This is a genomic window from Fibrobacter sp. HC4 (assembly GCF_023373925.1).
Lineage (GTDB): Bacteria > Fibrobacterota > Fibrobacteria > Fibrobacterales > Fibrobacteraceae > Fibrobacter.
Genome location: NZ_JALCZV010000010.1, coordinates 57,672 through 114,802, shown reverse-complemented (window position 1 = coordinate 114,802; position 57,131 = coordinate 57,672). Strand labels below are relative to the sequence as shown.

Annotated in this window: 55 protein-coding genes and 2 tRNA genes (2 of these 57 cut by a window edge); 37 read left to right on the top strand and 20 right to left on the bottom strand. The window is 49.7% G+C overall.

The features are described 5' to 3' along the window. The 9 genes from MMG03_RS08350 to MMG03_RS08310 all read left to right on the top strand — a co-directional run. A protein-coding gene (locus MMG03_RS08350) for a TonB-dependent siderophore receptor (RefSeq protein ID WP_088658842.1) crosses the window boundary here: on the top strand, positions 1–923 show its 3' portion. It extends 1,558 nt beyond the left edge of the window; the window shows 923 of its 2,481 coding nt (coding positions 1,559–2,481); the start codon falls outside the window, past its left edge; the stop codon is at positions 921–923. Positions 924–1,056: 133 nt separating this feature from the next. Beyond that, the gene (locus MMG03_RS08345) at positions 1,057–2,553 is read left to right on the top strand and encodes a hypothetical protein (protein WP_249506083.1); all 1,497 of its coding nucleotides are present in this window, start codon (positions 1,057–1,059) and stop codon (positions 2,551–2,553) included. 36 nt (positions 2,554–2,589) lie between these two features. Then, positions 2,590–3,447, top strand: a complete 858-nt coding sequence (locus MMG03_RS08340; RefSeq protein ID WP_249506082.1) for a DUF3450 family protein — start codon at positions 2,590–2,592, stop codon at positions 3,445–3,447. Then, the gene (locus MMG03_RS08335; RefSeq protein WP_249506081.1) at positions 3,447–4,982 is read left to right on the top strand and encodes a MotA/TolQ/ExbB proton channel family protein; all 1,536 of its coding nucleotides are present in this window, start codon (positions 3,447–3,449) and stop codon (positions 4,980–4,982) included. Before MMG03_RS08340 ends, MMG03_RS08335 begins: the two co-directional genes overlap by 1 nt. A gap of 2 nt (positions 4,983–4,984) precedes the next feature. Then, positions 4,985–5,638: a MotA/TolQ/ExbB proton channel family protein gene (locus MMG03_RS08330; RefSeq protein ID WP_073286233.1), complete on the top strand. Its 654-nt coding sequence runs from the start codon at positions 4,985–4,987 to the stop codon at positions 5,636–5,638. A gap of 11 nt (positions 5,639–5,649) precedes the next feature. Beyond that, on the top strand, positions 5,650–6,288 hold the full coding sequence (locus tag MMG03_RS08325) for an FISUMP domain-containing protein (protein ID WP_175547664.1): 639 nt from the start codon (positions 5,650–5,652) through the stop codon (positions 6,286–6,288). 52 nt (positions 6,289–6,340) lie between these two features. Beyond that, a complete protein-coding gene (locus MMG03_RS08320) occupies positions 6,341–6,745 on the top strand; it encodes a biopolymer transporter ExbD (protein ID WP_073159736.1) in 405 nt (134 codons plus the stop codon). Between the two features lie 142 nt (positions 6,746–6,887). Further along, positions 6,888–7,535, top strand: a complete 648-nt coding sequence (locus tag MMG03_RS08315) for an energy transducer TonB (protein WP_249506080.1) — start codon at positions 6,888–6,890, stop codon at positions 7,533–7,535. Beyond that, positions 7,528–8,580, top strand: coding sequence for a tetratricopeptide repeat protein (locus MMG03_RS08310; protein WP_249506079.1), 1,053 nt, complete (start codon positions 7,528–7,530; stop codon positions 8,578–8,580). The genes MMG03_RS08315 and MMG03_RS08310 overlap by 8 nt, the downstream gene beginning before the upstream one ends. Before the next feature lie 26 nt (positions 8,581–8,606). Here the strand turns inward: MMG03_RS08310 and MMG03_RS08305 are convergent, their stop codons facing one another. Both MMG03_RS08305 and MMG03_RS08300 read right to left on the bottom strand, forming a co-directional pair. Further along, a complete protein-coding gene (locus tag MMG03_RS08305) occupies positions 8,607–9,665 on the bottom strand; it encodes a GGDEF domain-containing protein (RefSeq protein WP_249506078.1) in 1,059 nt (352 codons plus the stop codon). Between the two features lie 68 nt (positions 9,666–9,733). Next, positions 9,734–10,873 carry a diguanylate cyclase domain-containing protein gene (locus tag MMG03_RS08300; protein WP_249506077.1) on the bottom strand — a complete coding sequence of 380 codons (1,140 nt, stop codon included), beginning with the start codon at positions 10,871–10,873 and terminating at the stop codon, positions 9,734–9,736. Positions 10,874–11,077: 204 nt separating this feature from the next. Between MMG03_RS08300 and MMG03_RS08295 the strand changes: the two genes are divergently transcribed. Continuing rightward, positions 11,078–13,069 carry a carbohydrate-binding protein gene (locus tag MMG03_RS08295; RefSeq protein WP_249506076.1) on the top strand — a complete coding sequence of 664 codons (1,992 nt, stop codon included), beginning with the start codon at positions 11,078–11,080 and terminating at the stop codon, positions 13,067–13,069. Between the two features lie 54 nt (positions 13,070–13,123). Here MMG03_RS08295 and MMG03_RS08290 read toward each other — a convergent pair whose 3' ends face one another. Both MMG03_RS08290 and MMG03_RS08285 read right to left on the bottom strand, forming a co-directional pair. Continuing rightward, a complete protein-coding gene (locus tag MMG03_RS08290) occupies positions 13,124–14,068 on the bottom strand; it encodes a bifunctional oligoribonuclease/PAP phosphatase NrnA (RefSeq protein WP_073159740.1) in 945 nt (314 codons plus the stop codon). Continuing rightward, positions 14,065–15,186, bottom strand: a complete 1,122-nt coding sequence (locus MMG03_RS08285; protein WP_083542051.1) for a GGDEF domain-containing protein — start codon at positions 15,184–15,186, stop codon at positions 14,065–14,067. Before MMG03_RS08285 ends, MMG03_RS08290 begins: the two co-directional genes overlap by 4 nt. A 122-nt stretch (positions 15,187–15,308) precedes the next feature. Between MMG03_RS08285 and glmM the strand changes: the two genes are divergently transcribed. Both glmM and MMG03_RS08275 read left to right on the top strand, forming a co-directional pair. Further along, positions 15,309–16,649, top strand: coding sequence for a phosphoglucosamine mutase (gene glmM / locus MMG03_RS08280; protein ID WP_073159744.1), 1,341 nt, complete (start codon positions 15,309–15,311; stop codon positions 16,647–16,649). Positions 16,650–16,825: 176 nt separating this feature from the next. Then, positions 16,826–17,947: an MBL fold metallo-hydrolase gene (locus MMG03_RS08275; RefSeq protein WP_249269376.1), complete on the top strand. Its 1,122-nt coding sequence runs from the start codon at positions 16,826–16,828 to the stop codon at positions 17,945–17,947. Positions 17,948–18,028: 81 nt separating this feature from the next. Here the strand turns inward: MMG03_RS08275 and MMG03_RS08270 are convergent, their stop codons facing one another. The 3 genes from MMG03_RS08270 to MMG03_RS08260 all read right to left on the bottom strand — a co-directional run bounded on the left by MMG03_RS08270 (position 18,029) and on the right by MMG03_RS08260 (position 20,100). Then, positions 18,029–19,237: a PHB depolymerase family esterase gene (locus MMG03_RS08270; protein WP_249506075.1), complete on the bottom strand. Its 1,209-nt coding sequence runs from the start codon at positions 19,235–19,237 to the stop codon at positions 18,029–18,031. Beyond that, entirely contained in the window at positions 19,234–19,386 is a 153-nt protein-coding gene (locus MMG03_RS08265) for a hypothetical protein (RefSeq protein ID WP_249506074.1), read from the bottom strand. Before MMG03_RS08265 ends, MMG03_RS08270 begins: the two co-directional genes overlap by 4 nt. Before the next feature lie 336 nt (positions 19,387–19,722). After that, positions 19,723–20,100 (bottom strand): Hsp20/alpha crystallin family protein, encoded by a 378-nt coding sequence (locus tag MMG03_RS08260; protein ID WP_073159749.1) that lies wholly within the window; start codon positions 20,098–20,100, stop codon positions 19,723–19,725. A gap of 234 nt (positions 20,101–20,334) precedes the next feature. On the opposite strand from MMG03_RS08260, the gene MMG03_RS08255 reads away from it, so the two are divergent. Beyond that, positions 20,335–21,681, top strand: coding sequence for an MATE family efflux transporter (locus MMG03_RS08255; RefSeq protein ID WP_249506073.1), 1,347 nt, complete (start codon positions 20,335–20,337; stop codon positions 21,679–21,681). Between the two features lie 96 nt (positions 21,682–21,777). After that, entirely contained in the window at positions 21,778–24,762 is a 2,985-nt protein-coding gene (locus MMG03_RS08250) for a diguanylate cyclase domain-containing protein (RefSeq protein WP_073236019.1), read from the top strand. Here MMG03_RS08250 and MMG03_RS08245 read toward each other — a convergent pair whose 3' ends face one another. The 4 genes from MMG03_RS08245 to MMG03_RS08230 form a co-directional block, all read right to left on the bottom strand. Next, positions 24,763–26,064: a TolC family protein gene (locus MMG03_RS08245; RefSeq protein WP_073159755.1), complete on the bottom strand. Its 1,302-nt coding sequence runs from the start codon at positions 26,062–26,064 to the stop codon at positions 24,763–24,765. It abuts the gene before it with no gap. Positions 26,065–26,199: 135 nt separating this feature from the next. Then, positions 26,200–26,274: transfer RNA gene (locus MMG03_RS08240), tRNA-Val, on the bottom strand. 62 nt (positions 26,275–26,336) lie between these two features. Then, complete coding sequence (locus MMG03_RS08235) at positions 26,337–26,801, bottom strand: PTS sugar transporter subunit IIA (protein ID WP_073236013.1); 465 nt, start codon at positions 26,799–26,801, stop codon at positions 26,337–26,339. Positions 26,802–26,913: 112 nt separating this feature from the next. Continuing rightward, positions 26,914–27,669: a type I 3-dehydroquinate dehydratase gene (locus MMG03_RS08230; protein WP_073236010.1), complete on the bottom strand. Its 756-nt coding sequence runs from the start codon at positions 27,667–27,669 to the stop codon at positions 26,914–26,916. 415 nt (positions 27,670–28,084) lie between these two features. Here MMG03_RS08230 and MMG03_RS08225 point away from each other — a divergent pair, with 415 nt between their 5' ends. The 8 genes from MMG03_RS08225 (at position 28,085) to MMG03_RS08190 (ending at position 33,528) form a co-directional block, all read left to right on the top strand. Then, positions 28,085–28,666, top strand: a complete 582-nt coding sequence (locus MMG03_RS08225) for an ATP-dependent Clp protease proteolytic subunit (protein ID WP_073159761.1) — start codon at positions 28,085–28,087, stop codon at positions 28,664–28,666. Positions 28,667–28,687: 21 nt separating this feature from the next. Next, positions 28,688–29,614, top strand: coding sequence for a signal recognition particle-docking protein FtsY (gene ftsY / locus MMG03_RS08220; protein WP_249506072.1), 927 nt, complete (start codon positions 28,688–28,690; stop codon positions 29,612–29,614). Between the two features lie 155 nt (positions 29,615–29,769). Then, a complete protein-coding gene (locus MMG03_RS08215) occupies positions 29,770–30,087 on the top strand; it encodes a hypothetical protein (RefSeq protein ID WP_073236004.1) in 318 nt (105 codons plus the stop codon). Further along, positions 30,087–30,551 (top strand): DUF255 domain-containing protein, encoded by a 465-nt coding sequence (locus MMG03_RS08210; RefSeq protein ID WP_249506071.1) that lies wholly within the window; start codon positions 30,087–30,089, stop codon positions 30,549–30,551. The genes MMG03_RS08215 and MMG03_RS08210 overlap by 1 nt, the downstream gene beginning before the upstream one ends. After that, positions 30,548–31,717 carry a glycosyltransferase family 2 protein gene (locus MMG03_RS08205; protein ID WP_249506070.1) on the top strand — a complete coding sequence of 390 codons (1,170 nt, stop codon included), beginning with the start codon at positions 30,548–30,550 and terminating at the stop codon, positions 31,715–31,717. Before MMG03_RS08210 ends, MMG03_RS08205 begins: the two co-directional genes overlap by 4 nt. Before the next feature lie 56 nt (positions 31,718–31,773). After that, entirely contained in the window at positions 31,774–32,244 is a 471-nt protein-coding gene (locus MMG03_RS08200) for a hypothetical protein (RefSeq protein WP_088658848.1), read from the top strand. Between the two features lie 76 nt (positions 32,245–32,320). Next, on the top strand, positions 32,321–32,644 hold the full coding sequence (locus tag MMG03_RS08195) for a hypothetical protein (RefSeq protein ID WP_249506069.1): 324 nt from the start codon (positions 32,321–32,323) through the stop codon (positions 32,642–32,644). Positions 32,645–33,006: 362 nt separating this feature from the next. Beyond that, a complete protein-coding gene (locus tag MMG03_RS08190) occupies positions 33,007–33,528 on the top strand; it encodes a hypothetical protein (RefSeq protein ID WP_073235998.1) in 522 nt (173 codons plus the stop codon). A gap of 82 nt (positions 33,529–33,610) precedes the next feature. Here MMG03_RS08190 and MMG03_RS08185 read toward each other — a convergent pair whose 3' ends face one another. Both MMG03_RS08185 and MMG03_RS08180 read right to left on the bottom strand, forming a co-directional pair. Then, a complete protein-coding gene (locus MMG03_RS08185) occupies positions 33,611–34,684 on the bottom strand; it encodes a glycoside hydrolase family 5 protein (RefSeq protein WP_249506068.1) in 1,074 nt (357 codons plus the stop codon). A gap of 54 nt (positions 34,685–34,738) precedes the next feature. Continuing rightward, positions 34,739–35,029, bottom strand: a complete 291-nt coding sequence (locus MMG03_RS08180) for a hypothetical protein (protein ID WP_073159777.1) — start codon at positions 35,027–35,029, stop codon at positions 34,739–34,741. A 90-nt stretch (positions 35,030–35,119) separates the two neighbouring features. On the opposite strand from MMG03_RS08180, the gene MMG03_RS08175 reads away from it, so the two are divergent. Both MMG03_RS08175 and MMG03_RS08170 read left to right on the top strand, forming a co-directional pair. Then, on the top strand, positions 35,120–35,944 hold the full coding sequence (locus MMG03_RS08175; RefSeq protein ID WP_073159779.1) for a menaquinone biosynthetic enzyme MqnA/MqnD family protein: 825 nt from the start codon (positions 35,120–35,122) through the stop codon (positions 35,942–35,944). An 84-nt stretch (positions 35,945–36,028) separates the two neighbouring features. Beyond that, on the top strand, positions 36,029–36,895 hold the full coding sequence (locus MMG03_RS08170; RefSeq protein WP_249506066.1) for a diguanylate cyclase: 867 nt from the start codon (positions 36,029–36,031) through the stop codon (positions 36,893–36,895). A gap of 207 nt (positions 36,896–37,102) precedes the next feature. Here the strand turns inward: MMG03_RS08170 and MMG03_RS08165 are convergent, their stop codons facing one another. The 4 genes from MMG03_RS08165 to MMG03_RS08150 form a co-directional block, all read right to left on the bottom strand. Beyond that, positions 37,103–37,744 (bottom strand): bifunctional 4-hydroxy-2-oxoglutarate aldolase/2-dehydro-3-deoxy-phosphogluconate aldolase, encoded by a 642-nt coding sequence (locus tag MMG03_RS08165; protein WP_073159875.1) that lies wholly within the window; start codon positions 37,742–37,744, stop codon positions 37,103–37,105. Positions 37,745–37,908: 164 nt separating this feature from the next. Then, positions 37,909–41,115, bottom strand: coding sequence for a glycoside hydrolase family 9 protein (locus MMG03_RS08160; RefSeq protein ID WP_249506065.1), 3,207 nt, complete (start codon positions 41,113–41,115; stop codon positions 37,909–37,911). Positions 41,116–41,181: 66 nt separating this feature from the next. Beyond that, a complete protein-coding gene (locus MMG03_RS08155) occupies positions 41,182–42,387 on the bottom strand; it encodes an ABC transporter permease (protein ID WP_073159785.1) in 1,206 nt (401 codons plus the stop codon). Further along, positions 42,387–43,172, bottom strand: coding sequence for an ABC transporter ATP-binding protein (locus MMG03_RS08150; protein ID WP_249506064.1), 786 nt, complete (start codon positions 43,170–43,172; stop codon positions 42,387–42,389). Before MMG03_RS08150 ends, MMG03_RS08155 begins: the two co-directional genes overlap by 1 nt. A gap of 151 nt (positions 43,173–43,323) precedes the next feature. Here MMG03_RS08150 and MMG03_RS08145 point away from each other — a divergent pair, with 151 nt between their 5' ends. Next, positions 43,324–44,055, top strand: a complete 732-nt coding sequence (locus tag MMG03_RS08145) for an OmpA family protein (protein WP_073159788.1) — start codon at positions 43,324–43,326, stop codon at positions 44,053–44,055. Here MMG03_RS08145 and MMG03_RS08140 read toward each other — a convergent pair. Beyond that, positions 44,042–44,461 (bottom strand): GtrA family protein, encoded by a 420-nt coding sequence (locus tag MMG03_RS08140; protein WP_073159790.1) that lies wholly within the window; start codon positions 44,459–44,461, stop codon positions 44,042–44,044. The two genes, MMG03_RS08145 and MMG03_RS08140, sit on opposite strands and share 14 nt — an antisense overlap. A 31-nt stretch (positions 44,462–44,492) precedes the next feature. Between MMG03_RS08140 and MMG03_RS08135 the strand changes: the two genes are divergently transcribed. The 12 genes from MMG03_RS08135 to MMG03_RS08080 all read left to right on the top strand — a co-directional run bounded on the left by MMG03_RS08135 (position 44,493) and on the right by MMG03_RS08080 (position 56,600). Continuing rightward, positions 44,493–45,980: an acetyl-CoA hydrolase/transferase C-terminal domain-containing protein gene (locus MMG03_RS08135; protein ID WP_249506063.1), complete on the top strand. Its 1,488-nt coding sequence runs from the start codon at positions 44,493–44,495 to the stop codon at positions 45,978–45,980. 106 nt (positions 45,981–46,086) lie between these two features. Further along, complete coding sequence (locus MMG03_RS08130) at positions 46,087–48,300, top strand: histidine phosphatase family protein (protein WP_249506062.1); 2,214 nt, start codon at positions 46,087–46,089, stop codon at positions 48,298–48,300. A 210-nt stretch (positions 48,301–48,510) separates the two neighbouring features. After that, positions 48,511–49,350 (top strand): hypothetical protein, encoded by an 840-nt coding sequence (locus MMG03_RS08125; protein ID WP_249506061.1) that lies wholly within the window; start codon positions 48,511–48,513, stop codon positions 49,348–49,350. Between the two features lie 55 nt (positions 49,351–49,405). Beyond that, a complete protein-coding gene (locus MMG03_RS08120) occupies positions 49,406–49,777 on the top strand; it encodes an acetyl-CoA carboxylase biotin carboxyl carrier protein subunit (RefSeq protein WP_073159797.1) in 372 nt (123 codons plus the stop codon). Between the two features lie 24 nt (positions 49,778–49,801). Next, the gene (locus tag MMG03_RS08115) at positions 49,802–50,962 is read left to right on the top strand and encodes a sodium ion-translocating decarboxylase subunit beta (protein WP_249506060.1); all 1,161 of its coding nucleotides are present in this window, start codon (positions 49,802–49,804) and stop codon (positions 50,960–50,962) included. Positions 50,963–51,130: 168 nt separating this feature from the next. Beyond that, the gene (locus tag MMG03_RS08110; RefSeq protein ID WP_073235981.1) at positions 51,131–51,409 is read left to right on the top strand and encodes a hypothetical protein; all 279 of its coding nucleotides are present in this window, start codon (positions 51,131–51,133) and stop codon (positions 51,407–51,409) included. Then, complete coding sequence (locus tag MMG03_RS08105; RefSeq protein ID WP_073159803.1) at positions 51,409–51,678, top strand: hypothetical protein; 270 nt, start codon at positions 51,409–51,411, stop codon at positions 51,676–51,678. The genes MMG03_RS08110 and MMG03_RS08105 overlap by 1 nt, the downstream gene beginning before the upstream one ends. Positions 51,679–51,849: 171 nt before the next feature. After that, on the top strand, positions 51,850–52,164 hold the full coding sequence (locus tag MMG03_RS08100; RefSeq protein ID WP_073159805.1) for a hypothetical protein: 315 nt from the start codon (positions 51,850–51,852) through the stop codon (positions 52,162–52,164). 38 nt (positions 52,165–52,202) lie between these two features. After that, positions 52,203–52,436: a hypothetical protein gene (locus tag MMG03_RS08095; protein ID WP_249506059.1), complete on the top strand. Its 234-nt coding sequence runs from the start codon at positions 52,203–52,205 to the stop codon at positions 52,434–52,436. Further along, positions 52,433–53,731, top strand: a complete 1,299-nt coding sequence (locus MMG03_RS08090) for a hypothetical protein (RefSeq protein WP_073159809.1) — start codon at positions 52,433–52,435, stop codon at positions 53,729–53,731. The genes MMG03_RS08095 and MMG03_RS08090 overlap by 4 nt, the downstream gene beginning before the upstream one ends. Positions 53,732–53,951: 220 nt before the next feature. After that, positions 53,952–54,827: a TIGR02147 family protein gene (locus tag MMG03_RS08085; RefSeq protein ID WP_249506058.1), complete on the top strand. Its 876-nt coding sequence runs from the start codon at positions 53,952–53,954 to the stop codon at positions 54,825–54,827. A 9-nt stretch (positions 54,828–54,836) separates the two neighbouring features. Then, entirely contained in the window at positions 54,837–56,600 is a 1,764-nt protein-coding gene (locus MMG03_RS08080; RefSeq protein ID WP_112132144.1) for an FISUMP domain-containing protein, read from the top strand. Positions 56,601–56,836: 236 nt separating this feature from the next. Here the strand turns inward: MMG03_RS08080 and MMG03_RS08075 are convergent. Then, positions 56,837–56,910, bottom strand: a tRNA-His gene (locus MMG03_RS08075). Positions 56,911–57,012: 102 nt separating this feature from the next. Next, positions 57,013–57,131 carry the end of a hypothetical protein gene (locus tag MMG03_RS08070; protein WP_073159815.1) on the bottom strand. 247 nt of this gene lie beyond the right edge of the window, so the window shows 119 of its 366 coding nt (coding positions 248–366); its start codon lies beyond the right edge, outside the window — the gene reads right to left on this strand; it ends in the stop codon at positions 57,013–57,015.

Here is a 57,131-nt window from a genome sequence, read left to right as displayed (position 1 = left end):
TTGGAATTGAACCTCGCCTGTCTCTGGTGTGGAACATCGATGATCGGAAGACTTTGGAATTTTATGCTGGACACTACCTGCAGTATATGAACTCCATTATGTTCGGTGACGGCGAAGCTCTTAACGAATTCTACTATCCGTCGGTAACTACCAGCAAGGGTAAGCACTTGAAGCCCGCTCGATCCAACCTCTTTGCGGTGGAATACAAACAGGCCCAGATTGCAGATGAACTTGATTTTATTGCAGGCGCCTATTTCAAGACGCAGAACAACTTGAACACCTTCATGATGGTTCAGGATTCAACAGATGAAACCGCTTCTGCGGACTTTTTGATGGCGGATAATTTCGGAACGGCCGAAGGTTATTCCATGGGCTACGAACTTTCACTCCGTCGTGAAAAGGGTGCAATCTTCGGTGGCATTAACTGGAGCCAGAGTCTCAGCGTTCTTAAAAGCAATGACGGTACTAAACCCTATTTCCCCAGTTGGCACCAGCCCTATGCCTTAAAGCTGGATGCGGGTATTAACTGGAGGGGTGAAGATGGATTAAAGCCTCACAAGGTTAAGGGACGTTACTTTAGGTCTTCTGTGGTCATGAAGTATTCTGCAGGCATGCCTATCAGTGAATATCTAGGCTATTTCTACCAGCAGAAAATGGAAGATCAGAAGTATACCGATAATATCCAGGTTATCCCTGGTTCCCGCAATGCAGGCCGCCAGACGCCCTACTTCCGTATTGACGTAAAGGCCATCGATATTGGACGTGAAAACAAGTGGAACTTCAGCTGGACCATTATCAATCTGACGGACCACGAAAACATGTTCTATTCCTACTACGATACCGACAAGAACCCGCCGGAGTATAGCTCGATTTCTCAGTTCCCCTTTTTGCCGATCATGATCAATTATGAGTATTACTTCTAATAGGTGTGAGGCTTCTCGGACAAGAAAAGCCTTAACTCGTGTTTTGCTTTCTACTGTTTACTTCCTACTATCTACTATTCTCGCGGCCTGTGATTTTCAGGGGCCTTGGACTTACTATCCGGAAGAGACGGAAGTGTACCGCGGTATCTATACTTTCGGCTATATCGTAGCCGATGAATCGCCCTATGTCTGCTTTTCCAAGGTGTATGAATTGGACGAAACCTCTGCGGAAAATTTCGCTTTCTATGATAGTGCCAGTGTGACGGTGTCAGGAAATTTTGGCCGTGCAGAAGGGGATTCTGTAGCCCAGTTGCAATCTCTGGAATCCAAAGGAAAGCCTAATTGCTTTGGTATGGATGAAGTGGGTTATGCAGGTATTCCTGGCAAATCCTACACTATGAATGCAACCTTCAAGTGGGATAGCGCAGGCCACAAGGTGACTTCCAAGATGAAGGCTGAAACGAATATTCCTACCAAGATTCATGCTAAGGGCGTCATTCCGCCTAGTGTCAAGGATGATGCCGCCTTTGTCAAAAATGATTACAGCTACTTGCCTTTTGAATTCCTGGGATTTCCTAATGATGTGAAGACCTATAAAATTCCCATGGAGTATGACGAAAGTGTCCGTGGTGTTCTTATGACCATGTCCTACGATAAGATGGAAGGTGGAGAGTCCATGAATACCACCATAAACAATATGCTGGGTTCGTTCTTGGATCCCGACTCCACTGGTTATGGCGGCGTTTCAACAAAGAAGCCTGAAGAAAGTACGGCTAGCATGGGCTTTATGACCCGTATGATGGTGGCCGGACGAAATTCGTTGGACACAATGGAGTATCCCGGAATGACTGTTCCTGTCGGCAAGTCTACCATTTATTTCTATGCTACCGATCAGGCTTATTCGGATTATGAGAATACGGTTCTTGATGCTATCAGTGACCCTCGTGTTGTTCCCAAGAGCAATGTGGAAAACGGTATGGGTGTGTTCAGTGGCATGCTGAAGGATTCCCTGCTGTTGGAAGTTACGACGGACAAGTATGTAACCTTTGAATACATGGGTGAAGAAAATTGTTTCCGTAGTGGAGGAATGAGTGACCACAAACCATTCGAAACAAAATGGTGCCGCTTGAATCGAAGAAAGCTTTGCGTGTTTGAGGATTATGGCTGGTCCAATTTGAGAATGGCCCGTGATAACTTCGATTGCATCTCAATGTTTGAACGGGTCCTGATTGAGTATGAACCTGAAGTGGAAAAATGGGAAGATTATCCTAATCGCTATGCTAGAACTTTGGATGATGAAAACGAGAAAAACAAAGTGCTTGCAAACAGAGATGCCTATAATGCTGAAGCCCTTTTGTTCTATTGCATGGACAGTAATTTCGTGAGCAATAGCGTGGCAAGCTGCGATAGCCTTCGCAAGGAATGCCAGGAGTCCTTGGAAAAGACGGATTGCAAGGAATCCCTTTGGGAATGGTGTTCTGACCGTGACTGGAATATTTCTGAATATCCTCAGTGCGGGACCGCCTTGGTTAGCCGTTATTATCTTGAAGAAATCCAGTCTCCGATTTTGAAAAGGGTGGTGGACAATTGGTGCAAGGAACACCCCAAGGATGCACAGTGCAAGCGGTGACAGAATTTGTAATTTGAAGTGTTTAAGAGAACGAGTATGAATATGAAAATAAAAACACTGGCTTTTTTAATGTTCGTTGCGGTGTTTGCCGTTAACGTCTTCGCCGACGTGGATTCCGACATTCGGGATCTGCAACTGCAGAAGGAAACCCTTAACAGCGAAATCGCAAAATTGAATTCGCAGATTTCCGCTACGGATTCCATGCTGAAGGCAGACGAAAAACGCTATAAGACTTTGCAGGATCGCTATAGGTCGGACTCGGAACGTCGTAAGGCTGAAATCGATTCCTTGAATACCAAGATCAAGGCTGTTGCCGCTCAGCTGAATGATGAACGCAACAAGCAGGCTCGTGCCAAGAACCGTAGCGACAATGTGGCCGCCAAGCGCAAGGCGCTCATGACCACGTTGGCTTCCCTCAGCAAGCAGCTGGAATTTCAGGTGGGGCAGACTTTGCCTTGGAATCGTGACGTTCGCCTGGACCGTGTAAAGTCCCTGACCCGCGATATAGAAAGTGGAAACGCTTCTGCCGAAGAATCTTTCTCCCGCCTCAAGGCGCTCATTGCCGAAGAGACCAAGTTTGGTGATGAAGTGGCCATCATCAATTCTCCGCTGACCCGTAAAAATGGTGAACTGATCAACGCACAGATTTTGCGTATCGGAAATCAGTGGATGGTCTACGCCGATGAAAATGCAACGGTTTTCGGTTCCCTGGTTCGCAAGTGTGCCGGCGATGCGGGCAAGGGCTGTGCTTCTGTAGAATACGAATGGAATGAAGACCTGAATTTGGAAGAACGTGCCGCAGTAAAGTTTGCCATCGATGTGAAACAGGCCAAGAAGCCGCCTCAGATGGTAACGCTGCCCGTAAGCCTCTCTATTGTGAAGGAGGGCAAGTAATGAAGAACTTGATTCTGATTGCCTTGTTGTGCGTTTCCTCTGCTTTTGCCTGGCCTTGGTCCAGCGACAAGAAGTCTGCCGCCGTCGATAGCGCCTTGATTTTGGATTCCCTGAAACGTGAGGAATTCAAGAACTTGCAGCGTGAAGTGGATGCCCTTACCCGCATTCGTTTGCAGAAGGCCGATTCCCTTGAAAAACTGGAAGCTGAACATTGGCGTAAGCGATATAATGAAACTCAGCTGACAGAAGAACATCAAACTGAAACCCGAGAATTGGATGGCCGCTATTCCAAGCTTTCTACGGATTTAGGCCGCGTCAACGAAGAAGTTCAGGCCAGCAAGGATCTGACTACGGATGCGGAAGAAAAGGCAAAGTCCGATGAAGGGGCTTACGATAATTTCAATACCCAGGTGAAACTGGCCGTTGAAAAATCCCTGGGCGAAGTGACGGGTGATTATCCGGTGGGAATGAACGATCGTCTGTTGCGCCTGAAGAAAGCCCAGAATGATGCGGATGCCAAGAATCCCAATACGCTTGCCGCCATGCGTGCCTACCTGGAAGATGTTCTGGGTCGACATGAACTGACCTACACTCAGTCTTACGGTAACGAAAAATCCCAGGTGGGAAGCCGCCCCGATGTTAACGTGAACCGCCTGCGTCTGGGTACGGTGTTTCTGGGCGAAGTGGCTACAGACGGATCTGCCGATGGTCTTGGCGAAGTTCAGGCCCTGCTCCGTTCCGGTGCTCTGCAGGGTAAGATTTTCGAATGGAATTCAACCTTGCCCATGGAACTTTCTGCAGGTATTCGTGGTGCTGTAAACGAAGCCGGTTCCGCTCCGGCCGTGGTCAGCGTCCCGCTGGATGTTCTCCAGAATAAGGCTGTAAAGAATTCCATTACCGATACCAATGAATTGACCTGGAAAGAGGAACTGCAGGCTTTCTTCAAGAAGGGTGGCATTGTGATGTACCCCTTGATGCTGGTGGCCGCTTTCGCCTTGCTCCTGTGCCTGGAACGTTTTATCATGCTCACAGTCCGTGGTCGCGTCGGTCGCCGTTTTGTGAAGAAGGTGCATTCCCTGGTTGATGAAAAGCGTTATGATGATGCCGCCAATTATTGCCTGAAGCATATGAATAGCCTTTCCATGGTTATGTTTGCGGTGGTGAATCGCGCCAGGGATTCCCGCGAAACGGCGGAGCGTGCCTTGCAGGAAGCCTTGCTTCGTGAACAGCCGAAACTGGAACGCAGAATGGGATTGCTTGCCGCCATGGGTTCCATCGCCCCGCTGTTGGGCTTGCTGGGTACTGTGACCGGTATTATCACCTTGTTCAACGTGATTACGGAAGTGGGAACTAATGATGCCCGCGTTTTGGCTGGAGGTATTTCTGAAGCCCTTGTTACGACAGAAACCGGTTTGATTATTGCCATTCCCGTGATGATTCTGCATGGCCTTCTCAGTGAAAAAATCGAGAAGGTGACCAGCGAACTTTATGTGCAGAGTACGACCTTGTTGAATAAGATTTTCCCCAAGGCATAGAATTGAATAACAGTTGGTACATATTCATAGAAGCTTTGCAGAGCACTTATGGCGCCGGCGGCGTCGTGATGCTCCCTATTCTGCTGTGCGGTGCCATCGGATTCTATTTTCTGTATTCTACCTGGATTCGCATTGGCCGAGATATCTTCCGTAAGGATGTCCACAAGGTTGTGGATCGCCTTCGCAAGGACTTGCATGAAAGTGTAAGCGGCCGCGGTTTAACCGCCCGTAGGCATTTGAAGAAACGTGGCGGAATTGTGGCCCGTGAACTTCATTTGGCCTTGAAGGTGGCTATCGATACTCCGGCAGATTATCAGGACTACATGCAAGTGCGCATGATCAAGACCGTGCGCTATATGCAGCAGGGAACTCACATTGTTTCGGTGATGGCGGCTGCGGCTCCGTTGTTGGGTTTGCTTGGAACCGTTACCGGCATGGTGTCTACCTTTGAAGTTATTACCCTTTACGGAAACCAGAATCCGGTCCTTATGGCAGACGGTATTTCTGAAGCTCTAATTTCTACACAGAGCGGTTTGCTCATTGCGTTTCCGCTGACCTTGTTAAAACAGCGCCTGGACGAACGTATTGAATACCTGACTCAACAGTTAGAACTTGGCGCTACGATTATTGAAAACTGGACCTCTGGTCGGGAATAATGAGGCTGATTATGAAATTCAAATTTTTTGTTTTGCTCGCCCTGGGCCTTGTTTCAATGAGCTGCTCTTCTAAGGAATCCGCTGAAGAATATAAGGCGGGAAAAAACGAAGTGACGGCTGAACCCGCGGTTGAAATTTCCATGGAAATCGTAAATGGGGAATCCTTCGTAGATGCCCGCGATAACCAGGTGTACCGCTATGTGAAAATTGACGACGCTGTCTGGATGAAGGATAATCTGAGGTTCGCTTCCGAAAAAAGTTTCTGCAATCAGGAATATGGCGGCTGCGACAAGGTGGGCCGTTATTACACCATCGAGGAATTGTCGACCTTGTGCCCTGAAGGCTGGAGGATACCCAAGGCTAAGGATTTTGCGGCCATGCAGAAGGCCTGCAAGAAAAATCCGGGATTCTGTCTATGGCACGAATTTGAAAAGCAGGGCTCTGACGAAATTGGGTTCTCTGCCTTGGCGCTGGGACGTTACGACTTGCACGTCTCCAAATTTTCTGAGGTTGGAACGCGGGCTTATTTCTGGAGCGAAACTAACGGAAAGGCGAAAGATGTATTTACCCTTAAAAAAGGGGAGTATGCCAGCAGCATCAACCGTGCCGAAAAATCAGATGCCTTTGCGGTTCGCTGTGTGAAGATGTAGGATTTTGGGTTCGCAAAAAAACAAAGCATACCTTTAGAGTAAGAGTTAAAAAATGGATTTTAATTTACCTCGCCGAAAGCAAAAGGATATGGGCATCGATATGGGCCCTTTGATGGACATTGTGTTCATCTTGCTGATTTTCTTTGTGGTGACTTCTAGCTTTACTCGCGAAACTGGCGTGGATGTGACAAAGCCCGAAGCCCAGAGTGCCTCGCAGCTGGAAAAGGAAAACATCCTGGTGGCCATTACCCGCGAAGGTACAATCCACATTAACGAACGTCAGGTGGATTTGGCCAGCCTGCAGGATATTCTAAAGCAGACTCTTGCAAAGACGCCTGATCGTGAAGCCGTGATTATTGCGGATAAAGGTGCGGAAACTGGGGTGCTGGTTCAAGTAATCGACGCCTGTAATTTAAGTGGAGTAAAAAAAGTGTCAATCGCTGCACAAGCGGACTAAACAATGAATTATGAGATATGAATTACGAGATACGAAAGAAGTGAGCTGTGTGGACTGTCATTCTGAACTTGTTTCAGAATCCCATGAATGCACGAGACCCTAAATATCTCATATCTCGTAACTCATATTTGCCTTTCGCCTTATGATGAAGTTTGTTCTAAAACTGGTTAAACGTTTTTCTGTGCTGATTGTTGCGGTACTCAGCAGCCTTCTGCTGGTGTTTTCGGTGACGGTCGCAAACTTGTTCATTTCTGGAAAGATGAATGCCCAGAAGAAATTCGTAAAAACAGAAGTTGCCGTAAAGAAACCCGAAGAAGTCCAGAAGAAACAGGAACAGAAAAAGCCTGCCCGCAAACCTAACCGTCAGAAGTCCAATTCCCGTTCCCCCAAGGCGGGCCCTCGCATGGCCATGAATCTTGGGGTTGCTGGAGGCGGTGGCGGTGCGGCCATTAGCGAGGAACTGGTCTCTGATTTTCGCGGTGGCGCCATGGCCAATCAGTCTGGCGATGTCGACAAGAAACCTAATAGCAGATCTATGCCCCAGTTTGAAGTCCCCGCCCAGATTCGTGATCGCGAAATTGACGCCAGCCTGCGTTTGACTTTCTGCGTCGATGCCAGCGGGCGTGCCTATGATATCCGCATTGTGGAGGAATCTCCGGCGGGATCTGGCCTTGGCCAGGCTGGTAAGGATGCCTTGAGCCGTATGACTTTTGAACCTGCAGAAAAAGATGGTAAGGCGGTGCCTTTCTGCGGAATGGAACAACCGTTCGAGGTGAAGTTCCATGATTAGGACTAAACGAGCCTTGAAGGGCCTGATTATTCTTTTCGCATTTGTTCTAGCGATTCCTGCATTTGCGGCACAGTCTGCATCGGATGTTATGGATCGCGCCAATGCTCTTTATCGTGAAGGCCGTTTTAAGCAGGCCATCACATTGTATCGCAAGGCGGCTGACCGCGGGGCTGATCCCGTTGCGGTAAGTTTCAATATTGCCAATTCCTATTATCAGTCCGAAAAGTATCCCGAGGCTGCAGCAAGCTACCGTAAGGCGGTAGACTATTCCAATGGAACTTTCGCTCCGGCACTGTTTAATATGGCCAGCGTTTACTTTAGATTGAAGCAGTTCCCAGAATGCGTGGCCGCTTATCATCGTGCGTTAAAGCTGGAACCTAATAACATTAGCGGCTGGCTTTATCTTGGCGAAGCCTACAGCAAGACGGGCGATAAGATTGGCGCCTTGAAGGCAGTAGAAAAAGCCTATGCCTTGGACAAGTCCGACATTAGCATTGTGTACCAGCTATCAGAAGCGAACATTGCTGTAGACGATTTTGATCGCGCTGTTGCCGTGATTCGCGAAGGCTATACTTCCCACCCGGAAGAAATTGACTTCCTGGTTTACCTGGGTGATGTTTTCCGCCTGCAGAAAAATTATGAGCAGAGCGCAGGCGCTTACCGCGAAGCCCTTTCCATTCGTCCCGACGATGTGAATACCATGTATAAGCTTGCCGACGTCCTTGTTGAAGACAACAAGCAGTTTGTGGCCATGGATATTCTGAATAATGTCTTGCAGATCAAGCCGGATTTTGTGGATGCGGCCATCTTCCTCGGGAACCTGGCTTATGACGCCAAGTTCCTGGAACGTGCAGAATCTGCTTATGAGATTGCAGCGAAACATGGCAACGCCGAAGCGGTTTATGGTTTCAAGAATCTGGCTTATGACGCCCACGCCCAGAAACGGGATGACGAAGCCCTTCGAATTCTGAATCTCGCTCTTAAGTATTATCCTGACGATGCCACAATTCAGGTTGACATTCTGGATCTGACGTCCAGCCAATAAATCAACCAAAAATTCAACCAATAATTCTATTCTTCGAATAGAACCACGTTGTTCCTGCCGGCGGCCTTAGCTTTATAAAGGGCTTGGTCCGCCTGGTCAATGGCTTTCTTGTAATCCATTCCGTCGTATCGGGAAACCCCTGCCGAAATGGTGATGGGGCAAACCTTGCTTTTAGCCTGGGATACTTTTTTGCGAATTCCCTCGACGAGACTCATGGCGTGTTTAATGGAGGTGTTGGGCATCAGCAGCACAAATTCTTCGCCACCCCATCGGATGAAATAATCGCCCTGTCTCATGTTCTTCTTTACGATCGCGGTAAAATCCTTTAGGACGATGTCGCCCTTGGCGTGACCGTAGTTATCATTGACGGCCTTGAAAAAATCGATGTCGAACATGGCGACGCATAGGGGTCTTGTCAAGTCATCGATGAACTGGTTGTTTTCTACCTTGATCAGATTCTGGATGGCATTTCGGCTGTTGGCTCCGGTAAGCTGGTCGTACATAGAAATGTACTCGAGCATCTTCTGAGCCCTGAAATGCTTGATGTAGAGTTTCTGCATAAAGAAGTGGGCTACCGTCGTTCCTATAAGGCAGGGGAGATTCAGGGAAATAAGGATGTCAAAATTGGGGTAGTAGATAATGCAGTCTGTGCCCAGAATAGAAACGAGTACAATCCCGCTGACGGCGACTACATAGTGCCAGGGGGCCGCAAATCCAACTGCAAAAAACAGGAACTGGTTGATGACGGAACCTTCACCAAAATGAGTCTTGTCGGGAAGGTAATAGACAACCCAGATTGTACACCACAACACCGAAAGGACCGTCAGGTAGGTGGCGACGGTCATAATCTTGTAGTTGGTGGTCTTTCGGCTAAGGATGGCGAGTCCCGCTGCTATGACCAGAGGGAACAAACGCATGGGCAGAACTTCCCAGGCTGTGTATCCGAAAATCTGACAGTCCGAAACGAAGTAGGTTACCATGCAGAAGGATGCGATGATTGCAACCCAAAAAGTGAACCTGTGGTAGAACAGGTACTTGGACTTATAAAATTCCTGGGGGTCGATATCTATTGGCAGTAAACGCATCTAGGAAAAACTAAATAACCAAACTTTTTTTTTGATGGTTTGCAGAAATAAATAAGTTCCAAGTTGGACTATGCTCGCCGGCGATTATTTTCACCTTGACTGTAGAAGTCAGCCTTTTCTTCTAGCATACGTTTGCTGATTTCATCAAGGAATGCGGAAATGTCGTTTTCCGGGTTGATGTTGCAGCTGCTGAAACAGGCGGACATTTTATAGGAGTTTCTGGGATCCCTGTTAAATTCGCTGAAAGCGGACTTGATGCTGGCAATACACATGTTGATGGCCATTTCGTCTTGCGTGTTCACGATGGCGATGAATTCATCGCTGGCATATCTGACCACTGTTCCTAATTCACCGATGGAATGGGCTATAATCTTGGCTGCGTCCTTGAGGGCATTGTTTGCGGTCGATCGTCCCAGTTCCTTGTTCATTTTCTTGAACCCGTTCAGGTTGATCATGATTCCCGATACGTTATGGCGGGTGTTGCCTATATATTGCCCTTCGAGTACGTCTAGGTAGGCAAAGTTATAGATGCCGGTCAATTTATCCCTGTAAATGCGTTCGCGCTGGAGGCTGGCCATGAGGCCTGCAATAGAAATGGTAAAACAGGAAGAGATGGTTGAAATGCCGTAAATCAGGGACTGAGCCACATTACCTGCCAGGAGGGGGAGTAGGTAGACTATGATGGGGAAGTTTTTCATGTAACCGCCGCGATGCCTGCAGATCAGGTAAAGGACGATGCTGTCAATCATGAATCCATAGTCAATGACACAGAAGAACCAGTAACCTGCCCGACGGATATAGGTGTTGGAATCCGATATTTCGAAAATAATCGGGAGGAAAAAGTTAACCAGGATAATGGCTATACCCAGCATCAGGGCGCAATTGAGAATGTACTTGTGGGTCAGGGAGAGCTTGATTTTGAGATGGCTTTTCAGGAATATTAACCAGAAGAAGGAGCCGAACATGTCGGCTGCGTAAAGCAGGGAATTGCCCGCCTGTACGACAAAACGGTTTAATGTTCCAGGCTGGCCATCGCATGCGAAAACGAAGGGGTCGATGACGCAACCCATGAATGCCGAAATCATCATTAGGAGCAGACAACTGCTTTCTATGTTTTTTTCGCGCAGACGGCTCCAATTGCTTATAAGCAGAATGCCGATAAGCATGATGCCGAAGCTATTGGCGACATAGATTGCTGTAAGATTCAAACCTTTTTCCGTAAAAAACCGTCCTGTTGTAAGAAAAATATAATATCAAATTGTTCAAATGTTGCACTTTTGCAAAAAAATGTAAAGATGGATGTGAGGTTTGGTTTTTGCAAAAACTGCAAAAGTGTTTTTGGAGAGGTAATGGTTATAGGGGGGCTTGAAATTTATGTTTAGACTATAACGAAACGTAAAAAAAGAGGATGTATGGGATTGCGTTTTTCTGTAAAGGGTGCGTTGGCGGTTGTGGCTTTCGCCGGCATGGGGGTGGCAAGTGCGGCTACTTCTCTTTCTGTGAATTTGGGGGATAGCATAAGACCCGTGACCCATGTGGCCACGGGCTCCCTTTACGGTCTAACTGAAACATATCCGCTGGATATCGACAAGGATGTGGCTCCCCTGAAGCCCAACGTCTTCCTGGCTCCTGCCCGCAGCGGACAGGGACGTCAGCAGCCCATTGGAGGCGCGTTCCTGGTGTCTCCCCGTATTAAGAACACCACGGGAAAGGTGCAGATCCGCCTGGCGGACATTTTGCCTGGTTGGCCCTATCGGTTCAAGGATATGAATTCCTGGAAGCAGGAAGTGACCGCCGTGGTGAACGACAAGAAGGCCTCTGAAGTTCAGAATTTTGACGGTTACGAAATCTGGAACGAACCTAACGATACCTGGAAATCCACTACCATTGACTTTAATTCGGGTTTGTGGAAGCAGACTTATGATTTGCTCCGTCAGCTGGATCCCAAAGAAAGGATTGTGGGACCTTCTTACTCTTGGTATAACGCTTCCAAGATGGAAGAATTCGTGAAGTACTGTTCCGCCAACAACTGTATGCCCGATGTGATTAGCTGGCATCAGTGGGGTTCTGAAGGCTTGGCTGGAGCGATCGAGAATTACCGCAATCTGGAAAAAAAGTATAACGTTACTCCTCGTGCAATCAGTATCAATGAATACTCTTCCAATGAACATCTGGAAGAAGGATGCCCGGGTGTTTCTGTTCCCTTCATCGCGAAGTTTGAACGCCATGGTGTAGAAAGTGCCATGATTTCCTGGTGGTTCACCAACTTGCCGGGTCGTCTGGGAAGCTTGCTTACCGCTAAGAACGAACGCGGTGGTGGCTGGCATCTGTACAAGTGGTATGGCGACATGAGTGGCTATATGGCCAAGGTGACTCCTCCTAACGACAAGAGCGATGGCGTGGATGGATTTGCCGCTGTCGACGTGAAGAAAAATTTTGCCAGCATCGTTGTAGGTGGAAATACCCTCGGCGATGTAACCGTGGATATTGCCGGTGTCCCTGCCGCTTTCGGAAGCAAGGTGAATGTGGCTGTGGAATATGTGACCTGGAAAGATAAGGATACCGCCGTTCCCTCGACGACTCCGGAATCCAGCAAGGAATATACCGTAAGCAACGGAAAGATTACGGTTCCCATCAAGATTACCAATGTCTATAACGCCTACCGTATTTACGTGACACCCATTATTCCCCAGAAGCCTTTTGGCTCCGAGGCTATCAAGCTCCCCGGAAAGATCCAGGCTGAAAACTACGATGTGAACGGCTCTGGCGAAAACAATACTTCCTATTATGATGCCGATGACGAGAACAAGGGCAACGTCTATCGCGAAGACGGTGTAGACCTGGAAGAAATTGAAGAAGGTAATTATGTTGTCGGTTATACCATTGCCGGTGAATGGCTGGAATATACGGTGGATGTGGATGCCGATGGCGAATACCCGCTAACGATCCGTGCCGCTGCCGGCGGCACCAGCGGAAGTGTGCAGCTCTTTGTCGATGGCAAGGCTGTGACTGATACCGTCGCCATTCCCCAAACTGCAGACAACAAGTGGGATGTCTATGAAAATGTGGACGCCGGAAAGGTTACGCTAACTGTCGGGGAACATATAATCAAGTTGGCCATTACCGGAAGCTACGCCAATATTGACTGGTTTATGCTGGGCGAAATTCCCCAGGAAATTGTGGAACAAGATTCCATCGAAAGCCTGAAGGAAATGAACCTGCGTCTGGATAATGGTAGAGAGGCTTACACCCTGTTCGATATGCAGGGCAACCGAGTTGGACAATTCATGGCTGCAAATCTGGGCGAGACTTACGCTACTGCCAGTCTGCAGGCTCGTAAGTCCGGAGTCTATATTATGAAATCCGCTAGAGGCAAGGCTCTGCGGATATCAGTAAAGAAGTAAGAAGTTTCACTCCTACAACCCACCGGCCCCGCAGTAATGCGGGGCCATTTTGGCTTAAAGCTGTTCCTTGATCAGGTCGATGATTTGGTTGATTGCTTCTTCGGGAGGCAATTCTGTGTCGCCACCTGCAGCGCGGACATGGCCGCCACCGCCAAAGGTGCTGACGACCTTGTTGACATCGACATAGTAATTGGAACGAAGACTGATCTTGTATTTGCCGTTGACGGGGTAGAGGAAGACGGTGACTTCGGTTCCACTGACTTCGCGGAGGGTGTCTACTACGGTTCCCATTTCAAAGGGCTTCACATCGTAGCGTTCCATGTCGGCGGGAGTGACGTAAGAGTAAACGACTTTACCGTCCAAGGCCAGTTTGGATTTTTCTAGGGCGAAACCTGTAATCAGGGTTTGCTTGTAGCTACGGGTATAATAAGTCTCGTTGACAATCTTTGCAAAGTCGCAACCCTTGTCGATGAAGTCTCCAACGGCGTTCATGGTGCGCTTGCTGGTGCAGCTGAATTTGAAGGCTCCGGTATCGTGGACGACACCGAGGTACATGCAGTTGGCGGCGTTCTTGCTGATCTTATTCTTGTCTAGCTGATAGAACAGAACCTCGCTGGCGGAACTGGCTTCGGGTTCCACGATGTTCACGTTGCAGAGGTTTAGCGGGTTACTAATGTGGTGGTCAATGTTGCAGGTAAACTTGGCCTTGGCTAGGCACTCTGCGCCCTTGGCTCCACAACGTTCAAAACTGGGGGTGTCCAGCAGGAATGCCAAATCCACGTCACGGCCGTCGTATTCTGGCAGCGTCTGGTCGGACCCGCTTAAAAGGCGATAGCTTTCCGGAAAACCTTCGACAAAAACCGTGGCGCTGATTTGCGGATAGTTGTCCTTGATGTAATTGAAGAGGCCGAGGGTTGAGCCAATGCAGTCTCCGTCTGGGCGAACATGTCCAAAAATGGCTACGGTATTCGCCTGGGAAAGCATTTCGTCGATGGTCATGTCAGTTCCTTTTTTGCTGCCTTTACAGAAATCTTCAGACCGTCCAGGAAGTCGTCTACGGTTTCCTTGCTGGCTTCGTGTTTCTTAAAGCCGATGGCGGCCTTGATCTTGTAGGGCGTCGTGTTTTCTCGGTTGAACTTGTCGAAGTTCATCTTGAGTTTTTCAATGCAGTTTGAAATATGCATTTCTTCCTGAGAATCCACCATGATAATGAATTCGTCGCCGGCATAACGTAGGATAGATCCCCACTGTCCGACAGAGTCATGGATGATTTCTGCAGTTTTGCATAAGACTTCATCTCCGCCCTTGTGCCCCAATCTGTCGTTGATCTCTTCAAATTCGCAGAGGCTGATCATAATGCCTGTCGCCTTGCGTCCCTTCTGGGAATACAGATTTAGTACGTAATCTAGGAACGGACGGTTGAAGAGACCGGTCAGGTGATCGCGGAAGACTCGTTCATTCTGCAGGCTTGTAAAGGCGCCTGCGATAGCGACTGCGAAACTGGGCGCCATGATAGATACGCCGTAGAAAAGGGACTGGATTACGGTTGCCACAAAGATGGGAATTGCATAAAGCCAAATGGGGAAGAAGCGGATGGTGCCATCTTGCCTATAATTGAGGTAGTAGATGGACAGGGAATTTAGAATGATACTGTAGTTGACGCAGATATAGATCCAGTAGCCGAATTTGCGGATATAGACTCCCTGGGCATCAACATCATAGATAAAAGGATGGATCGTATTGACCACCAGCATGGCGGGAAGAGTGATGATGGTAATCAGCATGCTCTTGCGTTGCAGGCTACCCAGTTCCACCTTGAAGTGTTCCTGGAGGAAGACAAACCAGCTGAGGGCGCAAAGGAAGTTGGAGGCGTAAAGCCAACTATTCATGTGGAAGACGATTGATCTGGCGTGGGGGCCTCCCATGCCGTCTGTTGCAAAGGAGAGCAGGTCTGCAAGACAGCACGAAAAACAGGTAGCAAGCATGGCAATCAGCAGCTTACTTTCCTTGCTTTTCAAACGGAGACGCCAAATGTTGCCGATGATCATGATAATCACCAGAACCATACCGATAATATCGGTTCCTAGCGCCATTCGGATGTCAATAGGTGATTCCATTAAGTACCCTTTTTTCCCAACCCTTTCTAAAATTATAATAATATCTAATCTGTTGTTTACTTGATGGACTGATTTTTGTATGAAAAATTTATATTTTCTGCAGTTCCAAATTGGAGTTTAATATGTCTAAGTTGATGCGTTCTATTTCGGGTATTCGCGGTATTGTGGGCGATACCCTTACCCCCCAGGTTTTGCAGAGCCATGTTCGTGCTTTTTTGGAAATTACCCAGGCCAAGCGTATTGTCATCGGTCGCGATAGCCGTCCCACTGGCGATGCCATTGTGCAGTATGTGGCTGGAATTTGCCGTCTTTCCGGTGTAGACGTGGTCGATGTTGGCCTTTCTACGACTCCTTCCGTGGAAATTTTGACTACCCATTTTAAGGCCGATGCAGGTATCATCATTACCGCTAGCCACAATCCCCTGGAATGGAACGCCCTGAAGTTCCTGAACAACAAGGGCCTCTTCCTGGGTCCCGATGATGTGAAGAAACTGTTTGAATTGGCCGACGCCAATCAGTTCAGCTACCCTGACTACCGCACCATGGGCAAGTACGAAGTGGCTCCCGATGCAGACGGTATCCACATCGATGGTACCCTGGGCATCCCCTTTGTGGACGTTGAAGCCATCAAGGCCAAGAAGTTCAAGGTGGCCGTTGATGCCGTGAACGGTGCCGGTTCCTACATCGTGCCCCGCTTGCTGGAACAGTTGGGCTGCGAAGTGGTTCGCGTACACTGCGAACCTGACGGAACTTTCCCCCGCGGTGCAGAACCTCTGCCCGAAAATCTGGGCGACCTTCGTGAAGCTGTAAAGGCAAACGGATGTGCTGTTGGCTTTGCCGTAGACCCGGATGCAGACCGCTGCGCCCTGGTGGATGGCCTTGGCCGCAGCATCGGTGAAGAATACACTCTCGCCATTGCTACCGAAGAAGTCCTTTCCCAGAAGAAGGGCTCCGTCTGCGTGAACCTCTCTACCAGCCGCATGAACGAAGATGTGGCTACCAAGTACGGTTGTGAATTCAGCCGTGCCAAGGTGGGTGAAATCAATGTTAGCCTGCAGATGATCGAAAACGGTTGCGTTATCGGTGGTGAAGGTAACGGCGGCGTGATTCTGCCGGCCCTCCATTATGGTCGCGATTCCCTGGTGGCTGCAGCCCTGGTCTTGAGCTGGATGGCTCACCACGATGGCGGTCCCGAAAAGTTCGTTGCAGAAAATCCGGCTTACTCCATGCCCAAGAAAAAGTTTGAACTGGGCAACAAGAGCGTTGCTGAAATCCTGCCCAAGGTGAAGGCTGAATTCGCCGGCTGGACCATGGATGAACGCGACGGTCTCTGGCTGGGTTCTGAAAAGTCCTGGGTTCATGTTCGCGCAAGCAACACTGAACCTGTGATCCGCGTGATTGCCGAAGCCCCCACGGCGGAAGAGGCTGAAGCCCTCTGCAGTAAAGTTGAAAAACTCATCTAAGCTGCGTTATACGTCGTTGCTCACCCTTTCTCGCCGTAGGAAACTACGGCTTCGGGGTTCGCGCCTAGTCTAACTTGCTTATCTGAGTTTTTCGAAAAACTCATTAAATTTTTTTTCAAAATTAAAGAATTATATATTGACCTAGAGCTTGCTCTAGGTCTTATATTTTATACTTAATGAAGATTTTCAAGAAAAAGAAATATATGGTTACTGCGATTATCCTTTCAATCCTATTCTTGCTGGGGGATGCCGGTGTGTTGTTCTTAAGTCAGAAAAGTTTTGGCCGCCTGCCTCAGGGGGAACGCCTTGCCCGTATCAAACAGTCGCCGAATTACAACGGCGAACAGTTTGTGAATCTTGATACCACCGTCAACTTGATTTACAAGAAAAGCAAACTGCAGGTATGGAAGGAATTCCTCTTTGACAATTCCGGCGTGCAGATCGCCCCTGCCAAGGGTGATTCGTTGACCGTTATCCGCACGGACTTGAAAGCGCTCCCTGCCGACAAGGATTGGTTGGTATGGTTCGGGCATTCCAGTTACCTGATGAACCTTTCTGGCAAGAAAGTCCTGGTAGACCCTGTTCTGTATGCGGGCTCCCCGGTTAGCTTTGTCAATAAGATGTTCAAGGGTACCGATGTGTATAAACCCAAGGATTTCCCCTTCATCGATTATCTGGTCATTAGCCATGATCACTGGGATCACCTGGATTACGAGGCCGTTGTCGAGTTGGAACCTAAAGTAGGCAAGGTCATTACTGGCCTTGGGGTGGGTGAACATTTTGAATATTGGGGTTATCCAAAGGAAAAGCTGATTGAACTAGACTGGTGGGAAGATTCCGTCTTGCATCAGGAAAAGGACGTCTCTGGTAATGACCGCATTTTTAAGGTCGTCTCTACGCCGGCCCGACATTTCTCCGGTCGCGAACTCCATCAGAATAGAACCCTCTGGTCTTCTTTCTATTTCAAGACGCCTAAACGTAACGTATGGATCAGCGGTGACTCCGGTTACGGTTCCCATTTCAAGACCATAGGCGAAAAGTTCAAGGATATCGACTTGGCTGTTCTTGAAAACGGTCAGTACAATCCTGACTGGGCCTTCATACATACCATGCCTAAATATCTAGGTCAGGAAATGAAGGAACTGAACGCCAACCGCTATCTGACCGTTCATCATTCCCGATTCGCCCTGTCGAAACACGATTACCGGGAACCTCTGGAAAACGCGAAGCAGGCTGCCAGCGAATCCGGCAAACCTGTTCTGATGCCCCAGATGGGCGAAGTCCTCTATCTTGAATAATCGAAAGGATTGAATAAAAAAAATGATTCCCTGCAACAAACAGGGAATCATTTTTTTAAATGAGAGAGGATTTAAGATTCTTTAGAACTGTTCAAAGAACTTGTGGACTTCTTCAGGTACCCAGGTGTTCTGCCAGCTGCCATTGTCGAAAGCAGTCCACTGATGGGAACCGTTCCAGCTGCACCACTTCACGGGGAAACGTTCGTCAACGTTCTTGAAGTCGTAGCAGAGATGGCCGGAACCGCCCACTTCCTGGGGTTTTTCGGAACTGGCGTCAGTGAATTTGCTATCACCGTCAGATGCCTTGCCGTTCTTCTTGAGAACGCGGGGCAGTGCGCTTGTGAGGGCGGTGTTGTAGGGGCAGGTGCCGTCGTTCTTGCCGTGAACATTCATCCAGGCGATGGGCAGCTGCTTTTCAGTTCCGCTATTGTGGGGTTCGTAAATGTTGTAGTCTGCCACAGCGTAGGTAACCACAGCACGGACTCTTTCCTGGAATTCTTCTGCCAGGGAGTAGCTGTACATGGAACCGAAGCTAAAGCCGGTGACAAACACGCGGGTGGTATCGATACAGTAGTTGTCTTCCATGGTGGTGAGGAGCTTGTCGAAGAACTTGTGGTCCTTGTCGCTGTACATGCTCCAGGGCATGCCATCGGTGTCACCGCGGGGAGCTACGAAGATGTAGTTGCCTTCGGTGTCCAACTTCTGCTGACCGTAGTAGGGAGACGGATGGTCCTGATCTGCGAAGTGATGAACGAAATCTTCTGCATTGGAGCCCATGCAATGCATTGCGAAGAGCAACTTGTATGGCTTTTTGTTGTCGTAGTTAGACGGCAGGGTAATGAAATATTCGCGGTTTTCGCCGTTGATGTTCATTTCGAAACGGTCGCCGTTTTCAACGCTCTTGGTCTTCACCAAGGTAGAATTCTTGCCGCAGCCTTTGGAGGGGCGCGGAGCGTTCTTTAGGGCATAGCCAAATGCATAGGACTTTTCGGTGGGGCCCAGGGCGACTTCGCTGGAACTTTCGATTACAGGTTCGCTATCGGAGCTGGCGGGAGTGGGATCGCTATTGGAGCTTGTCGGGTTGGGTTCCTCGCCAGGGATGCCGGGGTTCACTTCTTCGCCGGGCTCGCCAGGAACAACTTCTCCACCGGGCACAACTTCTTCGCCGGGAACGCCAGGATTGACATTTTCACCGGGATTAACTTCTTCACCGGGGGTGCCGGGATCGACATTTCCGTTGCCGGAGCCAACTTCTTCGCCGGGGACGTCCGGGTTGACATCGGGGTTCAAGGCCGGATCGCCACCCAGTTCTTCACCGACGGAGGCGCTGGAGGCCAGCAGACTTTCGGTGTTTGGATGGTGTTGGTAGAGTCTTCGCTGCAGGCCATTAGGGACATGGCGACCAATGTTGCGCAGGCCAGACCGAACTTCTTTTTCATAACTACTCCTTTATAAATCGTACAACGAACTCAATGCCCGTAATACGCTCTATTTATATCTATTCAAAAAGGTGGATTATTCCTATAAGGAACACTTCCTTTTTATGGACAATATGTCCAAGCGCAAAGCGCCCCAAACCAACTTAAATCTATGCCCAAAACTTCGCAAATGTTCCAATTCGGAATAAATGGTGTTGTTAAATGTTGTAAAGGGCGAAATATCGCGAAAAAAAAACGCAAAAAGGCCAATTTAACGCATAAAGAGGTTCCTCTGGGGAGGAACCTCTTGGTGGATTGGAGGAGTACGAATGAAGATAAAGAGCTGTTTTTTATGGCCTAGGCCACGGTGAGCTTGCGGGCGGCGGCCTGCTGCTTTTTCACCAGGGAGAATGCCAGGATGCCGTTTTCCAGGGCGACCTTGATGTTTTCGCAGTCGATATCGTCGGCCAGGCGGAAGCTACGTTCGTAGGTGGTCTTGGTTTCCTTGCGGGTGCGGGAAGCCTTGACGGTGATGATGTTCTTTTCTACCTGGATGTCGATGTCTTCCTTCTTGACGCCCGGCAGTTCCACTTCCAGCATGAAACCATTCTCGACTTCGTAGTAGTCTGCCTTGGGAGAGTAATTGCATTCGCCCTGGGCGTTGGCGGCGTTCAAGCTGTCCAGGAAGTTCTGGATGCCATAGAAAGCGGTGGGGATAACGTTTGCATTGATCATGATTTTACCTCTTTTTTAATTTTTTTGCCCTTCGGCACTCGCCGTGGGTTTCTTTTTGTTTTTACACCCTGCCTATTGCAAAGGCCGTGCCAACTTTTTAAAAAGCGGTTCTTTTGGGCGAATTTTTTATAGTATGCGTTTTTTGTCTGCGTTCCCCATAAAACTCATTTCATCCCGAAACGTATGGTGTTTCAACCCTGCAACATCGGTCGTTTAATTTCTAAATTACCCCCTATGCCGCGCAATCTATACGAAGGAAATATCCTAAAGAACATCGGACTTTTCTCGGTCCCGTTCTTGATTGCGAACTTTTTGCAGACCCTTTACGGCATGGCGGACCTGTTCATTATCGGTCAGTTTACCGATGCGGCGGGGATTACGGCTGTGGCTGTTGGCAGTCAGGTCATGCATTTCGTGACGGTAATTCTTATTGGGCTTACCATGGGGGCGACGGTCCTTATGGGGCAAGCCGTGGGGGCGAAGCGTCATAGGAGCCTTAGCCGGATTCTCGGAAATACGGTGGTGATCTTTGCTGTGGTGGCCATCCTGTTTACGGCGGTGCTCCTGGCGACGGCTCCCCAGATTGTCTCGTTGCTTTCGACGCCTGCAGAGGCTGTGTCCGGAACAGTCCGTTACCTGGTTATATGTTTTCTGGGCGTTCCCTTTATTACGGCCTATAATGTCATTGCCGCCGCTTTCCGCGGTCTAGGCGATACCAAGAGCCCCATGTATTTTGTGACGGCTTCCTGCGTGGTGAATATTGCGCTGGATTACCTTTTTGTCGGGCCTCTGGGAATGGGGCCGACTGGGGCTGCGCTTGCCACGGTGCTTTCCCAGCTGTTCTGTGTGGTCGTTACCCTTGCGGCTATCCGGCTTGAACGGGTACGTTTTGGGGTGGGGCTGTGCCGACGGGATTTCCGCCTGAACAAGGCGCTTATGTGGTCCTTGCTGAAAATCGGGTTCCCCGTGGCCTGCCAGGAAGGCTTTATCCAGATTTCGTTCCTGTTTATTACGCTGATTGCCAACTCCCGCGGCCTTGAAATTGCCGCGGCGGTGGGGGTCGTCGAAAAGATAATCTGCTTCCTGTTTTTGGTGCCGTCGGCCATGCTCTCTACGGTTTCTGCCATTAGCGCCCAGTGCATCGGTGCCGACCGTTATGATCGTGCCCGACAGACGTTGTATTGCGGCATCGGTATCGCTGCCGGTTTTGGCCTGGTCTGCGGAATCCTCTTCCAGTTCGTTTCGGAACCGGTCCTTGCCCTATTTACCGATGACCTCCAGGTTGTAAAGTTTGGGGCCCAGTATCTGCACGCTTACGTTTTTGACTGCATGGTGGCGGGAATTCATTTCTGCTTCAGCGGATACTTCTGTGCCTGCGGGCTTTCGCTTGTTTCGTTTATTCACAATGCCGTGTCCATTGTGACTCTCAGGGTGCCCGGAGCCTACCTCGCTTCGGTCTGGTATCCGGATACCCTGTTCCCTATGGGAATCGCCACTTTGTCGGGGTCCTTCCTATCGGTTGTGATTTGTGTCACAGTCTACGCTTGGTTAGAACGTCGCCGCCGCCAGAAACAGAATTAAAACACAAAAATTTCCCATTGTGGTAAACGCATTTTTTGCCACGAGATTTTATTTTTATACTTATAAATTGGGTGATTTTTGTTTTGCGGAGTTTTTTTGTCTAATTTCCTGATTGGATATATTGTTGCCTCGCTGTTTATTGCGGTGTTGGATTCTCTCCTGGCCATTGTCTCTTTTAGAAAGGGTGGCGTTCAGGGGAAGGCCTTGGGTGCGACCTGTGTTGGCTGCGCCTTTGTGGACTTGAGCTATCTGGTTAGCGTTCTTGTTGACGATTACTTCGTATATTCCTGCCTGTCCAGCGTCTATTTCGTGTGTATCGACATCATGCTGCTCTGCCTCGTGATGTTCATTCGTGATTTTTGCAAGTTTAGGAACTCGGCTGTTGGTAGGGGGCATTTCATGGCCGCCCATTTCATTATTCTTGTCGATATCATTGTCTTTGCCATTAATCCCTTCTGTGAAATCGCCATAAGCTATGTTCCCCGTGCAACGGAATTCGCCAAGTACAGCTATAACATGCATGGCCTTTTCTACGTGCATCTGTTTTTCTGCTACGCCATGGTGGCGACTTGCGTTTACTTCTTGCTTTATAAGTTGGTCAGTGTTCCCCTGGAATATAAGAGGCAGTTCCTTTATGCCGTCGCAGGTGTAGTTTCCATTGTGGCGATCAATGCCGTATTCCTGTTCCTGCCGGGTCTTTCCAAGTACAACTTCCTTGATTATTCCATTCTTGGCTATAGCATTGGCGCCTATGCGTTCTATTGGGCCTGCTTCCAGTATTCTATCAAGGGCATGACAAATCTGTTCAAGATGAGTGTCTTCGAGAATATCGACCAGGGACTCATGCTGTTTGATTACGAAAACCGTCTGATTCTCTACAACGATATGGTGTATAAGCAGTTCCCTAGGCTTAAATTTAGGGATATGCTGCCGCTGCGTGAATTCACCGATATGTGCGGCGTGAACATCAAGGACAATTACGAGAATTACGTGGTGCAGTGCTATGCCGAAACAGATGCCGGCAAGAAGCCTCTGCGTTGCGACTTTAGAACGTTGCGTAATAAGCGTGGCCGCATCATTGGCCGACTGTTCATGTTCTCCAATGCGGTTCTCGCGACGGATCCTCTGACCGGTTTCCATAACTGGGATGATTTCGTTTTCTATTCCGAAGAAAACAAGGACGTTGCTCGCGGAGACCTGGTTGTTCTTGCCTGCGACATTATGGGCTTGTCGTTTATTAACGGCTCTAAGGGCCGGCATGCCGGTGACCGTTGCATTAAGGAACTGGCAGACTTGATGCGTAACTATTTCCCGGATGATGCCTATTTTGTTCGCGGTCAAGATGCTATTCTCATTGCATTCTGCGCCGGTGGGTCCGAAGAAATTGTTGTTGACTCCTTGAAGGCGCTGGAAGAAAAGTTTGAACCTAAAATCCAGTATGGTGTCAGCGTATGTAGAAGTTCCGACAATATGCTGGAAGGCATAGGTCTTGCCATAAAGGGACTTAAGCAGAAAAAACTGCTGTGTAAGGAATCCAACCATTCCGTAATCCTGAATTCCCTGGTGCAGGCCCTGCAGGAAAGTGACAACGATACCGAGGAACATGTCCGCAGAACTCAGCTGATGGGCGCGGAACTTGGCCGCCGTATCGGCCTGAACGACGTGCAGTTGAGCGACCTTTCCCTGCTGTGCCTCCTGCATGATATTGGCAAGATCGGTGTTCCCCTTGAAATTTTGAACAAGCCCGGCAAGCTGACTGCCGAAGAATGGGATACTCTGCGAACTCATCCGGTGAAGGGTTATCAGATTGCCCAGAGTTCTCCGGAACTTTGCGGTATCGCCGATATGATTTTGCACCATCATGAACGTTGGGATGGTGCCGGTTACCCGGATGGTCTGGCCCGCGAATCGATCCCCCTGCTTTCTAGAATTATTGCGGTGGTGGATGCCTTTGATGCCATGGTGAATACCCGTGCCTATCGTAAGGCCCTGCCTCAGGATGTGGCTATCGAGGAACTGAAGCGCTGCGCCGGTACTCAGTTCGACCCCAACATTGTTTCTGAATTCATCCAGATGATCGAGGCGCTGCCTTCCAAGGCTTCGGAAGTGGCCGAGGCGGTTTCCGAAGAAGTCCGTGAAGTGGTCAGGGATGAATTGACTCAAGGTGCAAGTTCTGCCAATTCCTTCCATAGTGTGCATAACCTGCGCTATGTCCGCTATACCCTGGACGAGCAGAATAACATTATTGATTTTGACAAGGACTTTGAACGTCTAACTGGATTTAGTGCGTTGGATATTCAAAAGAATCGCATGAACCAGACGGACTTGCTGCCGCCTGAAGACCGTACCGAATATGTCTGCCAGATTACAGAAGCGCTTGGCAAGAATCCCAGTGCGTTCTTTGAACATCGTATCATGCGTAAGGACGGTTCTGTTATTTACGTGCTGTGCTACGGTCGTCGTTATTTTGATTCTGCCACCAGGTCCGGTCGTGCCGAGGTCATTGTGGCCGATGTGGCGGACACCTATACTTTGCGTATCATGGCTGACATGGAACGTAACAAGGTTCGCCGTCAGCAGGCTCAGTGGGAAAATGCTTACCGCAGGGATTCCCTGACCGGCCTGTTGACCCGAAACGCCTTCAAGAGTGATACGGAATTCAAGTTGCTGGAAGGCAAGTGCAAGGTGATGCTGTTGATGCTGGATGTAGACAAATTCAAGGAATACAACGACACCTATGGCCATGTCGCCGGTGACGAGTTCCTGAATCTTATCGGTCAGACCTTGCTTTCTTCCTTGCGTCGAGATGACATTGCCGGACGTATGGGCGGCGATGAATTTGCGGCAGCCCTGTTCTTTAAGAAAGAAAGCTCCGATGAATTTATGTATGAACGCGCCCAGCAGATTTTCGATAAGATCAACATGACCTTGAAGATGGCTGCAAAGGGAACCAGCCTTTCTATGGGTGCCATTATCTCTAACGAAGAGATGAACACCTTCAATGAACTGTATCAGTCTGCTGATAAGCTTCTGTACAAGTCTAAGGAAAACGGTCGTTCCAGACTTTCTGTTCGCCAGTAATTAGTCCAGCTTGCCCTGGTAAAGTTCCAGGAGCTTGCGGGCCAGAAGGCTTGTGTACTTGGCGTTGGTCAAGGTGACCTTGGCTTTTTCCAAGTTGTTTTTCTGGGAAAGATAATCGGTATAAGTGAGGGCGCCTGCGTTGCGCTGCTCTTCGGCGACGGCCAGGGCTTCTGTTTCGGCATCGACCTGGAGGCTGGCGGCCTTCCACTGCATATCGGCACTCATGGCGTTGATGTACAGCTTCTCGATGTTGTTCTCCAGATTTTTTGCGGATTCCTGGAGGGCTACCTGGGAAGAGGCTTCGTTCACCTGGGCCTGCAGCACCTTGTTTTCGGTGGAGCCGTTATCGATGATGGGAATATTGATGTTCAGGGAAAGCGTGTTTGTCCAGCCTTCCTTCATCTGTTTGCCGTACTGGTCTGACTCAAAACCTGTAAATCCTGTTGTGGAGCTTGCGCCCAGAGTGACGGTAATGGAGCTATTCTTGCCGGCCACTTCGGTGTTCTTCTTGGCGGCCTTCACGGAAATACTGTCTGATTTTAGACCCGGGTTCGCAATACGTGCGTCTGCCTGTAATTGTTCGTAGGGCGGAAGAGCCTCTAGGGAGTCGGGGGTAGAAACGTTAGCCTCTAGGGCCACCACGTTCATGCTGTCGCTGGCGTCCACTTCCATAAGCTGGCGCAGGGTGGTCTTGGCGGTGCTGACATTCAGCTGGGCGGTCAGCTGGGAAACTTGTTTCTGCAAAACGCTGGACTGGGACTGGGTCAAATCCTTCTTGGTGACGGAGCCCGCTTCGTACAGCTTACCGTAATTTTCAAATTCGGCTTGGGCCAGTTCGACGGAGGCGTCGGCGGTGCGCAGGTTTTCCTGGGCGGCCAGCAGGCTCATGTAGGCGTTCAGCACACTTTCTTGAATGGAACGCTCGGTCTGCTTGGTGGCGAGGACTGTGGCTTCCTTGGACAGCTGAGACGCTTCGGTATTCAGCTTGGAGGATCCGCCATCCCAGAGGGTATAGGAGCCGGAAACGCCTACAGAAAAACGGTAGTGGTCCTGGGGGTGGGCGGCCAGGGGGCGGTCGTAAATGGAGTTGCCGATGCTTGCGCTGACAGTGGGGCCGCCGCTAGCCTGGGCCTGCCTTACAGAAATGTCGGCGGACTGTTCCCTGAGCTTGGCTGCTTCCAGGGAGAGGCTTGCCTTTTTGGCCTGATCAAGGCATTCTTCGAGGGTCCATGTGCCGTTTGCTGCCCAGAGCGCGGTTGCACTGGCGATAAATCCGTAGAAAAATGCTTTCGAGTTGATCATGACCTTTGGATGCCTGAGGTGGCGGTTTCGTTGCCTCGGGCAATCGTGGCGAACGGCGAATACAAAATAGAAAAAGTGGTGTGGCTATGGTGGCAATAAGAAAAAGACCCGGCGTATTGCCAGGTCTTTTTTCAGTGGACGGTATTGGATTTGAACCAATGACCTCTGCCGTGTGAAAGCAGCGCTCTAAACCAACTGAGCTAACCGTCCGAAGTGTGAGCCAAATATATAAACAACTTTTGGGGTTGTCAAGGGGCAAGAAGAGTTTTGCCTTACAGGTACTTATCTTCGGCGGCCTTGAGGATGGTCAGGAATTCAGCCGGGGTCTTGGAGGCAATCAAATCCTTACGGACACCGCCATCGGCTAGCAGACGGCTGACGGAGGACAGGGCCTTCAGGTGGGGGCCAACGGTGTTGCCCGGGCTGACAATGAGGATGATCAGGTAGACCGGTTCGCCATCGAAAGAAGCGAAGTCCAGACCGTTTTCGATGGTGGCTGCCACCATGCACATGCGGTCCACGTAGTCAATCTTGGCGTGGGGTACGGCCAGTCCGCAACCGATACCGGTAGAACGGCTCTGTTCGCGGTTCCATACTGCATCGAAAATTTCGTCGCGGTGATCCAGTTTGTAGGCACTGCAGAGCGTGTCCACCAGCTCGTTCAGGATAGCTTCCTTGGTGGTGCTGGCGGAATTGATCAAGATGCAATTGTCAACAAATCTTTCGGAAAGACGCATATTGTCCTTAGTCCTTTTGTAAATGTCTATAAATAGATATTTTAGAAAAAAAATCGCATTTGGGGAGTCCCCAAATGCAGATGTAGTCAGAAAATATTAAAAATTGCCGTTTTTAACGTAAAAAAGCCAATAATTCTGTCTGCGAGTTGAGTGCAGTTTCGCTTTCCAGGGCGTTTTTCATGGTCAAGACATCAATTTGGCCGGGTGCTTCGGCCTTTCCGATGGCGCCGTAGGTCAGATTTGCGCCCTCTTTTAGGCTCCAGAGGCGGCTGACCTTGCCGGTTTCGCCCATGCCGAAGGCGGCGAAAAGTTCGAATTTCTTGAAATTCTTCTTGATGAACTTGTAGAGGCGGTCGCAGTCGTTTTCGGAATTGCTCATGGCGGCGATCTTCAGACCGGGTGCCTTGAACTGCAACAGTTCCTTGGCGTATTCTTCCAGTTCGGCGTCGCTAGGAACCCTTTCGAAGTTGTGTTCCGAAATGAGCAGCTTGACCCTGCGGAGGGCGGCCATGTCGTGCAGCTTGCTGTAGTTGGCCAGGTAGTCTCGTTCCAGGTCCAGCCATTCGGGGACTTCGGCGGCATCCAGAATCTTGCTCCACAGTTCCATGCGGTCTACCACGCGGGCATCGGGGAAGGTGCCGCCGTCGTGCTTGAGACGGATGGTGCCGATCTGCAGCTTGCCGGGAGCTACCTTGCGGACGCGGGCGGAGAGGCCTGGCCACTGGCTTTCTTCAAAGAAATCGTAACGGATTTCTACGGCGGTGCAGCGGTCAAAATCCTTGCGAACCGGATGGTTGGCGTCTTTTTCTGCGGCTTCTAGGGCGGCGGGGCCAATGAGGCCGACAAGATACTTGGTTGAACTGGTCATGGGCGTAAATATAGCAAAGGAGCGGGGGGAGGGGGCGCCTTTAGTGATGAGCGATGAGTTGTGAGCGGTGAGCTAGATAATCGCGCCGGAGGCGCCGGAATTAGGTGTCAGGTATGAGGCAACAGGCTACAGGCGCTTGGCTGTCATCCTGAGCGAAGCGAAGGATCTAGATATCAGATACCAGATATGAGATACGAGATATGAGTTTTTATAATCGCGCCGGAGGCGCCTAACTTTATAATTTGCAATTCATATCTCGTAATTCATAATTAAAAACAGTGGGATCCTGAAACGAGTTCAGAATGACACCCTCCCTTCACTATTCACTCCTTTTTGACAGTTCTTAAAAATCTGACGATATATAAATTGCTAATATTAACTTTGAACAAAAAGATTGCATTAAAGGATGCTATTTATGGCAGATTGTAACGAAAAGAAAGAAGCCCAGACTCCGGACATGATGAAGAAGGCCGAAGAATACTTGGCCAACAACCGTCGCATTTTCCTTTGGGGCGGCGTGGATGATGAAAGTGCCGAACGTATCGTGAAGCAGCTTCTTTACCTGGATTCCCTGAATCACGACGATATTACTCTTTATATCAACAGCCCCGGTGGCGTTATTTCTAGTGGTCTCGCTATTTATGACTGCATGAACGCCATCCAGAGCGATGTGGTTACCGTTTGCTGTGGCCAGGCTGCCTCTATGGGTGCCGTGTTGCTGACTTCCGGTGCCAAGGGCAAGCGCTATGCATGGCCCAATGCCCGCATCATGATTCACCAGCCCCTGATCCACGGCGAAATCGTTGCCCCCGCAAGCGATATCCAGATTCAGGCCGAAGAAATGCTGCGCATCCGTAACATCACCGGCAAGATTCTTGCAGAAACTTCTGGCCACACCATCGAAGAAATCGACCGCGATACAGAACGCGACAACTTCATGAGTGCCGAAGAGGCCAAGAAGTACGGCCTGGTTGATATCGTCGAAAGCAAGCTTTAATTTATTGCCCGCGAGAAAACTATGGGATTTTTTTCAGCCATTAAGAATGGTCTTGCCAAGACCCGCGACGCCCTGATCGGGGAGTTGAAGGGTATTGTTGGCGCCGGTAAGATTACCGACGACACCCTGGAAGATCTTGAAGAACATCTGATCAAGGCCGACGTTGGCGTGGAGGCGGCATTCCTCCTGACCGACGCCCTCCGCGAAAACGCCCTGGGCAAGTCCCTGACTACGGAGCAGGTCCTTGATATTATGCGTAACGAGGCGGAACGCCTTCTGAAGGATCCTCCCAAGTTCGAACTGAAGGGTAAGCCCCATGTGGTTCTGGTGATTGGCGTGAACGGCGCCGGAAAGACCACGACCATCGGCAAGCTTGCGGCTCGTCTTATTGGCGAAGGCAAGAAGGTGATGATCGCTGCCTGCGATACCTTCCGTGCTGCTGCTATCGACCAGCTGGAAACCTGGGCCGAACGTTCCGGTGCGGAATTCGTGAAGCATCAGGAAGGCTCTGACCCGGCTGCGGTCGCCTTCGATGCATGCCAGGCTGCAACAGCCCGCGGCTGCGACGTGGTGCTGATCGATACAGCCGGTCGTCTGCACAATAAAGACTACCTGATGGAAGAGCTGAAGAAGATTGTCCGCGTCATCAAGAAGGTGAATCCGGACATGCCTCACGACATGTGGCTGGTCATCGACGGCAATACCGGACAGAATACCATCAACCAGACCAAGATCTTCAACCAGAGCTTCCCGCTTACAGGTCTCGTGGTGACCAAGCTGGATGGTACCGCCCGCGGTGGCGCCGTGCTTTCTATCGCCAGCTCCCTGCAGATTCCTATCCGCTGGATTGGCATGGGCGAACGCATCGACCAGCTGGTGGAGTTCAACAAGCGTGAATACGTAGACGGACTCTTCGAAAACGCACTGGACAAAAAGAGCGAAGGCTAATGTTTTTGTCTTGCAAAAAAGCATGTTTTGAGGAGGGGCGTCTTGCCGCCCCTTCTTTTGCGTTTTTTGCTAGGCGCCTTGGCGCCGTTGTTTTATTGTTTGCGTTACCCTTTCTGACGTCATGCCAAAAAGAAGAATCGTATAATTCGAATTTTGTGGACGCCTTTGTGGAAATGCGCGTGGTGGAAATGACGTTTGGGGCAGATTCTCCGTCGGCCCGTATTCTGCGTCAGGAAATCATCAAGAAGCATGGCTATACCCGCGAACAGTTCCTGGCCGAGACCGAAAAACTGCTGGACGATGAAAAGCAGTGGGTCGTATTCCAGAAGGCCGTGGTGGCTCAGTTAGACACTTTGTTGGCGGACCGCAAGGAAGATAATGTCAGGGCTTCCAAATCGGTTCCCCATTCTCCTCCGGTTAAGCCCGCGAATCCTATGCTTCAGCAAAGGAAGCCTAAGGGAGGTGATGACTGATGCGACTCCTGTTCTTGATCTTGTTTGCCGCGGTCTGCGCCTTTGCCGACCCGCAGGAACCTAAGAGCCTGGTCCATTGGATGGGGTACAGCGAGGCCTTCGCGCTGGCTAAGTCCAAACCCAAGCTGGTGTTCGTGGACTTATATGCGGACTGGTGCGTTCCCTGTCGTGTCATGGACAAGAACGTGTATATGAATCCTATGGTGGCTGATGCGCTGAACCGGTACTTCTACCCGGTGAAGCTTGATGCGGATTCCCAGGATTCCATTATGTGCGACGGTCAGAAGAATACCGTGCAACGTTGTTATTTTGATGTGTGGGAGCTGAACGCATTGCCCGCCTTTGTGTTGGTGGCTCCGAAAGGCATGAGCATTCTGACGGTGACGGATTCCATGTCGCCCCAGGAGATGCTTGAATTGCTTCTCAAGTTTCTAGAAAAAGAAAAGGAATGGATGTCCCGATGAGCGAATTGATGGGTGAAGATTTCCTCTTTGGTGTTCAGATTGTCTTTTGGACGATGCTGGTGCTGTTGATCCACTGCTATCTGCTGTTCCCTGTAACGCTTCCTTTTGTCAGCGAGCTTTTCAAGCGCAAGAAGTCCTGCGATGCCTCTGACGGTGAGCTGCCTACGGTGTCTATCCTGATTTCTGCCTACAACGAAGAGGCTGTTATCGAACGCAAGATCCAGAACATTCTTGAGATTGATTACCCCAAGGAAAAGCTGGAAGTTCTGATCGGCGATGACGGTTCTGCGGACCGCACTGCAGAAATTGTCGCCCGCTATGCCGACCAGGGAATCACTTTGGTGAAGGCTCCCAAGAATGCAGGCAAGGCCGCCATGCTGAACCGTCTTAACGGAATCGCCAAGAATGACATCCTCTTGCTTTGCGATGCCAACACCATGTTTTTCCCTAACGTAGTCCGTAAACTTGTCCGCGCCTTCCAGGATGAAAAGATCGGCTGCGCCTGCGGTCACCTGATTCTTTCTGACAAGAGCGGAAGCGTTCTTGGCCGCGGCGAAAGCTCCTACTGGGATCTGGAATCTGAAATCAAGAAGTTCGAAGGTGTGCTGGACCGTCTGATTGGCGGCAACGGCGCTCTCTATGCCATCCGCCGTAAACTTTATACGGAACTGCCGGTGAAGAAGAGCGTCATGGATGACTTCTTTATTGCCACCAAGGTCTTGCAGAAGGGTTACTATTGCACCTTCGTTTCTAGTGCTATCGGCACGGAACAGACCTCCAAGGAATCTACAGGTGAATACCGCCGCAAGGTCCGTATCGGCCGCGCCAATTTCAACTTCCTGTTCTCCTACTTGCCTTTGCTGAACCCGTTCCGACCCCTGACCGCCTACCTCTTCTTTTCTCATAAAATTCTGCGTTGGTTCTCTGCGCACATCTTTATCTTGCTGTTTATCTCCAACGTTCTTCTGCTGACCAGCGGCCTGGTGTACCAGATTTTCTTTGGTGCCTTTGTCCTTGGACTTCTTGTGGCGATCTTCAAGATTGTTCCTAGCGGATACTATTTCCTCTTGATGAACTTCGCCATGCTTAAGGGATTCTTTATGGCCTTTGGTCGCGAGAAAAGTGGCGGCTGGGCACGCGAAGCCCGAAGCGATGATGAAGCCTAGTTTTTTGTGGAATCGCTAGATCGGAACGTCTGATTTTAAAACGAGAAGGAATTTGTATGAAACGTCTGCTTGCGAGTCTTGCCTTGGCGCTCACACTGGTTGCCGGATTTGGCGCAACTCCTGCCCGAGCCTTTACCATGGATGTGCAGGGCGGTGTGGTAAACGCCTGGAGCGACATTACCAGTTTTAACCTGAACATTTACGGCCATTTCTGGTTCCCCATCGATCAGATGCTTTTTGTGGGTGTCGGTAGCGGCTATCAGGAACTGGACAATGTGTCCCTTGTGCCGATTGCGGCCAGTGCCTGGGTGCGCTTGCCTATTGGCAGTCAGATGCTTCCTGTGGCAACGGGCGATTGGGGCTACCTGATCGGATCGGACCATCAGATGTTCTGGCGCGCAGGGGGCGGCGTTGACATCAAGAATGGGGACTATTCCTCTATCATGCTGATGGGCGGCTACCAATTCCTGGAACACGACGGCCACGGATACGTTTACGTGCAAGCAGGAATTTTAGTTGAACTGTAAGCTGCGCTCCGCTAATCGGTAACGTTATTGCATTTAAAAAAGGGCTCCCGTGGGGGAGTCCTTTTTAAGTTTATAAATGCGTGTGAAAAATTGCACTATTGTAAACAACTTAAGAAAAATTGTGCTATATTCTTTGTGCCAAATGATAAGGAGAACAAAGAATAAAAAAAATAATTTACTCTATTATGGCGTTATTGTGGTTATGATAGATATGGAAATTTTTCATGTGCAAAAACTTCCCATGGAAAATACGAATTTTACTAAAGCATCTGAATACGGAGTGATTGGATTGCATTATGTAAAACATAAAGATTTGGAATTTAAGGCTAAAACAAGCAAGAATTTAACAAGTGAAACTCGTAAAGCGATTGTTTCAAAGTATACTCTTTCTTATCGCTGAATAATGTTGTGCTGGTGAGACTCTATGATGAAACCTATACAGATCTATTTTATGCTTTTGGTAGTTCTTTTTTTTCAAGGAATCTGCCTTGCGCAATTAATTAAAGTCGCTCCAAAAGAGGCTTCCGTGAAGTCGGATTCGTTGTCCGTAAATCTGTCTGGATTTTCTGATACGATAAAAGAATTTGTTTTTGATAGTTCTACGGTTATGGCTAATCAGCCCAAAAATGAAGCGAACTTATTACTACGCATGGGAATATGCGCGGCTTCGGCTTTTGCGTACAGGCCAGGAGGTACTCCAGCATTGTGTAACATAGTTCCGTCTTTAAAGCGTTAGTGGAAAAAATGAATAGGAGGTTGTTTATGAGGAAACTTGTTTTCTTGCTATCGGTTCTTGCCAGTTTGAGTTTTGCCGGAATTGAGGCTTCTCTCGGTTTTGGACCTTATCATGGAATAGTCGGTGTCGGGTACACCATGATGGATGATCATTTTTCTGCGAACATCCACTTGTCGAACTTTAGCACCGATTATGATTTTTTTGGTGGAATGGGTGTCGCCTATCGTTTCAGTGGACTGTCCGGCGCCTATGTATTCCATTCCTCCGATTGGATGACCGGTGAAGTGGAGGGCTTTAGGATTAGGTTGGAAGATGGTGAATTTGCCGATGTGGAGGAAACCTGCAGAAGGTTTGACTACTGGCGTCTGGTTTTCGGCCTGGGTTTTCAGTACCTGATAACAAAGCATCTGGGAGCCTATGTTGAAGTTGGGTTCCAGTTCCTTGCTGGAGATGGCGGCTACTATACAAATTTTGACGAGCTTTATGGCAGACTCGATAATGATAAACTTGTTTTCCCCGTGGGTCTAGGTATCGTTGCTGACTTTTAAAAAAAAGACTCCAGTTTAACTGGAGCCTTTTCTATGCGGCCTGGCGCCTGATACTTGATACCTAAATCCTGACGCCTGAATTCTAGCCCTTTGCCAGCAGTTCCATGAGTTCGCTGTCGAGGCGTTCCGGATTGTTGTACTGGGCCAGGTTGTTGTGCAGGGATTCGCCCTTGGATACGATACCGAAGTCCAGGTTCTTGTAGTTCCAGTAGCTGTAGCCGACATCTGCGTCACGGAGGATTTCCATGAAGTCGCGCATCCATGCCATCTGGTACTTGCGGGCCACCTGGACGTAGACGCCGAATTCGTTACAGGCGACGGGCAGGTTGTACTTGCGGCGGAAATCCAGGGCGTTCTGGATGCTTGCCTGCAGACGGGCCTTGTCCCATTTGCCATATTCAACGTCGAGGCGGGTGCAACCGTCATCGACAGGGGCGGCATAGTCACCGGGCCAGGGGCGTTCCATGTGGAAGAACGGGTCCTTGATCCATGCGGCACCTTGGTGGGTGAATGTTACCGGGGTGTAGGTGTGGAAACTGTAGATGGCGTTATCGTCATCCAGCGGAGTCAGGAATTCAAATTCGCGGGCGCTGTTCCACTTGTTGGCACCGACCACGATGGTGTTCTTGGGGGCGTGCTTACGGATGGTCCAGAAGATTTCATCCTTCACCTTGTCCCAGACCTTGGAGTCGCCTGCTGCAGGTTCGTTCAGCAGTTCCATCATGACGCGGGATTCACCGCTGTAGCGTTCTGCCAGATAAGACCAGACCTTGTTGGTGTCCTTGCGGGCGTCGGCGCTGACAAAGAAAGCCTGTTCTTCGTAGCTGGCCAGGTGGAAGTCATGGCCGGGGCACTTGTGCAGGTCCAGGATGACATCCAGGTCTGCAGCCTGGATTTCCTTGAGGGCCTTGTCCAGCAGGGCGAACATTTCTTCGTTGGGCTTCAGTTCTTCGCCGTCGAACATGTTGAAATAGTCCACCGGCAGACGGACGTGGTTGAACCCAGCATTGCGGATGCGCTTGAAATCTTCCACACCGAGGAAGGTCTTTACGTGTTGGATGATCCCAGGGAAACCCACGGGATCTTTTTCCTGGATGCAGTCTACCTGACTGAACCAGCCGCCCAAATTAACTCCCCGCAGTCTTTCTTTAATCATGTTACCATCCCATTTAAGTTGAGGCCGTCGGAATTGACGGCCGATTGAGAAACTTTACTCGTTAACGATATTCAGGTCTTCGTCTGCAATGTTCAGACCGAGAACTACTTCCATGTCGTCGGGAAGTCCGTTAAAGTCAACGATCAGGCCAACCTTCTTTTCGTCGTCCTTCTGCTTTTCGAACAGGGCGACATCATAAATCTTCATCTTTACCACAGCTTCCTGGGTAACGGGAATTTCGATGGTCATCCCCTTGCTGATGGGGCCTTCAATAATCTTACCCTTGAACACCAGAGTATTCTGGTCTTCGCCAAGGGAGGTTTTCTTTACGTGAAATACAGCCATTGTGCTTTAGCCACTATTTATACTTCAGTTAATCCTCAGTTTATTAAATCCAGCCTGTTGTAAGGCTTTGGGAAAAGTTAATTTTTTTATATGACTTTGCGAGTAGGACGAATTCCTTTTTTGGTCTGTGCACCCTTTTTTCACGACTTTTTGGGCCGCGAATCCGAATTTGGCGATGTAGATTTTGTGGATGGGCCACCTAGCGCCCATTGTGCGGGTCTAAAAGATGGATCTATCCACCTTTCCCCGGCATCTTCCATTACTTTTGCCCAGAAACCGGGGGCTTTTGTGCTGTCTCCGACGCTCTGCACTTCCTGCTCCTTTGAAGTCCGTTCCGTTAAGTTGTTTTCAAATCTGCCGGTCCAGGAACTGTCGGGGAAGCGGGTGCGTATGACAGCCCAGAGCAAGACGTCCGTGACGCTTTTGCGGATCTTGCTGGAGACTCGCTTCGGTCTGCGTCCCGACTATGTGGATGGGGCGTATCAGCCTGGGGATGACGCCTGCCTGCTTATTGGCGATCAGGCCCTTGAAGAAAATGAACGTCGCCGGTTCGCCTACAGTTACGACCTTGGAACCTTGTGGCAGGACTGGCAGAAATTGCCCTTCGTCTTTGGCGCCTGGATTATTGCCAAGGAGGCTTTGTCCGACGAACTGCGCCCGACTCTCCTGCGGTACATGGATGCGACCAGGAACAGTATCGAAACATTTAGCGCTAGGCCTTCTGCGGCCCTAGATAAATGGCTTGCCCGTTATCCTGTCAACTTGCCCCGCCCCGTTATTGAAAGTTACTACTCGGCCCTGGATTACCGTTTTACCGAGGAACGCAAGGAGTCCCTGAACCTTTTCTTTAGGTATGCCGCAGATTTGGGGCTTGTTCAGGCCGCTCCGGTATTGGAATTTTTACAAGAACGGTGATGACTTTGGTCCCTTGAAAATCTATTTTTAGTGTGTCTCTGTTGGTGTGTGTGTAAAAGGTTAAGAGACAAAGATAGGGATAAAATGGTCGAAGAAAAGATTCTCATCGTTGATGATAGTGCGGAAGTTCTTGAGCGTACCCGCAACCTTCTGACTCACGTGGGTTATAATGTTACTGCATGTACCTCTGGCGAAGAGGCCCTGGAGTATTTGGAATTAAACAGCGTTGACCTGGTTCTTCTTGACATTAACATGCCTAGCATGAACGGGTACGAAGTCTGTCTTCGAATCCGTCAGCGTTATGCCTTGGATGATCTGCCGGTGATTTTCTTGACGAGCCGTGAAGATACCGAAAGCGTGACTAAGGGATTCCATTCAGGTGCGTCTGACTTTGTGAGCAAGAATGCCGTGGAAGACATTCTGTTGGCCCGCGTCAATGTGCATATTCGACTGTCCCGTTCCCTGCGCTACCTCCGCGATATTTCTCTGACCGATGACATGACCGGCTGCTACAACAGACGCCACGGTATGAATTCACTCCGCGAACTTTTCTCTCGCGCACGCCGTTATGGAACGCAGTTCTCCCTGATTTATTTTGACTTGAACGGACTTAAGCAGGTGAATGACCGCTATGGCCACCAGGCTGGCGATTTGATGCTCCGTTCCGTGGTGAATTCCGTCAAGGCTTTGCTCCGCGATTCCGACTTGTTCTTCCGCATGGGCGGTGACGAGTTTATGATCCTCTGCCCCGAAACCGATAAGAAGGGGGCCTTCATTTGTGTCGAACGTATGGAAAAGGCTGCAAACGCAATTACCATCGTCGATCAGAAGGTGACTTTCGCTTATGGTATCGCACACTCTTCTGAAGACTACTCCGAAATGGACGACATGCTTCACAGTGCAGATGTATCTATGTACGAATGCAAGAAGAAGATGAAAAGCGAAAAATAGCGGAGAGCTTATAGCTGACAGTTTAAAGAAGGACTCGGAGAAATCCGGGTCCTTTAATTGTGGGATGATATAACTAGATATGAGTTATGAGTTAAAGTAAGGCGCCGTTGGCGCGATTATCTAGCTCATAGCTCACCGCTGAAAGGAGTCGCAGGCCCGAGCTCATACCTCATACCTGAAGCCTGAAAGCGCGCTCCGCGCGCGCCCTCACTTAAGGGCTGCGCGTACAGCGTCCAGCAATTCTGTCAGGCGCTTGCCGATTTCTTCCCAGTTACCTTCTTTCATCAGCTTGGCGCTGAAGATGCTTCCGCCGAATGCCAGCAGGTTGGCGCCTGCCTTGATGTATTCACCGGCATTTTCGGCGTTCACGCCGCTACAGGCCAGCAGGGGTATGTCGCGGAAGGGACCGCGCAAAGCCTTGATGTACTTGGGACCGCCAACGCAATCTACCGGGAAAATCTTGACGGCCGTTGCGCCCAGGTCGTAGGCCTTCTGCACTTCGGTGGGGGTCAGTGCTCCGGGGATAATCGGGGTCTTGGAGCCTGCCGCCGTGCGGATGATGTTGCTACGGGTATTGGGCGTTACGATGAAGTTGGCGCCTGCGTGCATGGCCTTTTCCAGGTCGCTATCATGGCGCACGGTGCCTGCGCCGACGGTAATGCCGTAGGGCTTGCAGGCGGCCTTCAGTGCTGTAATGATTTCTGCGGCATTGTCGGTGTTCATGGTGACTTCAATAGCCTTAAGACCGCACTTGGCCGCAGTCTGTGCACAGAGTTCTTCGGATCCTCGGGGGATATCGCGAAGGATGCCGATGACCGGCATGTCTTTCAAAAATTCAAGTAGTTCCATGGCAATAAATATAGTGCAAAAAAAAATGGATTGGATTTTTTGCATGAAAAATCTCACATGGGTCTAAGGGGATGTGGTTGTCGTTTTCTGCGACTTTTCCGCAAAATGAAAAACGCCGGCTTTTTTTTAGCCGACGTTCTTTACGCTTGATGTAATTTGATGGATTACTTCAGTTTGAATGCCTTGGTGGCAAGAACCTTCTCGCCGGACATGAGACGTGCAACCATGGCGCTACGATGAGGAAGCTTTGCGAGGCTGACCTGTGCGGAGGTGCCGTCGAAAGTCTGTGCCATGAGCTGGTTGCCCAGCATGTCGAAGACCTTCAGGGTCTTTGTGCCCTGTGCAGGTGCAACTACATAGAGGCCTCGGCCGTTGACGATCATCCTTGCATTTGCGGCAGGAGCGGCAATCTTGCGGACTCCTACGCGGTCGCTGGTTTCGTCTGCGGGACCATAACCCCAGATGAGTTTGCCCTGGCTGCGGAGTACGATGTAGGGAGCATCAGGCGCTTCCTGGACTTCGATGTAATCCTTATCCTTGTCGGAAATTCCATCGTAGGCGGGCATGCTGTTGCTTGCGGTATGCGACTTGAAGCTCCAGCCCTTGGTGAAGTCTACCTTTGCGGGCTCAAGAGCGTATTCGCAGGCTCCGCTAACCTTTGTACCGGAGGTTACGCTAAGGTCGAGACGGACATATCGGCCGATACCTAAGGAGTCCAGAACAATGGGGAGTGCCCAGGTGTAGGTCTTGGATTTCTTGTCGTAGGTATCCTTGATCTTCTGGGGATTGTTTTTTCTCAGTTCCTTGCGAATCTCGTCTTCGTTGCTGCAAGGCTTGTTGAATCCGCCCTGGTCGTAGGCCTGGCAGATTGACAGGTTGAACAGTACGTTGCAGTTTTCGACGTCATCTTCGGTTGCGTCGAAGTAGACGTATGTAACAACGCTGTCCATTCTCTTCAGGGTGCTGTTGCTGAAGCTGATGGTCAAGTAGTCCAGTTCGTTGAACTCGTAATGGTATGCACCGACGTGAATGTTGTCTGCCTGGAAAATGTCGGGATTCTTGTTGCAGTTGTCGCACTTCTTTTCAAAGTAGTCGTCGCCGCCGTTGCTGACGATTGTCAAGGCAGAGACAAGTGCAGCAGATCCATCGAGGCAAGTCTCGGAAAGATGATAGTCTTCCCAGCTCAATGCGCTAGGACTAATGGAATTTTCTGCACCAGGAATGATTCCTCCGAAAAGACCTCCAACGGGTCGTACGTACTTGTATGCGACGCTACCTCGTGCATTACGTCCTTCGGGGTTTGATATTCTGTGGTGGGGATGGTTGTCGTTCTTGTCGCCAACGCCGTAAATGAAGGAAACGTCCCAGGGGTTGACGCCTAGCATGTAGTTCAGCTGGTTGATACCCAACTGATGCAGTTTTTCGGAGTTCCAGTTCAAGGTGCCCAATGTCGGAAGCTTTACCTTTTCCAGGTCCTTGGCGATATCGGCAAGGGCGAGGACTTCAAAGATATTTCCCGCTTGATAGCGGTTATATATCCATGATTGATCCGTTTGCATGCTATACCATGCACCGTCATAGCTGATGGCTCCGGATTCGCTTGAGAGTAGGCTGACAGGAAGTTCGATGCTACTTGTGCCGGAGTTCGAAAGATTTTGCAGGTTGATGGCCATGGTGCTTGCCACCTTTTCTGCATATCCCAGACGTTTTTCATCGGAGATGCCGTACTTGGTTGCGGTCTTTGAATCCTTCAGCAACAGTTTGTAGAAAGCATAGAGTGTCAGCGTGTTGACGTTTGCCCAGCTGGTGTTCCTGCTGGACTTTAACATGCCGTTTCGACCATGGGCCATCCAGCCGCCATTGAAGGCGAAGCTTCTGCTCATCTGATCTGTCCCGATTTCCGTATCTTCGACGGCGTCGTTCAGGTAATCCATTTTGCCGGACTTTTCGTAAGTGGCGTAGTGGAGGGCGATCGCTGCCAGGGCGAGATCGTCGTGATATTCATTATTGCCGTTGTAGGCTGGGGTACTCCATCCTGCGGCCATTGTGTTGTAAACAAACTTCTTCCCCTTGTCATAGGAGTCGTTGCCAAGTGCCAGGTTCTTGGCGAAGTCGTACATCTTTTCGGCGACCATCAGGCAGGAGTCGGCGAAGTCCTTGTCGTATTTGGCGTAGTCCTTGCTCAGGATGGCAAGGCCAGCCGCGATTTGACCGGAAATATTGGAACCCAGTTCGCCGAGACGGACGTCGCGATCTGCGGGACCGCCGCGCATCGAAATGACGATGTAGTCCTGAAGTTCAGGGCGAACCCATAAACCGTGATCGCTACCGAAGTTACCCACGGAAACGGCCATGTTGTCGACAACGCCATTGGCAGCCTTGAATGATCTCAGGAAGAAATCCGCACCGTGCTTTGCTTCGCGAAGAACGTCAGGAACGTTGTCGGTCTTTACGAATTCCCCGTGGTTGTATGCATAATGGTCAACGTCCTTGGAGGGGTTGGAGGCCGCGGCGACGGCAAGATTTGCAAATGCGTAAGCCTGGGTCTGGGATTCCTTCAGGTAGTCACCGCAGTCGTACCAGCCACCCTGCAGGTCGCCTTCATTGGTTGTTACACCGGAGACTACTTTTTCGTCGAGGACCACCTTGCCTGCGCCGTCCTTGACGTGGCTCGGACCATGGAACCAGGAATCGGAATTGCCGCTGCGCTGGATGCCAAAGAATTTAATGGCCGCATCCTTCACCATGGTGTAGACGTCTTCGCTTACGATGAAGGTGCTGGAGATCTCGTCACCGACCTTGATGCGGAGGCGCTTGTCGGTGGGGACGGACTGGGGAATGTTTCCGACGAGGATACTTCCGGAGGGGCCGTTGAACTCGACAGAGTAGCGTTTATGATCGCTAATAGTTGCGTCAGTGCCTGCGACGATAAGCCAGCTGGAGGTGGTTTCTTCGGAAGTCTTCGTGAGGGTCCCGGTAATTTTCTTGCTTAAGGACTTGCCGTTCTCATCGACGACTTCGAATTCCTTGGCGGTGCCGATAAAATAGAACTGACGTTCCGTATCGCTCTTCAGGTAGCCGGCCTGGTTTACGCGAATGGGAGAGATGGTCGTGTTGATGACGTCAAGATAGGCCTGGTCCAGGGTGTCAGGCATGAGGGCTCCGGCCTTGAAGTTTGCCGGGGTCTTTTCTTCGGGCAGGACGTTATCCTTTTTTGCATTCGGCTCGAAATTGTCGAGAGCCTTGGCGTCCCAGGTCAGGGGCCAGGTGGGGCGAATCAGGTCATAGGGGGTGGTAGCTGCAAAGGCGGTTGCAGAAAGTGCTGCAATGGCGGAAGCGGCTATCAGGGTTTTCTTTTTGGGGTGACGCATTAATACCTCGTTGTTCACAAGGTAATAATAACTAACTTTTATAAAAGAATGCAAGTAAAAAGTATGTTACTCGAACCTTAAAGCATCTATGGGGTCCAGGCGGCTTGCCTTTCGTGCAGGGTACCAGCCGAAGAATACTCCAGTCACAAAACAGACGCCGAAACTGACCACCACGCTGGTAATGGAAACGCTCATGGGCCAGTTCAGTATGGACTTGACTGCCTGAGAGGCTCCGATGCCGAGACCGATTCCGATGAGACCGCCCAGCAGGCTGATCATGACGGATTCAATCAGGAACTGCAAGAGTATATCGCGACCGCGTGCGCCAATAGCCATGCGCAGGCCGATTTCCTTGGTACGTTCCGTAACGGAAACGTACATGATGTTCATGATGCCGATACCGCCAACCAGAAGGCTGATGCCCGCAATTGCCGTAAGGACTAAGGACAACATATCGGACGTGTTGGTCATCATGGTAATCATTTCTTCCTGGGTGAAAATTCGGAAGGGGTCCGTGGGCTTTGTCCAGCTGCGACGTTCCTTCAGGATACCCATGATTTCTTCTGTGGCCTGTTCCGCGTAGCCTTCGCCGATGGAGTTTGCGTAAATCTGGCGGATTTCCGTGGTGGCGTTAAAACGCTTCATTACCGTCTGGTAGGGCGTGAAGATGACATCATCCTGGTCCTGCCCGAAATCACCGCTGCCTTTGGCCTTTAATGTGCCGATGACCTTCAGCGGGATGCTCTTGTATCGGATGGTCTTTCCGATGGGGTCTGTATCGGGGAACAGGTTCTTGATGACAGATTGGCCGATGACGCAGACTTTGGACATCCGGTCCGCTTCGTCGTCGAACATGACGCCGTCCTCGATTTCGTAGTTGCGGATCTTGAGGTAGTCGCTGGAAATTCCGCTGAGTTGGGTGGGGGAGTTGTTGTTTCCTGCAATGGCCTGGCCGTTGGCGGTAATCATGGGCGATACGCCATTGATGAACTGTGCCCTGTTGCGGATTTCGATAACGTCTTCTTCTTCTAGGGAGACCGCGGATTCCGTTTGCACGCCGCCGCGACGGTCGCGATTAGGCATGACGATAATGGCGTTGGTGCCCATGCTGGTCATCTGTTCCTTGATGGACTGCTTGGATCCTTCGCCCATGGCTACCATGGCAATCACGGCGGCCACACCGATGACGATGCCCAGCACCGAAAGGAAGGTTCGCATGCGGTTGCGGAACAGGGCCTTCACTGCAATTTTAACAAGGGTTATAGGGCCCATTATGCGCCCTCCCCGCGACGATCTTCTGAATCATCGTCAAAAACTTCTGGCGGGGGCAATGCCTCAAGGGCGGCCCTTGCGTCGGCCACATTCTCGTTGATGACGTCTTTTTTTAGAAGGCCATCTCGCAGCGTAATGGTGCGTCCGCTGAAGGTGGCGATATCCGGTTCGTGGGTCACGAAGGCGATAGTCTTCCCTTGCCTATGCAAGTCCTGGAAGATGCTCATGATTTCGTAACTGGTACGGGTGTCCAGGTTACCGGTGGCTTCGTCGGCAAGGATAATGACCGGATCGTTGACCAGGGCGCGGGCAATGGCCACTCGCTGCTGCTGACCGCCGGACATCTGGTTGGGCAGGTGATTCATGCGGTCGGAAAGCCCTACCATTTCAAGAGCGCGGACGGCTCGCTTGCGACGCTCCGAAGCAGAAATTTTTGAATTGTACAGGAGGGGCAGTTCCACATTTTCGAGAGCTGTAGTTCGGCTCAGCAAATTGTAACTCTGAAAGACAAAACCCAGCTTCTGGTTTCGGATTTTTGCCAGGGCGTCCCGCTTCAATTTTTCGGTATGCTCCCCGTCCAGAATGTAGTGGCCTGCGGTGGGCTTATCCATACAGCCAAGAATGTTCAACATGGTAGACTTGCCCGATCCGCTGGTTCCCATGATGGTGACGAACTCTCCCTTGTGAATGTCGAAGCTTACTCCGCGCAGGGCGTGTACAGTTTCATCGCCCATCTTGAAGTCGCGACGTAAGTTCTGTATAGAAAGGATAGGGGAGTTGTCCATAGTCGTAATTTTAGATGCTTTTACATTCCACGGGGTTGCAGCGGACGATAAAATACTAAATTTTGGAAGGCGAGTTAGTTTGGGTTTACTTAAGTTAAGTAATGGATTTTGGATGAAAAGACTCGTTTCAATTTTGTTTGTATTTTGCGCCATGGTTGTAGCACAGCCTTTAGATGGCGATAGTGATGGTGTACCCAACGATATTGATCAGTGCCCCAATACAAGGCCGGGCACTCCCGTTGATTCCCTAGGTTGCCCCTTGGATTCTGACCATGACGGTGTTTACGATACCAGGGATCTGTGCCCCGGTACGGAACCGGGAACTCCCGTAGATCAGACTGGCTGCCCCCTGGATACTGATGGGGATGGCGTTCCCGATTATCTGGATAAGTGCCCCAACAGTCCGGTAGGTGCTTTGGTGAATGAACGAGGCTGTGTCCGTGATGATGATGGGGACGGTGTTCCCGACCAGGTGGACAAGTGTCCCAATACACCCTACGATGCCATTGTAGATTCCGTTGGCTGCCCTGTTTCCAGGAATTCAACTCTGGATTATCTGAGGGGCCGAATTGATTTTCAGACTGGCTCTGCCAAGCTGACCAAGGCAAGTTTTTCTGCCTTGGATTCCCTGGTAGACATCCTGATCGGCGCTCCCACCATTAAACTTGAAATCGAGGGCCACGTGGATAACGCCGGTCCCGAGAACATCAACTTGATGCTGTCTCAGGAACGTGCCCAGTCTGTGGTTGACTACTTGGTTGGCAAGGGGATTGATGCCCGTCGCCTGAAAGCGGTGGGGCTTGGATCTAGCCGTCCTGTTGCCGACAATGGAACCTTGCAGGGCCGCAAGGCGAATCGTCGCATCGAATTTATTGTTTGGTAAAGACCCACTTCTTGTAGAGGGTGAAACTGGCCAATACGTAGACTACGTTTGCAACAATGTTTGCGAAGTAGCTGGGTTTCATGAACTTGGAAATCAAGTTTGCGCTTGAGGCCAGCGGACCCCAATTATCAAGGGCGTAGACGCATCCTTCCAGAACCAGAAGGTTCAGGCCGTAGGCACATAAAAATACAATGAGGAATCGGGTAATTTCCGCAGACTTCTTGTTGGAACTTTTGAAATTCCAGATGCGGTTCATGATGTAGCTGTTGCAGCCCCCGGCCACAAAACCCAGGAAGTTGGAAAGCTCCAGATTCCAGTCCAGCAGCTGATGCAACACCCAGACGACTGCCAGGGTAATCAAAGTGTTCATGATTCCGATCAGATTGTATTTGATAAAGTGAAGCATGGCCCGCAAAATAATTATTTTTGACCCCATTATGTCATGGATCGAATCTAGAAAGTGCTCTGCGGCGGAAGCTGCCGAAATGATCAAGGATGGGGACGTTCTTGGCGTGTCCGGTTTTACCTTGGCGGGTTACCCTAAGGTGGTGCCGACCGCTCTTGCCGAACGTGCCGAAAGACTCCACGCCAATGGCGAGCCTTTCAAGATTACGCTGTTCTCTGGCGCATCGACCGGCGATAGCTGCGATGGTGCGCTGGCCCGCGCCGATGCGGTCAGTTTCCGCATGCCGTACCAGTCCAATCCGGCGCTGCGCAAGGCGATTAATGGCGGTTCCATCAAGTATATTGACGCACACCTTGGAAAGATGGGCTACTGGATCCGTACCGGTGCGCTGCCCCGCCCCACGGTAGCTATTGTGGAGGTGACCTGTATTCTTCCCGATGGTCGTGTATGCCTTTCTACGTCTGGCGGTAATTCCGTAACGTACCTGGAAATGGCAGACCGTGTTATCCTGGAACTGAATACCCGCTTTGGCGATGCTTGCGTGGGCATTCACGACGTGGCACTTCCGGATTTGCCGCCCCATGCCAAGTCCCTGGCTATCGATGCGCCCGGTGATCGCGTGGGCGAGGCCTTTGCCTGCGTCAATCCCGAGAAGGTGGTGGCCATTGTAGAACAGTCCCGCTTCGACGAAGTGACTCCCTTTGTGGAGCCCGATGAAATTTCCCGCAACATTGGCGAACGCATCCTGGACTTTGTCCGCTTTGAGGAAAAGCGTGGCCGACTCCTGAAGGGGCTTGCTTACCAGAGTGGCGTAGGCAAGGTGGCTAACGCTGTTCTTTCTGCCATGGCGGCGGATGATCGCCTGAGCAAGATTGACCTTTATACCGAAGTGATTCAGGAAGCGGTTCTTCCGCTGCTGAAGAATGGTAAGCTGGGGATTGCTTCCGGAACGGCTCTTACTTTGTCTGAAAGCACCCAGAAGGAATTCGTCGCCAATGCCGAGGAATGGAAAAAGCATCTGGTGATCCGTCAGCAGGAAGTGAGCAACAGCCCCGATGTTATCAAGCGCATCGGCGTTATCTCCATGAATACCGCCCTTGAAGTCGATATCTTCGGCAACGTGAACAGTTCCCTGGTGGCAGGCTCCGCCATGATGAACGGTATCGGCGGTTCCGCTGATTTTGCCCGCAACTGTCTGCTTGGATTTTTCATGACGCCCTCTGTGGCCAAGAATGGAACCATCAGTTCCGTGGTGCCTTATGTGAGCCATGTGGACCACCCCGATCACGATACCATGATTTTCGTGACGGAGCAGGGCTTGGCTGACCTTCGTGGCCTCCCCGCCGAAGAACGTGCCCGCCTGATTATCAAGAATTGCGCCCATCCCAATTTCAAGGAACCTCTGACCGATTTCCTGGAATTCAGCCTGAAGCATGCCAAGGGCGTGCATGTGCCGCTGGCTCTTTCCCGGGCTTTCGAAATGCACGAGAAATTCCTGGAAACGGGAAGCATGCTCTAAATTTGCTGTTTTTGCCAAATTAGCACGTTTTTTTGACAGCGGATGTAATCATTGTAAGTAAAAATTGATTTGGAAACATTGGGCTCACTTTTTTATATTAGGCCTGATGTATCGTTTGGCTTTTTTGATTTTTCTGTCTGCTTTGTTCGTTGCCTGCGGCGACGATTCCTCGAATTTTACCCCGTCCGGAAACGATGATGAAATTCCGAATTCCGCAGATTCCCAGAATGGTAGTAGCGGATCCCAGAGTGAAGTTTCTGGCAATAGTTCCATTGGGGAAGTGGTTCCGGGGCCCGTGATTAGCGATGATCCCCCTGTAGAAGATTCCACCGTGGTCTCCGATTCCGATGACCTGCCTAAGTGTACTTCGGAAAATCAGGGTGAAGCGATGATGGTCGCTTCCGAGAATGCAATCTATTTCTGCTATGAAGGCGAATGGGTTACTGGCGTTGTGGAAGACATTGGCGTTTCTTGCGAAAACGGTTCTCTGATTGCGGGCATGCGGATGCCTCTGGATACGGTGTCTTCCATGTTCGGTTATGATACTGTTTCTGGCGAGTTCGTCTACCGCCGTCAGGATGTTTCTGTGGTTGGCATCGCCGAAAAGGGTCCCTTCCGTTTTGGTACCTCGGTGAAGGTGGTGGAACTGGATAGCATAAACCGTATGGCCGATTCCGACCGTATACATGAAACTTGCGTTGTTACTGCCGACGGTTCCTATGGCTTCGATGCCTTTGACGTGGTTTCCCCCTATGTTCGAGTGGAGGCCGAAGGCTATTATAAAAACGAACTGACTGGTGGCCTGTCTTCGGAATTGATTAAGCTGAGGAACGTTACCGACCTTACGGAACGTGATTCCGTAAACGTGAACATCCTGACTCATATCGATGCCGTCGTGGTGATGAAGCTTGCGGAACAGGGTGGTTTCAATACGCCGATCCGTATGCTCAAGGAACAGTCCCTAAAGAAGGTGCTTTACGCTTTCGGCATCAAGATTGAAGGGTTCAATGACGACCTCTTTATGCAGGGCCAGGGTGGTATGTTCGGCCCGGGCACTTCTGCAGTTTCGAAGATTTCCGACGAAGTCAACCTGTTTGACGGAGACGAATTCAGTGCCGCTCTCTTGGCTGTATCCGTAATGCTGCAGCGTCATGGTTCTGGCCAGGAAATGCTCCTGTTTGCAGATTCCATTGCCCAGAAAGTCGCCAATACCGGAAACTGGGACGACTGGACTTCCAGGGCTCATTTGGCTGACTGGCTTATGTCTCTTGACATTAATGGTGACTTTGAAAAAATCCGTAAGAACGTGGCTAGCTGGAAGCTGGGGGATGTTCCCGATTTCGAAAAGCACTTGCGCAATTTCTGGACAAAGGAATTGAAGTTCCCCGAATGCAATGCGTCTACTGACGGAATGGTGTCTCATATTTCTGAAAGTCAGAGCTCTCTTTTTGGCTGTGATTACAGGGATACTACCAAGACCAAGCTCCGCTTTACCTGCGATGCTGAATTGGGCCGCTGGCGTGCCGCTACCGATATCGAAAAGGATACGGTGGGGCTGGGAGCCGATACCTCCAAGTACGATGGCGCCATTCGCCCCGGTGTGATCAACAAGGACAAGAATTACATCTATGAAACTTCTACCGGAAAATGGCGTGTTGCTACCAGCAACGATATCATGGATTTCTCTGACGTGGCCGATGTGTACCGCAATCTGGGTGCAGGCGAGTCCGTGGTGTTTGTACTCCGTCATGCAGAACGTACCAATGAAACTGGCTCCAAGGGGCATCTGACCGATAACGGCAAGGCTCAGGCTAAGAGTGTCGGTGCCAAGTTTAGTGGCGTCGGCAGGATTTACTTTGCCTATTCCGGTTACACCCGCACCCTGGAAACCTGCGAAGGAATTGCCGATGGGGCTGGGCAGGGTAGCATTAACCCCGATGTTCTTGATGGCCTCGATGGGGAATGGTATGTGAAGTCTGGCGACCCCTCCATTATCGAGTTGTCTAGCTGGGCTTATAGGGGCGTGCCTGCCGGAAACTTCTACGACCTGGAAGACCGCACCAAGGAACTGGTGTCCGATTACATTCTGGCCAACCGCAGCAAGTTGCAGAAGGTCAACTTCTACATTTCCCATGACAGGATGGTCTTGCCCCTTGCGGTTTACGCTTCCCAGAAGAAGGTGGACCTGCGTTACTTCGATGAGCAGGGTAATCGAAACTGGGTGAACTTCCTGGCAGGTGCCGCAATCATTTTTGACAATGCAGGCAACGTCCGTTACGTTCCTGTCCGCGGTCTGGAATCGGGAGTCATGAAGCTCTAGTCCCGGATTTTATAGGACGGTTTACGTCTGATGTAAAGAAATGTTTATCAATGAGCGCCTGGTAAAAAAGGGCGCTTTTTTAGTCTAAAAATTTCCCCCTCATTTGCCCTTATCTTTAACCTTTAACCTTTTCGCTTTCCGCTAATTAATTAAATTTCCATCGTTGATTTTTATCAAAATGTTCACCTAAAAGAATGGATAAAATCCAATATGAATGAAACGCAAGAAATCACTGCAGAATCCCAGGTAGCTCCCGCTGCCGAAGAAGCTGTAGTTGCAACACCGGCTGCAAAGGCTAAGGGACGTTTCGACGAGCAGATCGCCTTGATGTCTCCTACTGATGCCGCTAAGGTTCAGGCTCAGCTTGACCTGACTCCTGGTGCCGATTCCGCCGTCTTCGAAATTGTCGAAGCTCATGGTGGTGGATTCCAGGTGCTCTACAAGACTTACGATCAGTCTGTGACCGCCCGTAACGCCCTCAAGGCTAAGGACGATGCATCTGCAAAGGTGCTCCCCATTGCCAAGGCTACTTTGGGCAAGGAATATTGCAATGGCGACGTTGTCGAAGGCGTCTGCCAGGGCGAAAAGGAAACCTTCACTATTGGCAAGCTGGCTGAATTCCAGGCTACTGGCCTTATCGTAGTGATGGCTGTTATTATCGGCCTCTGCCTGCTCTGCTACTTGATGAACTTCATCATGGCAAAGCTTGGCCTCAACGTGGACAAGGCTCCTGCACCCGCAGTCAAGCCCGTCGCCGCTGCTCCTGCTGCCGCTCCCGCTGCAGCCCCTGCCGCCGTTGCACCCCGTACCATTGGCCCCGCTCACTGCGACTGGGATCCCAATGCCAAGAGCGTTCATCCGGGTATGACCAACAAGCAGCTCCAGGCTTTCCTGTCTATCGCTGCTATTGCCGCCCTCGAAGAACATCCGGGCCTTACCAACGACGAACTGGTGGTGATCATGACCGCAGCTGCAACTCAGGTCCTGGGTCAGCCCTGCCGCGTCACCGCTTACAAGAATGTTAACTCCCCTGCTTGGACCATTGTCTAAGATCTAGGAACAACCTTTAAAAATTCAACAGGCTATAAAGCCAGGAAAAAGAAAAATGAAGAAGACCGTACGTATCAGTTTCGAAGGCAAGAGCTACGATGTAGAAGTTGAAGTTCTTGATTCCAATGTTGCCGTTGCTCCCGCTGCCGCTCCGGCTGCTGCTCCCGCACCGGTTGCCGCTCCTGCTCCCGCTGCTGCACCTGCTGTCGCTGGTGGCACCGAAGTCAAGAGCCCCCTCGCTGGTTCTGTGTTCAAGCTGAAGGTCAAGGTTGGCGACAAGGTCGAAGCTAACCAGGAAGTTGCAATCATCGAAGCTCTCAAGATGGAAAACCCGGTTGTCGCTCCTTGCGCAGGTACCGTGAACTCTGTTTCCGTTAAGGAAACCGACACCGTCGTTGATGGCCAGACTCTCCTCACCATCGCTTAATTTAGCCTACTGAGGTACATATAAATGAGTTCAATCCTTAACTCCGTTGTCCAGTTCGCTGGCGACACTGGCTTTGCCTACATCACGCCGTCCATGATCGTGATGTGGATTGTCAGTTTCGTCCTGATGTACTTGGCAATCGTGAAAAAGTTCGAACCGCTGCTGCTCTTGCCGATCGCACTGGGCGCTCTTGCGGTGAACGTCCCCACCAAGGGATTCTATGATGGTGGCTGGAGCATCGAGGGCATGTTTGTCCCGACTGAAGGCCTCTATTACTACATCAGCCAGGGTATCCACCTGGAACTCTTCCCGCCCATCATCTTCCTGGGCGTGGGTGCCATGACTGACTTTGGACCGCTGATTGCAAATCCGCGTACCCTCCTCCTGGGTGGTGGTGCTCAGTTTGGCGTCTTCGCAACCATGTTCTGCGCCGTTGCTTTCGGTGGCTTTACTCTGGGCGAAGCAGCTTCCATCGGTATTATCGGTGGTGCTGACGGTCCGACCTCTATCTTTACCGCCAACAAGCTGGCTAAGCACCTCATCGGCCCCATCGCCGTGGCTGCTTACACCTACATGGCTCTGGTGCCGCTGATTCAGCCGCCCATCATGCGCCTCATGACCAACGATGCAGAACGCAAGATCCGCATGAAGTCTCTCCGCAAGGTCTCCAAGGCCGAACGTATTGCCTTCGCCGTCATGGTTATGATCGTCTGCATCCTGGTTGTGCCCGATGCATCTGCACTGATCATCATGCTTATGCTTGGTAACATCTTCAAGGAATCTGGCGTTGTTGATCGTCTCGTCAAGACCGGTCAGAACGAACTCATGAACATCGTGACCATCTTCCTTGGTACTTCTGTAGGCCTCACCATGTCTGCCGACATCTTCCTGCGCCCCCAGACCCTCATGATCATCGCTATGGGCGTGGTTGCCTTCGGCTTCTCTACTGCAGCTGGTCTCTTCCTCGCAAAGATCATGAACAAACTTTCTCCCAAGAATCCGGTGAACCCGCTCATTGGTTCCGCAGGCGTTTCTGCAGTTCCCATGGCTGCCCGCGTTTCTCAGGTTGAAGGTGCCAAGTACGATCCGCAGAACTTCCTGCTGATGCACGCTATGGGCCCCAACGTGGCTGGCGTGATCGGTACCGCAGTTTGCGCTGGTTACATGATTAGCCGCTTGAGCTAAGTCATCCTGGAGCTGTCATCCTGGAGCGTAGCGATAGGATCAGACAGGATCAGATAGGATCCAAGAAGACCTCGGTGATGAACCGAGGTCTTCTTTTTTTTGTACAATGTCATTTTCTGCCACTTGCTCCAATTTATATGTGTTTGTATATTAGAAGGACAAGTCAATATGGAACTCACAACTGTAGCAATCAAGGTCCCGGAATCAATGCATGATTTCATCACGGAAAACCAGTGCCGTGACGAGTTGGTGCGTAATGCCTTGATTTTATACCCTTACATTAAAGATTTGACTATTTCCCACGGCCGTGCTGCTGAAATTTTAGGAATACCAAAGGAAAGGCTAATTGCTCTCTATGGAGATATGGGAATTCCGTATATCGATGGTGATGCGAATATGCTGAACGAAGAATTGGCGACCTACGATGCAGTGCGGAGGAAAGGGTAATGCTCGTTGTATCCGATACCACTCCGTTAATATCTTTCCTGAAAATCAATCGCTTGGATATGTTGCAGCAGTTGTTTGAAACTGTTGTTATACCGCATGCCGTTTATCGCGAATTGACCTGCAATGAAGACTTCGTTGACGAAATTCAGCAGATAAGGGAAAAGTCTTTTATTCTTGTGGATGAATCTATTGCTGTGGATGCTGTAAACCAGTTGCAATTGGAAACGGGACTTGAATATGTGGATGTAAAAAATCGTGGAATAGCCTAGTTGGGGCTAACTCCATGGGCAGTCAATGGCCGCCATCTAAGAAAATCGCTGCGCCTGCGACGGATCAAAAGCCGCGTCCGCGAACGTTGGTAAGAATATACAAAAAACGAGGTTGCATAATTTGTCAGGAATGATTATTTTTTTTGTCTGTTAGGAATATAGGAGAATGATATGAAGACAATTGCGATGCTAATTGCAATGACGTTCCTTGTCGCAGCTTGCAATGATGAAGAACGTAAGGCATTGACCCATAACCATCCTGAAACCTCAAGAATTCAAGATTCGCAAATCCTGACGGGTCCGAATGAATTGCATCTCCAAAGACCGTTGGAAACGCAAGAGCGTTTTTTAAATGCTGCTCCTCCTAAGCCCATTACAAAAGGTGCCTACGATTTTAGCGAATGTAAGGAGAAGTATGGTTCCGGCACGAAGGAATTCCGTAAATGCGTTCAGGCGAAATATCCTAACATGAAATTCGTAGAGTAAAGGGCTGGAGTGGTGAAAAGATAATTTTGTTGGCTTGTTTGCTTTGGCTTAACACGTCGTTACTTGCTGATTGCATTGTTTATGAAAATAGAGCTTATGCAGAGAAGGCGGCAGAGACGTTTTGGAAACAAGTAGAGTGGAAACTTCAGTCGCTTTTTGATGCTCAAAATGCAATTGATTACAATGATAGCCAAGGCCATTTGAGCTATCCTAGTGTTCAGGATACTGTGAAAAAATACCACGATATGCAAATTGATAGGTGTAAGTTATGATGAAAATTCGATGTTTAGGATTGGTTTTTACCGTTCTTTTCTTTTCTCATGCGATTGCCGAAAACAAGAACGGGCAAGTTGCTGAATTTTGTGCGAAAATCGGAACTGATAACTCGTATGAATTGTATTTGCTGAAAAATATTAGAATTCCTACGGACTCAAACTGGATTATTCCGGATTCTGTTGAAGTGGGTTGTTCTGACTGGTACTACAATTACTTTGTTGATGCCCCAGAGGATGAGAAAATGGATTCTCTGCTTAGAATGGGTTTTCATGCTTGTTTTGGGGGGCTTAAAGATGTTAAGAAAAAAACTGAATCTTTGAAAACAGAGCTAGTCAAAGGTTCTTCCTGTCTTTGTTATTATCTAAAAAATGCTAAAAAATCGTTGAAACCGTATTATGGAAAAGAATTAAAGGGAACGTGGTTTGCGGAACTCTACAATACAGAAGTGAAACTCTCCTCGGATTTTATGGCTGTCATAGTGGGAGAGTGCTCTGTTGAGCCGGAAACATTTGAATTTTGTGTGGAATCTAGGTCTGCGGATATGTATGGTCTTCACTTGGTGAGAGAGGGGGTTATAGAACCATACGCTTCTGATATGGGAGAAATTTATAAAACTAAATTTGTTCTTGATGCTCCCTCAGATTCTTCTGGTGATTTTCAGGCGCGTATTGTTGAGTCCTTTGATGCGCCATCATTATCTGATACTTCTTGTAGAAATTTAAAAATGTCTGCAATGGAAATAAGTCCTGTTGATCGTGATAGACTGCATTTTCATTTGAAAGATGCGTTGAATTCAATTGTCCGGTATTATTGGAAGCCCTTTAAGGGCATGTGGGAATTTAAATCGAATGGGGGTTCTTGTTTGTATCGTAAATCTTTTGATGCGGTTATTGTTGGCCCGTGTGCTAAAAATAGGGTTGTTGCTGAGTATTGTTTTGATAACAAACGTCACAGCCTAACGTTAAAGAAGGAACTTGACTACATTCCTCGACATGCTTTTCAGTCTGAAGGAAAATGTATTTATTGTGATGATAGTGTTAAAAGAAGGATTATGACAAAGATTGATTATGGGAAAGGATATGTCTCTGTTAAGGACGGGGCATTTGAAAGAAAAGGTGATGATTATTTACCTAAGGAATGGTTTTATTTGCCGAATAACGTCAAAAATATGAAATCACTTAATGACAAAATCTTGCCTGCTAAATTAGTCTTAGAGATTCAGGATGGGAAAAAATTTTTCAGTGAATCCTATGATTTTAGTATTCGGGTGAGTGGCCCCTGCGAAGAATAAAACGGAAGCTGAACTTTAGAAGTCGTGCCGTGCTTTTTTGTTGTCATGCCGGGCGCGATCCGGCATCTCCTTTATTATTTCTGTATCGTATTTTTGCTTAGAAATTTTCACGATACAAAATTTTCTTAATTCTTGTTAAAAATTTTGATATTCTGTGTTGCGAAATATTGATTTTTCTTTGTAACAAGGTAAATTTGGGGTCAAGGGAAAGGAGGTTCCTTTGAAAAAAATCATAGAATACACGGATTATCGCAGGTACATCGCTGATTACTATGCGGATCGCAAGGCGCGAAAGTCCTTTACCTGGCGCGACTTTGCCAAGAGCGCGGGTTTTTCCTCGCCGGTTTACCTGAAGCTGGTTGCCGAGGGCAAGTACAACCTGAGCGAAGCCGCCGTTGAGCGAGTCGCAGAAGCCATGGGGCTCAGGGACTGGGAGGTGGATTACTTCAAGGTCCTGGTGGGCCTGAATCACGCCAAGGACAACGAATCCAGAAGGACTCTTTTCAATGAGATGCTCGGTATCGCTGCGGCCCACAAGGCGACCGTTGTAGAAGGGGATTCCTTCCGCTTCTTTAGCGACTGGAAGAATCCTGTAATCCGCGAATTGGCGCCTGCGATGCCTGGTGCGAAGCCCCTGGCCATGGCTCGCGCCTGCATATCAAAGATTACCGCAGCGGAAGTCTCCGAGACATTGGCTTTCTTGACAAAGGCCGGACTTCTCAAGAAGAACGCTGACGGCAGCTACACCCAAACGGAACAGTTCGTGACCACGGGCCCCATGGAGATAACTCCGTTGGCTGTTCGTGAATTGCATCATCAAATGGGTGAACTTGCCTTGGATACCATCGAGAATGTTCCCCAGAATCAGCGCCATTTTTCTGGGCTTACTATGGGTCTCTCTACGAAATCCTACAATCAGATTGTGAAGGAAATCGCAGAATTCAGAAAGAAGGTTGCGTCTATCGTTACTAGCGATGATACTGTGGAAAGAGTCTACCGATTGAATATGCAACTGTTCCCCATGACTCACGATGTCTCTGGAATTGATGCTGGTGCAAAAGAAATGGACGTGAAAAAATTTGGGAAAGAAGGTTAGGAGGATAACATGAAAAAGGGAATGATTAAACAACTGAGCGCAAGCTTGCTCACCGGTGCCACGATGTTTATGAGCTCCGCTTTCATGGCGGGTTGCTCCGAAAGTGGCGATGCGGTTGGCCACGGCGGAGTCGAAGAAGAAACAAGTATCGCCCAGGGAACTTTGCGATTGGCGGGATCTGTTCAGGTGATGGCTAAGATGGTCATTTCGGATTTGGAAAACTTCGGAAGCACTACAAAGGCCATTTCCTTTGAAGCTCATAATGTTGAATTCTGCGTTTTGGATTCTGCAACTTTTGCTGTTTCTGAGGAGTGCTTCCGTGCAACTGTGGGAGATCAAAGAAATTATGATTTGAAGCTTGATAATAAATCCTGGCGATACGGTTTAGTTACCGTAAATGGGAGCTGGCTTGATGAGCCTGTTAGTTACCGCGCCGTTGTTGATGCGAAAAAAAGCTTGGCGACAAATGTGAATATTCTAACTGAATGGGAATACTATTTGGCTGATAAGTTTGTGGCATCGGGCGCAAGTGTTGAAGATGCTTTGGCGCAGGCAAGGCGAAGCGTTCTAGACACTATGGGACTTGGAGAAGGTTATGATGATTTCGGGAAGATGAACCTCGCAGGTGCCTCGAAGTCTGATGCTGCCTTGGTTGCTGCAACCTTTGCATTGAAATTGCCTTCGGAAGAACAATCCATAGAGTATCTCGTCGATGTTGCCATGAGTGCAAAATTCTTTCACAGTGATCCGTTCTGGGAATGGCTGGGTGTAGATCGTCCTGACGAATCCTTCATGTCGCTGGCAGATAAATATATGTCGAATTTTGCTTCAGTGTTTTTAAATCTTGGACGCTGTGAAGGTGAAAACCTGGGACGCCTTATTCGATATAATGAATTTGATTTCGGCTTCCTTGATCGATCTGTGAAGGAGTTCGGCTATAGCTTGAAGTGTGAGGATGGCTTGTGGTTCTGGGTTGCGCCGGAATATGAACACCAGGTGGGGACTATGACGGATGCCCGTGATGGTCGGACTTATATGACAACGACATTCTCTATTGATGGAAAGAGTGTGACCTGGATGGCCGAAGATTTACAGTACAATGTATCTGGATCTCGTTGCTTTGGGGATGTTCCCGAGAATTGTGATTCATATGGACGTCTGTATTCTTGGCTGGATCTTATGGACTTGGATACAACAGGCTATATGGAAACTGCTGTTTATGAATCCGGTAAGCCGACCATTCAGCGCTTTAATTCCTTGGAAGAGTGTATGGAAAAGGAAATGACGGATGGAAACCTCGAATGGATTGGTCTGGACAGTACCGGCGCATACCTGGCATGCATGGATCAGCAGGTTCAGTACAGCAAGGTTCTTGAATCAATTGACCCGCGTAATCATCAGGGGATCTGCCCCGATGGCTGGCGAATTCCTTCGGTCAAGGATTGGAATGCTCTGTCTGAATTCCTGGGCGACAACATGGATGTAAAGCTGATGAAGGATGATGCTTGGCCTATTATGGTTGCGGCCGAAGAATCTGCTATCGGATTTATGTTTGCAAGGTCGATGGACGTTGTTGATTTTTCTGCCACCCCCAATGGCGCACAGCATGAAAAATATTTTGCAAGTATTCCTGGGGCTGATGAAGATAATCAGTTTGGTTTGAACGGAAATTATGTAGAAATTGATCGTGGCGCTCAGGCTGTAGATATCTATGGTGCTTTCGACCCTGGCTATTACAACCTGTTGTCTGTCCGTTGCATCAAGGCTGATTAAAATTGCTGGTTAGGAGGAAGGGGCTGTTTGCCCCGGGTTAGGAGAAGTCCCGCGGAGGAATCCGCGGGATTTTTCGTTTGGCAACAGTTTTGCATCTTTGCCGCTGTTAAAAAAAGACCCCGCTTTCGCGAGGTTGTTCCAGAGTTCGCAATCGCAACGCGATTGCCCAGGGGTTCGGGGGCGAAGCCCCTGAGTGATAAAAAGAAGCGCTGCTTTCGCAACGCTTCTTTTTTAAGGGTGGATGACCGGACTCGAACCGACAACATCCAGAATCACAATCTGGGACTCTAACCAATTGAGCTACATCCACCATGAATGTGGCCCAAATATAAAAAAGCTACCCCGAAATTCAAGGGTAGCTCCTAATTTTTTTTATAAAATCTGATTTTTTTGGCCCGCGGGCCCCAAAAAATTAGTCGTTCTTCATCTTGGCCATAATGCGCTGGAAATTGGCGCGCTTAAAGTCATTGCGGTGTTCTTCGCAGAAACGGGGGTAAATGTACTGCTTGGGGAACACGCGGATGCTAAAGG

Excerpts from the sequence above, each read along its gene's own strand:
- MMG03_RS08340 (WP_249506082.1), top strand. The coding sequence starts at position 2,590 with ATGAATATGAAAATAAAAACACTGGCTTTTTTAATGTTCGTTGCGGTG.
- MMG03_RS08335 (WP_249506081.1), top strand. The coding sequence starts at position 3,447 with ATGAAGAACTTGATTCTGATTGCCTTGTTGTGCGTTTCCTCTGCTTTT.
- MMG03_RS08325 (WP_175547664.1), top strand. The coding sequence starts at position 5,650 with ATGAAATTCAAATTTTTTGTTTTGCTCGCCCTGGGCCTTGTTTCAATG.
- MMG03_RS08320 (WP_073159736.1), top strand. The coding sequence starts at position 6,341 with ATGGATTTTAATTTACCTCGCCGAAAGCAAAAGGATATGGGCATCGAT.
- MMG03_RS08315 (WP_249506080.1), top strand. The coding sequence starts at position 6,888 with ATGATGAAGTTTGTTCTAAAACTGGTTAAACGTTTTTCTGTGCTGATT.
- MMG03_RS08310 (WP_249506079.1), top strand. The coding sequence starts at position 7,528 with ATGATTAGGACTAAACGAGCCTTGAAGGGCCTGATTATTCTTTTCGCA.
- MMG03_RS08305 (WP_249506078.1), bottom strand. The coding sequence starts at position 9,665 with ATGCGTTTACTGCCAATAGATATCGACCCCCAGGAATTTTATAAGTCC.
- MMG03_RS08295 (WP_249506076.1), top strand. The coding sequence starts at position 11,078 with ATGGGATTGCGTTTTTCTGTAAAGGGTGCGTTGGCGGTTGTGGCTTTC.
- MMG03_RS08290 (WP_073159740.1), bottom strand. The coding sequence starts at position 14,068 with ATGACCATCGACGAAATGCTTTCCCAGGCGAATACCGTAGCCATTTTT.
- MMG03_RS08285 (WP_083542051.1), bottom strand. The coding sequence starts at position 15,186 with ATGGAATCACCTATTGACATCCGAATGGCGCTAGGAACCGATATTATC.
- glmM (WP_073159744.1), top strand. The coding sequence starts at position 15,309 with ATGTCTAAGTTGATGCGTTCTATTTCGGGTATTCGCGGTATTGTGGGC.
- MMG03_RS08275 (WP_249269376.1), top strand. The coding sequence starts at position 16,826 with ATGAAGATTTTCAAGAAAAAGAAATATATGGTTACTGCGATTATCCTT.
- MMG03_RS08265 (WP_249506074.1), bottom strand. The coding sequence starts at position 19,386 with ATGAAAAAGAAGTTCGGTCTGGCCTGCGCAACATTGGTCGCCATGTCC.
- MMG03_RS08260 (WP_073159749.1), bottom strand. The coding sequence starts at position 20,100 with ATGATCAATGCAAACGTTATCCCCACCGCTTTCTATGGCATCCAGAAC.
- MMG03_RS08255 (WP_249506073.1), top strand. The coding sequence starts at position 20,335 with ATGCCGCGCAATCTATACGAAGGAAATATCCTAAAGAACATCGGACTT.
- MMG03_RS08245 (WP_073159755.1), bottom strand. The coding sequence starts at position 26,064 with ATGATCAACTCGAAAGCATTTTTCTACGGATTTATCGCCAGTGCAACC.
- MMG03_RS08235 (WP_073236013.1), bottom strand. The coding sequence starts at position 26,801 with ATGCGTCTTTCCGAAAGATTTGTTGACAATTGCATCTTGATCAATTCC.
- MMG03_RS08230 (WP_073236010.1), bottom strand. The coding sequence starts at position 27,669 with ATGACCAGTTCAACCAAGTATCTTGTCGGCCTCATTGGCCCCGCCGCC.
- MMG03_RS08225 (WP_073159761.1), top strand. The coding sequence starts at position 28,085 with ATGGCAGATTGTAACGAAAAGAAAGAAGCCCAGACTCCGGACATGATG.
- ftsY (WP_249506072.1), top strand. The coding sequence starts at position 28,688 with ATGGGATTTTTTTCAGCCATTAAGAATGGTCTTGCCAAGACCCGCGAC.
- MMG03_RS08210 (WP_249506071.1), top strand. The coding sequence starts at position 30,087 with ATGCGACTCCTGTTCTTGATCTTGTTTGCCGCGGTCTGCGCCTTTGCC.
- MMG03_RS08205 (WP_249506070.1), top strand. The coding sequence starts at position 30,548 with ATGAGCGAATTGATGGGTGAAGATTTCCTCTTTGGTGTTCAGATTGTC.
- MMG03_RS08200 (WP_088658848.1), top strand. The coding sequence starts at position 31,774 with ATGAAACGTCTGCTTGCGAGTCTTGCCTTGGCGCTCACACTGGTTGCC.
- MMG03_RS08195 (WP_249506069.1), top strand. The coding sequence starts at position 32,321 with ATGCGTGTGAAAAATTGCACTATTGTAAACAACTTAAGAAAAATTGTG.
- MMG03_RS08190 (WP_073235998.1), top strand. The coding sequence starts at position 33,007 with ATGAGGAAACTTGTTTTCTTGCTATCGGTTCTTGCCAGTTTGAGTTTT.
- MMG03_RS08185 (WP_249506068.1), bottom strand. The coding sequence starts at position 34,684 with ATGATTAAAGAAAGACTGCGGGGAGTTAATTTGGGCGGCTGGTTCAGT.
- MMG03_RS08180 (WP_073159777.1), bottom strand. The coding sequence starts at position 35,029 with ATGGCTGTATTTCACGTAAAGAAAACCTCCCTTGGCGAAGACCAGAAT.
- MMG03_RS08175 (WP_073159779.1), top strand. The coding sequence starts at position 35,120 with ATGACTTTGCGAGTAGGACGAATTCCTTTTTTGGTCTGTGCACCCTTT.
- MMG03_RS08170 (WP_249506066.1), top strand. The coding sequence starts at position 36,029 with ATGGTCGAAGAAAAGATTCTCATCGTTGATGATAGTGCGGAAGTTCTT.
- MMG03_RS08165 (WP_073159875.1), bottom strand. The coding sequence starts at position 37,744 with ATGGAACTACTTGAATTTTTGAAAGACATGCCGGTCATCGGCATCCTT.
- MMG03_RS08160 (WP_249506065.1), bottom strand. The coding sequence starts at position 41,115 with ATGCGTCACCCCAAAAAGAAAACCCTGATAGCCGCTTCCGCCATTGCA.
- MMG03_RS08155 (WP_073159785.1), bottom strand. The coding sequence starts at position 42,387 with ATGGGCCCTATAACCCTTGTTAAAATTGCAGTGAAGGCCCTGTTCCGC.
- MMG03_RS08150 (WP_249506064.1), bottom strand. The coding sequence starts at position 43,172 with ATGGACAACTCCCCTATCCTTTCTATACAGAACTTACGTCGCGACTTC.
- MMG03_RS08145 (WP_073159788.1), top strand. The coding sequence starts at position 43,324 with ATGGTTGTAGCACAGCCTTTAGATGGCGATAGTGATGGTGTACCCAAC.
- MMG03_RS08140 (WP_073159790.1), bottom strand. The coding sequence starts at position 44,461 with ATGCTTCACTTTATCAAATACAATCTGATCGGAATCATGAACACTTTG.
- MMG03_RS08135 (WP_249506063.1), top strand. The coding sequence starts at position 44,493 with ATGTCATGGATCGAATCTAGAAAGTGCTCTGCGGCGGAAGCTGCCGAA.
- MMG03_RS08130 (WP_249506062.1), top strand. The coding sequence starts at position 46,087 with ATGTATCGTTTGGCTTTTTTGATTTTTCTGTCTGCTTTGTTCGTTGCC.
- MMG03_RS08125 (WP_249506061.1), top strand. The coding sequence starts at position 48,511 with ATGAATGAAACGCAAGAAATCACTGCAGAATCCCAGGTAGCTCCCGCT.
- MMG03_RS08120 (WP_073159797.1), top strand. The coding sequence starts at position 49,406 with ATGAAGAAGACCGTACGTATCAGTTTCGAAGGCAAGAGCTACGATGTA.
- MMG03_RS08115 (WP_249506060.1), top strand. The coding sequence starts at position 49,802 with ATGAGTTCAATCCTTAACTCCGTTGTCCAGTTCGCTGGCGACACTGGC.
- MMG03_RS08110 (WP_073235981.1), top strand. The coding sequence starts at position 51,131 with ATGGAACTCACAACTGTAGCAATCAAGGTCCCGGAATCAATGCATGAT.
- MMG03_RS08105 (WP_073159803.1), top strand. The coding sequence starts at position 51,409 with ATGCTCGTTGTATCCGATACCACTCCGTTAATATCTTTCCTGAAAATC.
- MMG03_RS08100 (WP_073159805.1), top strand. The coding sequence starts at position 51,850 with ATGAAGACAATTGCGATGCTAATTGCAATGACGTTCCTTGTCGCAGCT.
- MMG03_RS08090 (WP_073159809.1), top strand. The coding sequence starts at position 52,433 with ATGATGAAAATTCGATGTTTAGGATTGGTTTTTACCGTTCTTTTCTTT.
- MMG03_RS08080 (WP_112132144.1), top strand. The coding sequence starts at position 54,837 with ATGAAAAAGGGAATGATTAAACAACTGAGCGCAAGCTTGCTCACCGGT.